This window comes from Yokenella regensburgei ATCC 49455 (genome assembly GCF_000735455.1).
GTDB classification, from domain to species: domain Bacteria; phylum Pseudomonadota; class Gammaproteobacteria; order Enterobacterales; family Enterobacteriaceae; genus Yokenella; species Yokenella regensburgei.
The window spans coordinates 1-55316 of record NZ_JMPS01000084.1; the positions used below are offsets into that span (position 1 = coordinate 1).

Genomic DNA, 55316 nt, shown 5'->3' on the forward strand with positions numbered 1-55316 from the left:
CAGCGGCCCGGTGATTTTCTCGGTAGAGAGCGAAGGTCGTCGTGAGGCGCTCGGTGAGCTGTTGGCGCGCATTAAGCTCGCCCCGAAACGCATTCTGCGGCTCGAAGAGGCCACCGGCAACGGACGCTACCTGCTGCTGGGCTCCGCCGAGCATGGCTACATCGATACCCAACGCCAGCGGGCACTTATCTGCGAAAGCGACCTGCTGGGCGAACGCGTGGCGCGTCGTCGTCAGGACAGCCGCCGTACCATCAACCCGGATACCCTGATCCGTAACCTGGCCGAGCTGCACACAGGACAGCCGGTGGTGCATCTGGAGCACGGCGTCGGGCGCTATGCCGGACTGACCACGTTAGAAGCGGGCGGTATCAAGGGTGAGTATCTGATGCTGACCTACGCCGGCGATGCCAAACTGTACGTGCCGGTGTCGTCGCTGCACCTGATAAGCCGCTACGCCGGTGGCGCGGAAGACAACGCGCCGCTGCACAAACTTGGCAGCGACGCCTGGTCGCGGGCGCGGCAGAAAGCCGCCGAGAAAGTGCGTGACGTTGCCGCCGAGCTGCTCGACATCTATGCCCAACGCGCCGCCAAAACCGGTTTTGGCTTTAAGCACGATCGCGAACAGTACCAGCTTTTCTGCGACAGCTTCCCGTTTGAAACCACCCCGGATCAGGCCCAGGCCATTAACGCCGTGCTGAGCGACATGTGTCAGCCGCTGGCGATGGACAGACTGGTCTGTGGCGATGTGGGCTTCGGTAAAACCGAAGTGGCGATGCGCGCCGCCTTCCTCGCCGTGGAAAACAACAAACAGGTGGCAGTACTGGTGCCCACGACCCTGCTGGCACAGCAGCACTTTGACAACTTCCGTGACCGCTTCGCCAACTGGCCGGTGCGCATCGAAATGCTGTCGCGTTTTCGCAGTGCAAAAGAGCAAACCCAGATTCTGGAGCAGGCGTCCGTTGGCAAAATCGATATTCTGATTGGTACCCACAAACTCCTGCAAAGCGACGTGAAGTGGAAAGATCTCGGCCTGCTGATTGTCGACGAAGAACACCGCTTCGGCGTGCGCCATAAAGAGCGCATTAAAGCGATGCGCTCTGACGTGGATATCCTGACTCTCACCGCCACGCCAATTCCGCGCACCCTCAACATGGCGATGAGCGGTATGCGTGACCTTTCCATCATTGCTACGCCACCGGCGCGTCGTCTGGCGGTAAAAACCTTTGTTCGCGAGTACGACAATCTGGTAGTACGCGAGGCCATTCTGCGTGAAGTGCTGCGCGGTGGTCAGGTCTATTACCTGTTCAACGATGTGGAAAACATCCAGAAAGCGGCGGACCGGCTGGCCGAACTGGTGCCAGAGGCGCGAATTGCCATCGGTCACGGCCAGATGCGCGAACGCGAGCTGGAGCGGGTGATGAACGATTTCCACCACCAGCGTTTCAACGTGCTGGTGTGTACCACCATCATTGAAACCGGGATCGACATCCCGACCGCCAACACCATTATCATCGAGCGTGCCGACCACTTCGGTTTGGCGCAGCTCCACCAGCTGCGCGGACGCGTGGGCCGTTCGCACCACCAGGCCTACGCCTGGCTGCTGACCCCGCATCCGAAAGCGATGACCACCGATGCGCAAAAACGTCTTGAGGCCATTGCCTCACTGGAAGATTTAGGCGCCGGTTTTGCTCTCGCGACCCATGACCTTGAAATTCGCGGAGCCGGGGAACTGCTCGGCGAAGATCAAAGTGGTTCCATGGAGACCATCGGCTTCTCGCTGTATATGGAACTGCTCGAAAACGCCGTTGACGCACTGAAGGCGGGACGCGAGCCGTCGCTCGAAGATCTCACCAGCCAGCAAACTGAAGTGGAGCTGCGCATGCCGTCGCTGCTGCCGGACGACTTCATTCCGGACGTGAACACCCGTCTGTCGTTCTATAAGCGCATCGCCAGCGCCAAAAGTGAGAACGAGCTGGAAGAGATAAAAGTGGAGCTTATCGATCGCTTCGGCCTGCTGCCGGATGCTGCGCGCAATCTGCTCGACATCGCCCGCTTGCGCCAACAGGCGCAGAAGCTTGGGATCCGTAAGCTCGAAGGTAACGAAAAAGGTGGCGTGATTGAGTTCAACGAGAAGAACCACGTCAACCCGGCGTGGCTGATTGGCCTGCTGCAGAAACAACCGCAGCATTTCCGCCTCGATGGTCCGACGCGTCTTAAATTTATTCAGGAACTTGCTGAACGCAAAACCCGCATGGACTGGGTGCGCCAGTTCATGCGGCAGTTAGAAGAAAACGCCATCGCCTGACCCCTGCCCGGCGGCCATCCGCCGCCGGGTAGCGTTTCGCGCAATACTTTACAAACTCTTTGCAATCCCTCGAAACATAAAGACACGTGCTGACGCCATAATGGTGCTTTAACTTTAATCACCGCATGGATATTCAGTGATGATCAATATTTCGCGTTATTCGCGCTGGTTCAGCGGATTTGCGCTCGCCGCAACCGTGGCGCTCGCACTTCCTGCGCAGGCGAACACCTGGCCTCTCCCCCCTTCCGGCAGTCGTCTGGTCGGTGAAAACCGCATTCATGTCGTCGAGAATAACGGCGGCTCACTGGAGTCCATCGCCAAGAAATACAACGTCGGATTCCTTGCCCTGCTGCAGGCGAACCCGGGCGTTGACCCTTACGTCCCCCGTGCCGGGAGCGTGCTGACCATTCCGCTGCAAACGATCCTTCCCGACGAGCCGCGTCAGGGTATCGTTATTAACCTCGCGGAGCTGCGTCTGTACTACTACCCGCCGGGGAAAAATGAGGTCACCGTTTACCCGATTGGTATCGGCCAGCTGGGTGGCGACACTTTGACACCAACGATGGTGACAACGGTCTCTGACAAACGCGCCAACCCAACCTGGACGCCAACCGCCAACATCCGTGCCCGTTATAAAGCCCAGGGCATTGACCTGCCGGTGGTTGTGCCGGCCGGGCCGGACAACCCGATGGGCCACCATGCCATTCGCCTAGCGGCGTTCGGTGGCGTGTATCTGCTGCACGGTACCAACGCCGATTTCGGCATCGGTATGCGCGTAAGCTCCGGCTGTATCCGCCTGCGCGACGGCGATATCGAGACGTTATTCCGCGTTATTCAGCCGGGCACTAAGGTCAACATCATCAACACCCCGATTAAGGCCACGATAGAGCCCGGCGGTGAACGCCTGGTTGAAGTGCACCAGCCGCTGTCAAAACAGATTAATGACGATCCGCAGGTGCTGCCTATCACCCTCAACGTCGGGATGCAGCAATTTAAGGACAGCCCGCAGACCAACGCCGAGGTCATGAGCAAAGTGATGGAAGCACGCTCCGGCATGCCGGTTAACGTCACGCGTCATGCGGTGGCCACTGCGCAGCAAATGTAATCCTGATCTTAAGCCATGAAAAAAGCCCCGCTTCAGTGAAGCGGGGCTTTTTCCGTTTTATAGCAGTGGCAGTGCTATAGCATAAACAACGGGTAAAACTTATTTGTAGATAACCGCAGTCCCGTGCAGGTTGTTAGGACCGGTTACAGAGGTAATACGGAACGATTTTGCGCCCATCGCGTCAGCCTGCTGTGCCAGCTGATCTTCCAGAGAACCCAGGTTAGTCCCGGCAGTGGCGGAAATAGTCCCCACTTTATGTTGGTCAGCCGGAGTAGACTGAACTTCCACCGCAGCGAAGCTTGCGAATGACAGTGAACTCAGAACAGCAGCAGCGATAAGAGTTTTAACGTTTTTCATGATTTTATGACCTGTGCAGATGAATTTATTGGGTCGTTATGATTAACTTAACGATCGATAGACAAATCATAATGTGATCTACATCACACGTCAACATTATTTTATAACGATCGTTATAATAAATAAATTATCTATAATTTTCATGAGGATATGTTTTTATTTTTTTATGCAAAACAGCGCTGGTGACTGTTAAGAAATATTTTTATAATGATCTCTCACCACACCACCCACGAGGTACAACGGCACCATGACAACTGACGTTCAAAGTTGCACAAAAAAAAGCCGTGGCCGTCCGAAAGTGTTCGACAGGGAAGCGGCGCTCGACAAGGCCATGACACTCTTCTGGCAGCACGGCTATGAAGCCACATCGCTTGCCGATCTGGTTGAAGCGACCGGAGCGAAAGCCCCGACGCTGTACGCCGAATTTGTAAATAAAGAAGGGTTATTCCGCGCAGTACTCGACCGCTACATTTCGCGCTTTGCCGCGAAGCATGAAGCGCAGCTGTTTTGCGAAGAAAAATCGGTTGAACTGGCGTTGAAAGATTACTTCACCGCCGTCGCCACCTGCTTTAGCAGCAAAGAGACGCCAGCGGGCTGTTTTATGATTAACACCTCCGCGTCACTGGCAGCTTCCTCAAATGAGATTGCCAGAACGCTGAAATCGCGCCATGCGATGCAGGAGCAGACGCTGCAGCAGTTCCTGACCCAGCGTCAGCAGCGTGGAGAGATCCCGGCTGAAAAGGATATCAATGCCCTGGCGCAGTTCCTGAGCTGTATTCTGCAGGGGATGTCTATCAGCGCGCGTGAAGGTGCAAGCCTTGAGGTGTTGATGCAAATCACCAACACCACCCTGCGCCTGTGGCCGGAAATGCTGAAGCTCTGAGCATAAAAAAAGCCCCTCAGCCTGAGCGATTGAGGGGCTAAATATGAGAAAACTACTTTTTTAGACTTTGTTATTCAGAACCAGCTGACCATTCCCATCGAGCGGAATTTGCGTGCCAGGATCTTTATCCATACGGATTTTCCCCTGCTGGTCGCCAATCTTGTAGGTCACATCGTAACCCAGCATTTTTTCTGACTTGTCATAGACCGTCTTGCATCGCTGCTGCGTCGTGGTATAGGTGTCGTTGTCCTGCATCGCGCCCTGCACCTGGTTACCGGCATATCCGCCACCCAGTGCACCGACTACGGTTGCAACATCACGACCACGACCACCGCCGAACTGGTGACCAATCACCCCACCCGCCACGGCACCCAGCACGGAGCCAGCGATACGATTCTCATCCTGCACCGGGCGACGATGGGTCACCGCTACGTTGCGGCACTCCTGGCGTGGCGTTTTCACGGTTTCTTTAATCGGTTTTGATGAAACTACCTGTGCGTACTGCGGACCACGTTCAAAAACGTTCAGACTGGCAACGGCGGCCACGCCCAACGCGGCTGCTACGCCAATCCCTATACCCGCTAACATTGATTTATTCACGGGAGTTCCTCCTTCTGTTGCTGTTATAAACAATTTTGCAGGCAGAAGTGGGGACAGGCAAATCAGACAGGGGATGAAAAGTGCGGGATCGTCCGGCAAATCGCGCTGATTCGGAAGACTCTTAAGCGATAACGCCATTAATCCGACGGATATGCTGCGAAGAAGCGGACCCGGGAAATCCCGGATCCGCCCTGAGAGGTCAAACTTAGTGCAGTTTCAGACGCGGACGGATCACACGGTTGATACTGCCAACCAGCATCATCAGGCCGGTTTTGAAGTAACCATGCAGCGCAATCTGGTGCATACGGTACAAAGAGATGTACACCATACGCGCGATACGCCCTTCCACCATCATCGAGCCGCGCATCAGGTTACCCATCAGGCTACCAACGGTGGAGTAGTTAGAGAGCGATACCAGAGAGCCGTGGTCTTTATATGCATACGGCTTCAGCGCTTTGCCCTTCATCTGCGCCAGAATATTGTTCAGCGCGCAGGTCGCCATCTGGTGGGCTGCCTGAGCACGCGGAGGCACAAAACCGCCTTCCGGACGCGCGCAGGAGGCGCAGTCGCCGATGGCGTAGATATCCGCATCGCGTGTGGTCTGCAGCGTTGGCTCCACCACCAGCTGGTTGATACGGTTGGTCTCAAGACCGCCTATCTCTTTCATGAAGTCTGGCGCTTTGATCCCTGCCGCCCAGACCATCAGATCCGCTTTGATGTATTCGCCGTCTTTGGTGTGCAGACCGCCTTCGTCGGCGCTGGTCACCATGGTCTGAGTCAGTACGCGAACACCCATTTTGGTGAGTTCGTTATGCGCTGCGCCGGAAATACGCGGCGGCAGTGCAGGTAAAATACGTTCCCCGGCTTCCACCAGCGTGACGTTCAGCGCTTCGTTGGTCAGCCCTTTGTAGCCGTAGCTGTGCAGCTGTTTTACCGCGTTATGCAGTTCAGCAGACAGCTCGACGCCGGTCGCCCCACCGCCAACGATGGCAATATTCACTTTGCCGTTGGCTCCCAAATTACTGGAGTGTTTCAGGAACAGATTCAGCATTTCCTGGTGGAAACGGCGCGCCTGATGCGGGTTATCGAGGAAGATGCAGTTCTCTTTCACGCCCGGGGTGTTGAAATCGTTTGAGGTACTGCCCAGCGCCATCACCAGCGTGTCGTACGGCAGCTTACGCTCCGGTACCAGCAGCTCACCTTTACTGTCGCGGATCTCTGCCAGGGTGATCGTTTTGCTTTCGCGGTTGATGTCCATCACGGAACCCAGCTGGAACTGGAAGTGATGGTTGCGCGCATGCGCCAGATAGCTTAACGCGTCTACACCTTCGTCCAGTGAACCGGTTGCCACTTCATGCAGCAATGGTTTCCACAGATGACTGTGGTTGCGATCTACCAGCGTAATCTTCGCCTTTTTGCCACGGCCGAGCTTTCTTCCCAGTTGGGTAGCAAGCTCCAGTCCACCAGCACCGCCGCCGACAATCACTATTTTTTTCAATGGCGTAGTCACGTGACCCCCTCAAAATATTAACCAATTGTTAATTAAAAGTTATTAAAATAGCCTTTAATTAACAACAAGTTACCTACGCGAAACCATTCAGCAGCACGGAGAATAACACGCCAGGTGCATTGGTCATACCAAAATTGATGTGAATCAAGTTTTACCGCTGCAAAGTTGAGCAAGTATAGCGTTTTGAGGGAGAAAACGAGGGCCCGGCAGATGACGTCTACCGGGCGGAGGGCCTGTCAGCCCAGGGTTTTGAAGGCTTTAATGCGTTGCAGGTGCGGCGAGATATTCTTGAATTTATGGGTCTGCTCTTCGTCCCAGATTATCTCGTAGTAGTGATGCAGCAGTTCTGCCGAACGTTGGCTGTTGAGCGCTTCATCCTGACGGGAGAGGATCACCAGGCAGCGGTCACGATTTTTCTCGCGAAAGTTGTTCACACACTTGGTGGCAATATCCGCATACTCTTCCGGACGATCGATTTTGCCTTCCATATTTTCATTCGGGTACAGGTTTGGGTTAAACATCACCTGGCGAATGTCACAGAGAAAACCGATGCGTTCTGCCCAATAGCCGCCTAAACCAACGCCGCAGATCAACGGGCGATCGTCCACGTTAAGCTGGAGCATTTTGTCGACTTCTTTCAGAAGGTGTTGCATATCATGCTTGGGATGGCGCGTGCTGTAGCTTATCAGGCGCACATCCGGGTCGATAAACTGCAGTTGCAGCACTTTCTCATGATTGCCCGGGCTGTTTGAATCAAAACCGTGTAAATAAATAATCATCACGTCCTCACAACACTTCCGATCCCGATGCGGGAGAATTAACGATCCGCTTTTTGCTCCTGCCAGCGTTCGTGCAGCTGCTCCAGCTGAGCGTTGACCGTCTTCCAGCGCGCTGACTCCATGAGCGTCTGACGCGTCAATGAACCGCTATGATACAATTTCGTAACACGCTCAGTTTTGATCGGCGACAGATTATCCAGCACACTCACGGCACCTTTACGATTATTACAGACCAGAATCATATCGCAACCTGCGTCCAGCGATGCCTGGCCACGCTCGGCGTAGCTGCCCATAATCGCCGCCCCTTCCATCGACAAGTCGTCAGAGAAAATCACACCGTTAAAGCCCAGCTCTCCACGCAGCACCGTTTTCAGCCAGTGGGCTGAACCGCTGGCCGGACGTGGGTCAACGTCGCTGTAAATAACGTGCGCCGGCATGATGGCATCAAGACGATGCTCGTCGACCAGGGTGCGGAAGACCGACAGATCTTTGGCGCGAATTTCTGCCTCAGGCCGCGGGTCGCGAGGGGTCTCTTTGTGCGAATCCGCCGTTACCGCACCGTGCCCAGGGAAATGTTTCCCGGTGGTTTTCATCCCCGCCTGGTGCATACCGTCAATCACCTGACGTGCCATTGCCAGCGCCTTAGTCGGGTCTGCATGGTATGAGCGCTCACCGATTGCGGCGCTGATATGGCCGACGTCAAGCACCGGCGCAAAGCTGATATCAATATCCATGGCAATCATCTCGCTTGCCATCAGCCAGCCCGCCTCGTGAGCGAGCTTGCCACCCTCTTCCATTCCAAGCAGTGCGGCAAACGACTGGGCCGCCGGTAAACGGGTAAACCCTTCGCGGAAACGCTGTACGCGTCCGCCTTCCTGATCAACCGCCACCACCAGCCGGTGGTGTGAGGCAGCACGGATCTGGCGAACCAGCTCACGCAGCTGCTCGGGGTCATGATAGTTGCGGGCAAACAGAATCAGGCCGCCTACCAGCGGATGCGCCAGGATCTCGCGCTCTTCCGCATCCAGTTCATAGCCTTTCACATCCAACATTACTGGACCCACACTGACCTCTCTTATCCATTTTTCTTAAGCTGGCACCAGGTTTCATTGGCCAGCGTGATAAATTGTTGTTCGCCGGTTTGCTGCCAGCGGCATTCGAACCAGCCGGCCATCAGCATCAGCACCCAGGGGCGCCAGCGCCGTACCTGCAGCCACAAACCGTCAACGTCCATTTTTGCCTGCCGGGCGTATTCGTTCACCAGACTTTGGCGTTGGGCTTCGTCTTCCAGCCAGACGGCTGCGAGCTCAAGCGCCACGTCGCCGTCCCCGGCGTACTCCCAGTCAATCAAACGCAGCCCGTTTTGGGTGTGCACCAGATTTCCGGCATGAATATCCATGTGCAGCGGCGCAAGGCGCAACGGCACCGGCTCGCCATGACGGGAAAGCCTCTGTAGCCGGGAGAGCCAGAACGGCGTGCGCCGTGACGGTGAACTGTGCTGCCAGTACCGTTGCAGCAAGGGCGTTAGCGCTATCCGCCAGCCAAACCGCGGCTGCTGATGCAGATAATACAGCAATGCTGCCAGTTTACGCTCTTCCGGCAGCTCGGTTTTCATTTCGCCGTCGATGTAGTCCACCGCCATCCAGCCCGGCGTGTAAAAACGCGGCGGCGGGGCCAGGTCGACAGGAAGCTGATTGAGGGCGTGATACTGCCTGAGAAAGTGCGATTCAGCGTCGTGGGGATCGTGATGCTGGCGCAGCACCAGACGTTGTGCGCCGTTTTCAATGATGCAGCTGCTGCCGCTGAGCCCGGTTACGGTGAGCTCTGCGGCAGGCTGATAGTCGGGGAAATAGCGTGACAGTACTTCGTCACGCGTCAGCTTACTGTTGTTGAACCGCACCTTTGCCCGACCAGATAATCTCGCCAGTCTGGACCAGCATCAGTTGCATTTGCAGCAGCGGTGAATTGACGTTACCGGTAGCGCTGGAGTACAGCACAAACTGTGCACCCACGTTGCGGGCAATACCCATCGCTTTGCTGCGGGAACCCAGGCTGTCCTGCGGAGAAAGACCCAGCTGTTGTTTCGCAACGGCAAGCTGCTGTGAAGAAACCAGGGTGAACTTACCGTTGCCTGCCAGCGCATTGCGCAGCGCCGTGGTGGCCTCGCCCGCGTTCAGAGAGCCGTTAGTACGATTGTTCACGCTGTCGACCAGCAGAATGCTTCCGGCGGTAACCCCTTCAGACTGCAGCATCTTGCCCACCATCGGCTGCACGGCGCCGTTCCAGTCATAATGACGAACGCGCGGCGCGGGCTGGCTGGTTTGATCCGGCGTTTCAATCGGACCTGGCTGTTGCGGAACGGTCGGTACCGTAGGAACCGTCGGCACCGGCTGCGGCTGCGCCGGTTGCTCGGTACCCGGTTTTGCCTCTTCGACCGGAGCCGGTTGTTCTCGTTGCCCCACACACCCTGACAGGAAGACTGCCAGAGCCGCGAGTAACGCATAACGACTCAATTTAAGCATTGCGGTTTACCCCTTAAGATAAAGATAAAGTCGGACCTTATGGGCACCCAGGCTGTTTGCCGTACCGTACAGCGTGACCGAACTGTTTGCCGGTACGGTTACGCTACGCGGGGCTTCCAGCGGATGCATTTCCAGTCCTCTGGCGTCATACCAGTAAAAACGATAATAAAGCGTGACCGGGACGCGACGTTCGTTGAACAGAACGGATGACGCCGTCGCCTGAATTTCTGAGGTAGTCAGTTCCGGTTTTTCTGCGCTGATCCCCGCCGCCAGGACGTTCGATTCCATCACCAGCGTTTGCTGTTCGCCGAACGGAATTTCCGGGTGTGAACCACAGCCCGCCAGCACCAGCGCCGCCAGTAAAAGGGTAAAACGCCCTGCTCGCATCTTAGTGTTCCTTGTGTGCCAGCATCGGACCTAAAGGACGACCGCCCAGCAGGTGCATATGGATATGATAGACCTCCTGACCGCCATGGCGATTACAGTTGACGATCAGACGGTAGCCATCCTGCGCAATGCCTTCCTGCTCTGCGATTTTTGCCGCCACGGTGAGCATGCGGCCCAACGCCAGCTCGTGCTCGGCGGTCACGTCGTTGACGGTCGGGATCAGGATGTTAGGGATTATCAGAATGTGGGTCGGTGCCTGGGGAGAGATATCGCGAAATGCGGTAACCAGTTCGTCCTGATAAACAATATCCGAGGGGATTTCGCGACGGATGATTTTGCTGAAAATCGTTTCTTCTGCCATGACCCATTCCTTTTCTAATTTCTTTTTACCGTACGGTAAGTTGTGCACAGAATTCAACGTAAGAGTATGAGCGACTACCCCCCTGCGTTTCAACCCACTTACCGCATTTCTTATCCGTGCCGACCGCAAATGTAAAAAAGGCAGCCATTCGGCTGCCTTAGTCTCCCCACACTATCTTGCTTAGTGGTTGCGGATGTACTCATCCATTTCGGTTTTCAGGTTATCGGATTTAGTCCCGAAAATTGCCTGAACGCCAGAACCTGCAACCACCACGCCCGCCGCACCCAGTTTCTTCAGGCCAGCCTGATCCACTTTCGCCACATCGGCAACGCTTACGCGCAGACGAGTGATACATGCGTCGAGGTTAGTAATGTTTTCTTTACCACCGAACGCTGCCACCAGGGACGGCGCCATTTCGCTGGTCGCGCCCGCTTTGGTGTCTTCGGTCGTATCTTCACGACCCGGCGTTTTCAGGTCCAGCGCTTTGATAAGCACGCGGAAGATGGTGTAGTAAACCACGGCATAGCACGCACCGACGATCGGGAACAGCCACAGTTTGCTGCTGTTACCGGACAGCACGATGAAGTCGATCAGGCCGTGAGAGAAGGACGTACCGTCACGCATACCCAGCAGAATACAGATTGGGAATGCCAGACCTGCCAGAATCGCGTGGATGATGTACAGGATCGGTGCCACGAACATGAAGGAGAATTCGATTGGCTCGGTGATACCGGTCAGGAACGAGGTCAGCGCTGCGGAGATCATGATCCCGCCCACTTTCGCGCGGTTTTCCGGTTTTGCAGAGTGCCAGATGGCAATCGCGGCAGCCGGCAGACCGTACATTTTGAACAGGAAGCCGCCAGACAGTTTACCTGCAGTCGGGTCACCCGCCATGTAACGTGGGATATCGCCGTGGAATACCTGACCCGCGGCGTTGGTGTATTCACCAATCTGCATCTGGAAAGGAACGTTCCAGATGTGGTGCAGACCAAACGGTACCAGGCAGCGTTCAATGAAGCCGTAGATACCGAACGCGACAACCGGGTTCTGGTATGCAGCCCACTGAGAGAAGGTCTGGATAGCAGTACCAATCGGTGGCCAGATGAAGGACAGGATCACACCCGTGAAGATTGCCGCCAGACCTGAGATGATCGGTACAAAGCGCTTGCCCGCGAAGAAGCCCAGGTATTCTGGCAGCTTAATGCGATAGAAGCGGTTGAACATGTAGGCTGCGATGGCACCAGAGATGATACCGCCGAGAACACCGGTATCAGCCAGGTGCTTTGCAGCGATCTCTTCTGCAGGTAAATGCAGTACCAGCGGCGCGACAACCGCCATGGTTTTCACCATGATGCCATAGGCAACCACGGCTGCCAGCGCAGAAACGCCGTCGTTATTGGTAAAGCCAAGTGCGACACCAATAGCGAAGATAAGCGGCATGTTAGCAAAAACAGAACCGCCCGCTTCTGCCATCACGTGGGAAACCACGGTTGGCAGCCAGCTGAAGTTTGCAGAACCGACGCCCAGCAGGATACCTGCGATAGGCAGTACGGATACTGGCAGCATCAGCGATTTACCGACCTTCTGCAGGTTAGCAAATGCATTCTTAAACATAATTGAGAGTGCTCCTGAGTATTTAGATCTTTTTTTACGTTTTCACGCATTGGCGAGGGGGGAGAACCCCGCCGTGGACAGGACATCTAAGCGCCCTTTATTTATTACACAGAGTAAAATAAATCAGTTTCCGTTTGTTTGACGGCTATCACGTTTCAATCAGCAACTAGCGAGAAACTTGCGTTTCTTTACATAAGTGGTGTCAATTTGTTTCAAAAAAACCATTCACCGCCACTTATGTGGCGGGGAACTGTACTCGGTTTGAGTATTAATTACGAGCTTTAAAATAAGCTGCGAAATCAGGCGTCTTGCAGGCGGGAGGGGTTGATATGGAACAGGCGGGCGAAGTTTTCGGTGGTCTGCTGCGCCAGCTGTTCAACCGATACACCTTTCAGAACGGCCATATACTCAGCAACATCCCGCGTCATTGCAGGCTGGTTCTCTTTACCGCGATGCGGCACCGGCGCCAGGTACGGGGAGTCCGTTTCCACCAGGATCCTGTCGAGCGGTACATAGCGCGCGGCATCACGCAATTGTTCCGCATTACGGAAGGTCACAATGCCGGAAAAAGAGATATAAAACCCAAGATCCAGCAGTTTACCCGCCGTTTCTTTGTCCTCTGTGAAACAGTGTAGTACGCCGCCACAATCCGTCACCTTTTCTTCCCGCAGGATAGCCAGCGTATCTTCACGGGCGTCACGGGTATGCACGATCACCGGCTTGTTAAGCTCGCGACCAATGCGGATGTGATGACGGAAGGACTCCTGCTGCTGCGCTTTAGTTTCCGGGGTGTAAAAATAGTCCAGCCCGGTTTCGCCCAGGGCAACGACGCCCTCTTCTGCCGCCATGCGGCGCAGATCTTCCACGGCGTAGGTTTCATCCTGATTCAGCGGATGAACCCCGCAGGAAAAGACGACGTTATCGCGAACGCCAACCAGCTCGCGCATGCTCCGGTAGCCGGGAAGCGTAGTCGCAACGGCAAGACAGAATTTCACATCGCGGGCGGCGGCTTTTGCCAGCACGTCATCGACGTTTTTATGCAGGGATTGATAATCCAGGCCATCGAGATGGCAGTGTGAGTCGACTAAAAACATTGAGCTCTCTCTCAGAAGTGAGATACGGGAAGCGGTGTTCCCGGTTGCAGGTAGTGCTCCCAGCGCAGCAGGCGCTCGGTCAGCATCAGTTCCCGGTTAAGTCCGGTTACGCTAAGAAGCTGCTCGCGGCACTCGCAGGCGTCGTGAGCGATGGCCTGAAGCCGGGCGGCAGACCACGTGCGGGCCAGCCTTTCGCACAGCGTCCAGGCGTCCACGTTGGTCACGATGGTGATTCGCTGTTGGATTTTCAGCGCATCGAGTAACAGCGTCGCGAACCAGTGCAGGCGCATGGTCGCATCGTCATGATTGAGGGCCGGTAGCAGCGACAGCCAGTCGTGGCTGTTAAGCGCCGCATCAAGCTGCTGACACAGTTGCTGACGAGCGCTCCAGTGCTGTTGCAGTAACTCCAGCGCCGCCGCTGGGGCGCTGCCGCTCAGACGCAGCGCAGTGAGGATCGCATCATGTGACACCGTCACTTCCCGTTCAAGCCAGCTCGCCGCCCAGTTTTCAGCAGGTGGAGCCAGATGATGTAACCGGCAACGGCTTCTTAATGTTGCCAGTAAACGCTCCGGCTCTTCACAGGCGAGGAAGAACCAGGTGTTCTCCGGCGGCTCCTCCAGCGTTTTAAGCAGCGCATTGGCCGCCGCATCGGTAAGCCAGGCGGCATTGCCTATCCAGACAACCTTCGCCCCGCCGAGACGGGCGTGTTCATACAGCTTTTCCGTGACGCTGCGCACAGCATCAATGCCCAGCGAGCTTTTGCCCTTCTCCGGCAGCAGATGATAATAGTCAGGATGCGTTCCCGCCTGCATCAGCTGACAGCTGTGGCACTGGCCGCAGCTTTTATGACCGTCCGGCTGGCGGCACATCAGCCAGCGAGTCAGCGCATAGATAAGCGCATCTTCCCCCATACCGGGCAGCGCCTGAACCAGTAACGCATGGTGTCCACGACCGGCCTGATAGCTGGTAATCAGCTGCTCAAAGTGCGGACGTAACCACGGATACCATTTCATGCGCGCTGCTCCTCCACCCAAAGGGTGACGGTATCGCGAATATCCTGCATTACTTTTTCCAGCGGCTGGGTCGCGTCGATGGTACGAATGCTGTTGTCCTGCGCGGCAAGCTCAAGGTAACGGGCGCGGGTACGGTTGAAGAAGTCCAGCGACTCCTGTTCAATGCGATCCAGATCGCCACGCGCCCGGGCACGTTTGAGACCCACTTCTGGCGTCACGTCGAGATACAGGGTCAGGTTTGGGCGAAAATCCCCCAGCACGGCGTCGCGCAGGGTGGCAAGCATATGCTGGTCGATACCCCGTCCGCCGCCCTGATAGGCCTGAGTCGAGAGGTCATGGCGATCGCCAATAACCCACTGGCCGTTGGCCAGCGCCGGTTTGATGACGGTTTCGACCAGCTGTACGCGCGCGGCGTAAAACATCAGGACTTCGGCCTTATCGCTAATCACTTCATCGCCCACCGAGCGGATGTCGAGCACCAGGCTGCGCAATTTCTCGGCCAGAATGGTGCCGCCCGGCTCACGGGTGAATACCAGATCGCGAATGCCCAGCTGCTCAAGCGTCGCCACGACCGTATCACGTGCCGTAGTTTTACCTGCCCCTTCCAGTCCCTCGATGACGATGTAGTTACTGCCCATTTTTTTCCTTAAGTACTTTCAGGTAATCCTGCACTGACCGGTTATGGCTGGCGAGATTGGTGTTAAACGTGTGGCCGCCTTTACCGTCAGCCACAAAATAAAGATACGGCGTCTTCGCCGGATGCGCTGCCGCGTTCAATGAGGCCTCGCCTGGCGTGGCGATAGGTCCTGGCGGCAGCCCGGTTATCGAATAGGTATTGTACTTCGTCGGCGTTTCCAGATCCTTGCGCGACAGCTTGCCATTATAGCTTGTCCCCATGCCGTAAATCACGGTGGGATCGGTCTGCAGACGCATGCCGATGCGCAGGCGGTTAATAAACACCGACGCAACCCGGTCACGTTCGCTGGCAACGGCGGTCTCTTTTTCAATGATCGACGCCATCGCGACCAGCTGGTTTTGGTCCTGATATGGCAGGTTATCCATCCGCCCTTCCCAGGCCTGGTCTACCGCTTTGACCATCTTCTGGTGCGCGCGTTTGAGGATCGCCACATCGCTGGTGTTGGCGGTATACATCCAGGTATCAGGCCAGAACCAGCCTTCCACCCAGTCCGGATGTTCAAGCTTCAGCGCTTGCGCAACCGTCGCATAGCTGTCGTCTTTCAGGGTGTGCTTAATGTAAGGCGCTTCTCTCAGCTGCTTCAGATAATCACTAAGACGCATACCCTCGACAAAGCGCAGCGGGAACTGAGCTTCTTTACCGCTGGCCAGCAGTTGCAGCATGTCGCGCACGGTCATCTCAGGCGTAAAACGGTAGGTCCCGGCCTTGAAATGCGACAGATCTGGTTCAATACGCAGCAGCCACTGGAACACGCGCGGACGGTTAATAACCTTATCCTGATACAGCTGTTCACCCAGCGCCATGCGCCCGGTGCCCGCTTTAAGGGTAAAAATCGTCTCTTCTTTAATCAGTATCGGACTGTCCGCCAGTTGGCGAACCTTCCACATCCCCACGCCTGCGGCAATCGCCAGGACCAGCAGCACTAACAGGACGAAACGTAACATTTTTTTCATGACTAAACGGATGACTCACAACGTGGGGCCAAAAATTCAAACAGTTCATGCGACAGATAGCGAACGTCACCAAACGTATTCACCGGAACAATGGGCATCAATGCATTGCAGATACAGACCTCATCTGCCTGCCTGACCGCCTCAATACGTGCATGAACTTCGACAACGCGGTAACGACTTTGTGCCAGCTGCGCCAGACAATGCTGACGCATGATACCGTTAACGCCCGCCTGATCGAGACGCGGCGTAAATACCGTATCGCCCGCTCGCCAGAACACATTAGCGGCACAGCATTCCGTAACCCACCCGTCGCTGTCAAGAACCAGCGCTTCGTCGGCGTCCGTCTGTTCAAGATGCGCGCGGATCAGCACCTGCTCAAGACGATTGAGATGCTTAAGACCTGCCAGTAGCGGATTGCGGCCAACCTGCACCGGGCTTAACGCAAGCGTAATCCCCTCCTCCTGCCAGCGGGAATAGTGCGCAGGTGCCGGAGAGGTAGACAGAATACGGGAAGGTAACAGACATGAGGATGGGCTGTAGCCCCGCCCACCGCTGCCGCGGGTAATAATGACTTTGAGCACGCCATCACGCTGGTGTAACGCCAGTTCGCGCATCTCCTGACGCAGAATTGCGTTATCGGTGAAGGGGATCATGAGCGCACGGCAGGTGTTCTCCAGTCGCTGCAAATGCATTTCGAGGAATTCGACGCTGCCGTTGTGGATCTTCGCGGTGGTAAAACAGCCGTCGCCGAACTGAACGGCGCGATCGTTTGCCGCAAGAGAGTCCTGTTCCGTACCATTAATCAAGAACATAGGGGCTCCTTATCTCTGGTCTTTTAGTCTGGCAGCAGGCAGAACGCCTGACAAGAGGAATACGCCTAAAGAAAAAGGCCTGCAGAGCAGGCCTTTTTGCATTTCGGACGTCGACTCAGATCTTTTTGAAGATCAGAGAGCCGTTGGTGCCGCCAAAGCCGAAGGAGTTACACAGGGTGTACTCCATACCGCTCACCTGACGCGCTTCGTGCGGAACGAAGTCCAGGTCACAACCTTCATCCGGGTTATCCAGGTTGATGGTTGGCGGAACGGCCTGGTCACGCAGCGCAAGGATAGAGTAGATAGACTCTACTGCACCCGCAGCACCCAGCAGGTGGCCGGTCATGGATTTGGTGGAGCTGACCATCACACGGCTCGCGTATTCACCAAAGATAGACTTCACGGCCTGCGCTTCGGCTTTATCGCCTGCATTGGTAGAAGTACCGTGGGCGTTGACGTAGCCAATCTGGCTTACGGCAATACCAGCATCGCGAATGGCGTTAGCCATCGCCAGCGCTGCACCCGCACCGTCTTCCGGCGGTGACGTCATATGGTAAGCATCGCTGCTCATACCAAAGCCGACAACTTCAGCATAAATTTTGGCACCGCGTTTTTTCGCGTGCTCGTACTCTTCCAGTACGATCATGCCCGCACCGTCACCCAGCACGAAACCATCACGGTCTTTATCCCACGGGCGGCTTGCGGCCTGCGGGTTGTCGTTACGGGTAGAGAGCGCACGCGCTGCACCGAAACCGCCGACACCCAGTGGGGTACTGGCTTTTTCCGCACCGCCCGCGACCATAGCATCCGCATCGCCGTACGCGATGATACGCGCGGCATGGCCGATGTTATGCACGCCAGAAGTACAGGCAGTCGCGATCGAAATGCTTGGGCCACGGAGGCCGAACATGATGGTCAGGTGACCTGCCACCATGTTAACAATCGTGGACGGAACGAAGAACGGGCTGATCTTACGCGGGCCGCCATTCATCAGAGATGTATGGTTTTCCTCGATCAGGCCAAGGCCGCCAATCCCGGAGCCGATAGCAGCGCCAATACGGGTTGCGTTCTCTTCCGTAATTTCAAGTCCAGAATCCTGCATGGCCTGAATGCCAGCGACAATTCCATATTGAATGAAGGCATCCATCTTGCGCTGTTCTTTGCGCGAAATGAACTCTTCACAGTTAAAATCCTTTACTAAGCCAGCAAATTTCGTTGCATAGGCGCTAGTATCGAAATGGTCGATTAGGCTGATGCCGCTCTGACCGGCAAGGAGAGCTTTCCAGGTGGACTCTACGGTATTGCCGACAGGAGACAACATGCCAAGTCCGGTCACAACTACACGACGCTTAGACACGTTTGTCCTCCAGGGAGGGATTGATAATGAGATTCGTGGGACTAAAAAAGATAAAACTCAGGCGGTCGAATGACCGCCTGGAGATGTTCACTTACGCCTGGTGGCCGTTGATGTAATCAATGGCAGCCTGAACGGTGGTGATTTTCTCAGCTTCTTCGTCCGGAATCTCAGTATCAAACTCTTCTTCCAGAGCCATTACCAGCTCAACGGTGTCAAGAGAATCAGCGCCCAGGTCTTCAACGAAGGAAGCATTGTTGGTAACTTCTTCCTGCTTAACGCCCAGCTGCTCGCCGATAATTTTCTTAACGCGTTCTTCGATAGTGCTCATACTCTTAAATTTCCTATCAAAACTCGCTTTCGCGATGGTTTTCGTAGTGTATAAAATGTTGAAAAATTTGCAACTAAATCCCGGCAGGTCTTACCACGATTTTACGCTATTTTGCGGGTGTTTGCCCTAATAACGCAAATTATTTTGCACGATTTCGTCCTGAGAACCGCACGAGATGCGCGGTTCCTGAGCGTTTTGTGCAAATCGCGATCAAACCATGTACATCCCGCCGTTGACGTGCAGAGTCTCACCAGAGATGTAACCCGCTTCGTCAGAAGCTAAGAATGCAACCGCGCTGGCGATTTCTTTTGCGTCGCCGAGGCGACCCGCAGGAACTTGCGCCAGAATACCCGCACGCTGCTCGTCAGAGAGCGCACGCGTCATGTCCGTTTCAATAAAGCCCGGAGCAACAACGTTCACCGTAATACCGCGGGACGCAACTTCACGCGCCAGCGACTTACTGAAACCGATAAGGCCCGCTTTTGCCGCAGCATAGTTGGCCTGACCAGCATTTCCCATGGTACCAACCACGGAACCAATAGTGATAATACGACCGTGACGCTTTTTCATCATAGCGCGCATTACCGCTTTTGACAGACGGAAAACAGATGACAGGTTGGTTTCGAGAATGTCGTTCCACTCGTCATCTTTCATTCGCATTAACAGGTTATCACGAGTAATCCCGGCATTATTGACCAGAATGTCGACTTCGCCAAACTCTGCACGAATATTTTCCAGCACAGATTCGATAGATGCAGGATCGGTCACATTCAGCATCAGACCTTTACCGTTAGCACCCAGGTATTCGCTGATGGCTTTCGCGCCGCTTTCACTGGTGGCAGTACCGATGACTTTCGCGCCACGAGCGACGAGAGTTTCAGCGATTGCACGGCCGATACCGCGACTTGCACCGGTAACCAGCGCGATTTTTCCTTCAAAACTCATGATATCCTCTTTTAACTCTCAAGCGCCGCGGTCATCGCCGCCGGCTCATTAATAGCCGACGCCGTCAGGGTGTCAACAATACGTTTTGTCAGACCGGTGAGAACTTTACCTGGTCCAACTTCGTACAGGTGTTCAACACCCTGCGCCGCCATGAATTCCACGCTCTTCGTCCACTGGACCGGGCTATACAGCTGGCGGACCAGGGCGTCACGAATGGCGTCAGCAGACGTTTCACACTTCACGTCAACGTTGTTGACTACCGCGATTTGCGGCGCGTTAAAGGTCAGTTTCTGCAACTCAACGGCCAGTTTCTCTGCGGCAGGTTTCATCAGCGCACAGTGAGACGGTACGCTGACCGGCAGCGGCAGCGCACGCTTAGCGCCCGCGGCTTTACAGGCAGCGCCTGCACGTTCAACGGCTTCTTTATGACCCGCGATAACCACCTGGCCCGGCGAGTTGAAGTTGACCGGTGAAACCACCTGCCCTTCAGCCGCTTCTTCACAGGCTTTCGCAATAGAAGCATCATCAAGACCGATGATGGCGGACATGCCGCCGGTGCCTTCCGGAACCGCTTCCTGCATGAACTTACCGCGCAGCTCAACGAGGCGCACGGCATCAGCAAAATCAATAACGCCTGCACATACCAGAGCAGAATATTCGCCCAGGCTATGGCCAGCCATCATCGCCGGTGCTTTACCGCCCTGCTGTACCCATACACGGTACAGCGCGACGGATGCCGTCAGCAGCGCAGGCTGAGTCTGCCAGGTTTTGTTCAGTTCTTCCGCCGGGCCCTGCTGAGACAGCGCCCACAGATCGTAACCTAAAGCAGCAGAAGCTTCAGCAAAAGTCTCTTCGATCACCGGGAAGTTAGCTGCCATTTCAGACAACATCCCAACGCTTTGAGAACCTTGTCCAGGAAAGACAAAAGCAAATTGCGTCATGTTATTAGTCCTTATACTAGAAACGAACCAGCGCAGAGCCCCAGGTAAATCCGCCACCGAAGGCCTCAAGCAGAATCAGCTGGCCACGTTTGATACGGCCATCGCGTACCGCTTCGTCCAGCGCACACGGCACGGACGCCGCCGAGGTGTTGCCATGACGGTCAAGCGTCACCACGACGTTGTCCATCGACATCCCCAGCTTTTTCGCGGTTGCGCTGATAATGCGCAGGTTAGCCTGATGCGGTACCAGCCAGTCCAGTTCAGAACGGTCCATATTGTTCGCCGCCAGCGTCTCATCAACGATGTGCGCAAGCTCGGTGACCGCCACTTTAAAGACTTCGTTACCCGCCATGGTCAGGAAAATGGGGTTCTCCGGCTGCACGCGGTCAGCGTTTGGCAGCGTCAACAGCTCACCATAACGACCGTCGGCATGGAGGTGGGTAGAGATAATACCCGGCTCTTCAGATGCACTGAGAACGACAGCGCCCGCGCCGTCGCCAAAAATAATGATGGTGCCACGGTCTTCCGGGTTGCAGGTGCGTGCCAGCACGTCGGAACCGATAACCAGCGCTTTTTTCACCGCGCCGGATTTCACATACAGATCGGCAACGCTCAGCGCATAGGTAAACCCGGCGCAGGCAGCTGCAACGTCAAATGCCGGGCAGCCTTTAATCTCGAGCATGCTCTGGATCTGGCAGGCGGCGCTCGGGAAGGAGTGCGTGGAAGACGTAGTGGCGACGACGATAAGACCGATCTCTTCTTTATCAATGCCCGCCATTTCCAGCGCGCGCTTCGCCGCTTCGAAACCCATGGTTGCCACGGTTTCTTCAGGACCCGCGATACGACGTTCACGGATACCTGTGCGTGAGACAATCCACTCGTCAGAAGTATCTACCATCTTTTCTAAATCGGCGTTGGTACGCACCTGTGCTGGCAGGAAACTGCCGGTACCTATAATCTTCGTATGCATGTACGCTCAGTCTTTTTTTGGTAATACAGATTCCAGGCAAGCCGAGATCCGCTGAGGAACCTCCCGCTGTACCGCCTGCACTGCCTGTTCTATGGCGACGCTAAATGCGCGCTGGTTTGCAGCACCATGACTCTTAATCACCGTGCCGCGCAATCCTAACAGACAGGCGCCATTATACTGGTCGGGGTTGAGGTGACTGAATCGCCTTGCCAGGCTCTTTTGTAACCAACGCTTCAACAAAATCAGCCACCACGACCTTTTTTTGCCATCTCCCTGCGATTTCAGCAGCGAAAGGAACATGCGAACAACGCCTTCCATGGTCTTCAAGGTGACGTTGCCCGTGAAACCATCGCAAACCAGTACGTCAGTTTTTCCCGTTAACAACTCGTTGGCTTCAAGATATCCAATATAGTTGATAGATGGCACGGTTTTAAGCATTGCTGAAGCATCACGAATATTTTCGTGGCCCTTGCTCTCTTCTTCACCGATATTCAGTAGCGCCACGCGGGGGTTATCAATGCCGACCACTTCTTTCGCCAGCACGGATCCCATCACGGCAAACTGCACCAGCATGGTACTGTCGCAATCAACGTTGGCGCCGAGATCGAGCACCACCGTTTTCCCCTTCTGCTGATGCGGAAGAACCGTCACCAGCGCCGGGCGCTCAATGCCTTCAATCGGTTTAAGTAGTAATTTCGCGAGCCCCATCAGCGCACCGGTATTTCCGGCGCTGACGCACGCCTGAGCGCGCCCTTCTTTCACCAGCTCAAGCGCCACACGCATTGAGCTGCCCCGACTCTGGCGAATCGCCTGCGCCGGACGAGCATCACTGGCAATAACTGACTGTGCAGGGATAATCTGCAGACGTGAACGTTGTTCGAAGTCAGCTTTGGCGAGTAATGGCGTGATTGTGTCGGGATCGCCGACAAGAAGAAGTGAGAGTTGCGAATTAAAACCCAGTGCCTGCAAAGCTGCAGGCACCGTCACGGAAGGGCCAAAATCGCCTCCCATGACATCTAACGCTATGGTCAGACGTGTCAAGGTATCGTCACTGCCCGGTTTGGTATATCCCCGCTTGCACGGGGAAATCCTCACTAAGCCTCATCACGCGTGAGCGTGATTACTTAGTGATAACCTTGCGACCACGGTAGAAACCGTCAGCGGTCATGTGGTGACGCAGGTGAGTTTCACCAGAAGTCTTGTCTACAGACAGGCTGGTAACTGCGGTCAGAGCGTCATGGGAACGACGCATGCCACGTTTGGAACGGGTTGGTTTGTTTTGTTGTACGGCCATGGACCTTACTCCTCGATATTACTTACGCTTTAAGCTGGCTAATACGGCAAATGGGTTTGGCTTTTGCGCTTCTTCAGGCAATTCACCAAAGACCATGTCCGCCTCGGACACTTCACAGTGTTCAGAATCATGCACCGGAACTACAGGTAAGGCGAGAATGACTTCATCCTCGACCAGTGCCTGCAGGTCGATTTCACCGAATTCGTTAACCTCAATCGGTTCATACGCTTCCGGGAGTGCTTCAGCCTGTTCGTCGGAACGGACCGGACTGAAACAATATGTTGTGTGAACATGAAATGGGAACGGTTTCCCGCAGCGTTGACACTCGAGCGTGACCGACACCTTTGCATCACCGGTTAAAACCGCGAGGCGCTGGTTGTCGATGGCGAACGACATCGAACATTCCACATCAGTGTCCACACTGACTACAGACTCGGCGATACGCTCCACCTGATCAGCAGCATAAATGCCCTGGTAATCGAGGCGTTTTTGAGCCGTACGGACCGGATCAAGAGTCAGGGGTAATTTTACCTTTTGCATAGGGCGCGCATATTAACTTTGTAACGTCGTATAGTCAAAGAAAAAGGCACCCGAAGACGCCTTTTGCCATTTATTCGCACACATTGCGGCCTGTAGTTTAAAATGCTGTCATCCGTTGCGCCAGAGCTTAAAGAAAAAATATGCCAAAGATTATTCTTGCTTCAACCTCACCCTATCGTCGACTGCTGCTGGAAAAGCTCGGTATCGACTTCGAATGCGCCGCGCCAGAGGTAGATGAAACGCCGCTGGCGGATGAATCTCCGCGCCACCTGGTACAGCGCCTGGCGCAGGCAAAAGCCCAGGCGCTGGCATCGCGCTTCCCCGAGCATTTGATTATTGGCTCGGATCAGGTGTGCGTTCTCGACGGCGAAATCACCGGTAAACCGCATACCGAAGAGCATGCACGCCTGCAGTTAAAGAAAGCCAGCGGTTCCGTGGTCTCTTTTTATACCGGGCTTGCATTGTATAACTCAGCCACCGGTCATTTGCAGACTGAATGCGAACCCTTCGATGTCCATTTTCGCCATCTGAATGAGAAAGAGATCCGCAATTACATCCGCATAGAAAGCCCGCTCAACTGCGCAGGCAGTTTTAAAAGTGAAGGGCTGGGGATTACGCTCTTTGAGCGTCTTGAAGGCCGGGACCCGAACACCCTGGTTGGCCTGCCGTTGATTGCGCTGTGTCAGATGCTACGGCGTGAAAAGGTGGATCCACTGGGGTGATGTGATTTTCCCTCTCCTTGTGAGAGAGGGACGGATGAGGGCATCAACCGCCCTCACCTTTTACTTCTGGCTACGCAGCACCTGCAGGCAATGTCTCAGTCCGTCATCCATCGGTGCTTCAATACGCAGCGTTTCGCCGGTACCCGGATGCGTGAACTTCAGCGCAGCAGCATGCAGGAACAGACGATTTAACCCGGTCGACGCCAGCTGCTTATCGAACTCACGATCGCCATAGCGATCGTCAAAGGCAATGGGATGCCCGGCATGCAGCGTGTGCACACGGATCTGGTGCGTACGTCCGGTAACCGGGCTACAACGTACCAGCGTCGCAAACGCAAAGCGCTCTTCCACCTTGAAGCGCGTCTCCGACGGTTTCCCTTCCTGGCTCACGCGAACAATACGCTCACCGCTTTGCAAAATGTTTTTCAGAAGCGGTGCCTGCACCACTTTGGTATGCGAAGACCACTGACCGCGCACCAGCGCCAGGTAATCTTTCTGCATTCCCTTCTCGCGCAGCTGCTCGTGCAGCGAACGCAGGGCCGAGCGTTTTTTCGCCACGAGCAGCACGCCGGAGGTGTCGCGATCGAGACGATGCACCAGCTCAAGGAAGCGCGCTTCCGGGCGCAGCGCCCGCAGGCCTTCAATCACCCCGAAGCTCAGACCGCTACCGCCGTGAACCGCAGTACCGGATGGTTTATTCAGCACCAGAATGTGGTCATCCTCATAAAGGATAACGTCGCTCAGCGCCGCGACTTTCTGCAGATGCGGTGACACCGCCTCTTCGTCACGTTCCGCTACGCGTACCGGCGGAATACGGATTTCATCGCCGGCTTCCAGTTTGTATTCTGGTTTAATGCGTTTTTTGTTAACCCGCACTTCCCCTTTACGCAGGATGCGGTAAATCATACTTTTCGGCACGCCTTTCAGCTGGGTGCGCAAAAAGTTATCGATACGTTGCCCGGCTTCATCAGCGGCAATCGTGACATGTCTTACAGATGGCGTCTCAGTTTTCATGGTCGGCGATTCTAAATAGCAAGGCGCATTCGCGCCACTCATTTTTCTGTGCTTATATATATTACTAACTGGTTACAACGAGCGCTTCTGACAGCAGATTGTTTGTTATTAGAACAATCCTGCCAAAGAAGTGAAAAAACTGTGAGTAACCGGGTAGCAAATGGTGAAAGTCATCTTGCTATAACAAGGTTAGCAATGGAATAATGATGCGGTTTTCCGTGTTGAATCTTGTTAAAACAAGCAAAGTAACGGAATGACCCATTTTGTCTGACCGATCGACCACGCGGCAATGGCGTAAGACGTATTGATCTTTCAGACAGTTAGCGGGCTGCGGGTTGCAGTCCTTACCGGTAGACGGAATCTTCTCTGGTGATAATTTCCCAGACAGTTCCCCAGTTAATTGCACTGTTTTTCCGTTTGAAATACAGGCAGCCGACACTCTGCGCCTCTTAAGCGTACGACAACCGTGAGGTTGGCGACGTCAATAGTCACGAGGCCATCGGTACATCCCCGGAAAGGCATTACTCTGCCCGCAGCTTAGTCGTCAATGCAAGAATAATGAGTAAGTTACGATGAAAAGAATGTTAATCAACGCAACTCAGCAGGAAGAGTTGCGTGTCGCCCTTGTTGATGGGCAGCGCCTGTACGACCTGGACATTGAAAGTCCTGGCCACGAACAGAAAAAAGCGAACATCTACAAAGGCAAAATCACCCGTATTGAACCGAGTCTGGAAGCGGCATTTGTTGATTACGGCGCTGAACGTCACGGTTTCCTCCCCCTCAAAGAAATTGCCCGCGAGTACTTCCCTGCTAGTTATAACTCCCATGGCCGTCCCAACATCAAAGATGTTCTGCGTGAAGGTCAGGAAGTTATCGTTCAGATTGATAAAGAAGAGCGCGGTAATAAAGGCGCGGCATTAACCACCTTTATCAGCCTTGCGGGGAGTTATCTGGTACTGATGCCAAACAACCCGCGTGCGGGTGGTATCTCTCGCCGTATCGAAGGTGATGACCGTACTGAACTGAAAGAAGCGCTGGCAAGCCTCGAGCTGCCGGATGGCATGGGTCTGATTGTCCGTACCGCAGGCGTTGGCAAATCCGCCGAAGCGCTGCAGTGGGACTTAAGTTTCCGCCTGAAGCACTGGGAAGCCATTAAGAAAGCCGCAGAAAGCCGTCCGGCACCGTTCCTTATCCATCAGGAAAGTAACGTTATCGTTCGCGCCTTCCGTGACTACCTGCGCCAGGACATCGGTGAAATCCTGATTGATAATCCGAAAGTGCTTGAGCTGGCTCGCCAGCACATCGCGGCGCTCGGTCGTCCGGATTTCAGCAGCAAAATCAAACTGTACACCGGTGAAATCCCGCTGTTCAGCCACTACCAAATCGAATCGCAGATCGAATCCGCTTTCCAGCGTGAAGTCCGTCTGCCGTCCGGTGGTTCTATTGTTATCGACTCCACCGAGGCGCTGACCGCCATCGATATCAACTCCGCCCGCGCGACTCGCGGCGGCGACATCGAAGAAACGGCGTTTAACACCAACCTCGAAGCGGCCGATGAAATCGCCCGCCAGCTGCGTCTGCGTGACCTCGGCGGCCTTATCGTTATCGACTTCATCGACATGACCCCGGTACGCCATCAGCGTGCAGTGGAAAACCGTCTGCGTGAAGCGGTGCGCCAGGACCGTGCGCGTATCCAGATTAGCCATATCTCCCGCTTCGGTCTGCTGGAGATGTCCCGTCAGCGTCTGAGCCCGTCGCTTGGCGAGTCCAGCCATCACGTCTGCCCGCGCTGCTCCGGTACTGGTACCGTACGTGATAACGAATCACTGTCGCTCTCTATTCTGCGTCTGATTGAAGAAGAAGCGCTGAAAGAGAACACCAAAGAAGTTCACGCCATTGTGCCGGTGCCGATTGCCTCTTACCTGCTGAACGAAAAACGTGCAGCGGTTAGCGAAATCGAATCCCGTCAGGGCGGCGTTCGCTGCATCATCGTGCCGAACGATCAGATGGAAACGCCGCACTACTCGGTGCTGCGCGTGCGTAAGGGTGAAGAAACCACCACCCTGAGCTACCTGCTGCCGAAACTGCACGAAGAAGAGATGGCGCTACCGGCTGACGAAGAGCCTGCTGAGCGTAAGCGTCCGGAACAACCGGCGCTGGCCACCTTCACCATGCCGGACGTACCGCCTGCACCAGAAGCCGAGGCGGCACCGAAAGCCCCTGCTGCTGCGGCAAAAGCGGCTCCTGCCGTGGCAACCCCGGCGGCACCTGGTCTGGTGAGCCGCTTCTTCGGCGCGCTGAAAAACCTGTTTGCTGGCAGCGAGCCGCCGAAAGAAGTTGAACAGGCTCCGGCGAAGAAAGAAGAGAAGCAGGAACGTCAACAGGATCGTCGTAAACCGCGTCAGAACAACCGCCGCGACCGCAACGATCGCCGTGACCGCAATGAAAACCGCGATAACCGCGATAACCGCGACCGTGACAACCGTGATAATCGCGACAACCGTAGCGAGAACGCGGAAGGTCGTGAAGAGAACCGTCGTAACCGCCGCGATAAGCAGCAGAACGGCGAACCGCGCGAACAGCGTCAGCCGCTGGCGCAGGAAGACGGTGAAAAAGCGAAAGGTCGTGACGATCAGCAGCAGTCACGCCGCGAGCGTAACCGTCGCCGTAACGACGACAAGCGTCAGGCACAGCAGGAAGTCAAAGCGCTGAACCGCGAAGAACAACCGGCTCAGGAAACCGAGCAGGAAGAAAGCGTTCAGCAGACCATGCCGCGTCGTAAGCCGCGTCAGTTGACCCAGAAAGTGCGCTACGAGTCTGCAGAAGAGATCCGTACAGAGTCTGCACCGGTAGAAGCTCAGGCTGAAACCGAAGCACCGGCTCGCGCTCCGCGTACCGAACTCGCGAAGCTCGATCTGCCAGCCGTCGTGGAAGCACCGACCGAGCAGGATGACAACGCAGAAGCCCGTGATGCTGCCGGTATGCCGCGCCGCTCACGCCGCTCTCCGCGCCACCTGCGCGTCAGCGGTCAGCGCCGTCGTCGTTATCGTGATGAGCGTTACCCGCTGCAGTCTCCGATGCCGCTGACCGTAGCGTGCATGTCTCCGGAAATGGCCTCTGGTAAAGTCTGGATCCGCTACCCGGTTGCGCGCCCGCAGGATCAGGTTGCTGAAGAGCAGCGTGAAGCTGAGATGATGCAGCAGGTTGCACCAGTGGTCGTTGAAGAACAACCTCAGGCACCGGCTGTCGTTGAAACTGCCCCGGTTGTTGCAGCAGAAGTGGTTGCTGAAGCGGTGAAAGACGTTGAAGTCGCAGAACCGCAGACCGCCACCGAAGCCCCTCAGGCACCGGTGGTAGAGACCAGCCATCCTGAAGTCATTGCCACTGCCGTAAGCGAGCAGCCGCATTTCATCGCTGAGCAGGATGAAGTAGTTGCAGAAGAAGTTGCCGAGGAAGTAGAACCGGCTGCTGAAGTGGAAATGGCCGTACAGCCTGTTGTCGCCCCTGTTACAGCGCCGGAAGCGGTTGCCGTTCAGGAGCCCGTGGTTGTCGCAGCGCCGGTAGAAGCCGCGAAACCGGTGGAAACCAAAGCACCGGCTGCAAGCGATGATAATCATCATGCCACTGCACCGATGACTCGCGCTCCGGCACCGGACTACGTACCAGAAGCCGCGCGTCACAGCGACTGGGTTCGCCCGGCCTTCGCTTTCGACGGTAAAGGTGCTGCCGGTGGTCATAGCGCCACTCAGCAGGCAAGCGCTGCCCCAACCCGCCCTCAGCCGGTTGAGTAAGCCAGTCTCTCTGCGGGCGGTATCTCACCGCCCCTGAGTAAAGATAAAAGGGCCCATGTTTAACATGGGCCCTTTTTTATTGTGCGGTGCAAAGACGGTTAGCAGGATCGCAGATAAAAAAAGGCCCGCCCCGGGGTGAATGGGGCGGGCAGAGAAAGCGGCCCAGTTTCCAGACCAGCTTTAAAAACGAGAGCTTATCGGTTCAGCTGGAACAAGGACATTCCCTGCATATCGCTGAAAGTCTTGTAGGATGCCTGCAAAGCAGCCTGCTGCATCACGTAGTTAGAGATAGTGGCGTTCCAGTCAACGTCGACCAAATCGCTCATCTGCGCGGTCTGGCTCAGCGTACGGTCAGCCCCCAGCGCATCCAGTTGCGTCAGCTCATTCATCTGCGTACCAAGTTCGGCACGAACGCTCAGAACGTTGTTCAGAGAGTTACGCAGGCCACGGTTGGTTTTCTCGATTGCCGCCAGCGCAACTTCACCTTTAGCATCATCACCTTCAACCGGTGTTTTCAGTGCGGCAATCGCCGTATCGAGCATTTTGAACACGTTGGTCTCAGACGGGCTACCGTCTGGCTCAGGTACGGCATTGCTGGTCAGGGCATCAAAAATCTTGTTACCGGTATGGCCGATGACCATGGTACGAGAGTAATCCACCTGCTGTTCGATGTTGTTGGTGCCACCAACATAGTTACCGTTAGCATCAAACGGTGGCTTGTCCGTGTTATAACCGCCAAACATGTAACGACCGTTGCCGTCCTGACCGTTAGCCAGGTTTAACAACTGATCGCGGATCCCCTGCAGGTCAGTTGCCATGGAGGCGCGGTCATCATCGCTCAGCGTCCCCTTTGCGGCACTGATGATTTTCTCCTGGGCGGAGGTGATGGCAGAGCCGACCTGATTGAGCACGCTGTCCTCGAGCGAAACGCGCTGGCTGGCAAACTGACGCGCGGTGCTGAACTGCGCGTTTTGCGCCTGCGCCTGCGACAAAACCACCGCCTGGGAGGCCGCGATCGGGTCATCAGACGGACGGTTAACACGTTTACCGGTAGACATCTGCTCACCGTAACCAAGCCAGGTTGACTGGGAATCGGTGATACCACGCATATTCTGCTGGTACATCATTAAAGTACTGACACGCATGACTTTATGTCTCCTTAGCGAATATTAATTAACGCATCAAACAGCGTGTTTGCCGTTTGCAGTACCTGCGCATTCGCCAGGTAATACTGCTGGAAAAGCTGCAGCTTGCCGTACTCTTCATCGAGGCTCACCCCGGAGATAGTCTGCTGTTCACGGGTCAGTTGGGTCACCACATTGCCCTGCGTCGTGCTGCTGACTTTAAGCGTGGCGGTGGTGTTACCGACATCGCTCACCAGCGAGGCGTAGGCATCGTTAAACGACTTTGAGCCACCTACCAGCTTCTTGTTCTGCAGATCGAGCAGCGCCTGACCGTTACGGTTGTCGCTCTCGCCGCTGGTCGGGTCGTTTTTACCCATTGCCAGCTGTGAAGCATCGGTGATCTTCATGCCCATGTTGACGATGGCGTCGCTCACAGGTTTAACGGTGAAGCTGTTGTTTTCAGTCGCGGCGGTACCACCGACGCTCACTTTCAGGCCATCAAAGCTCAGCGTGTTGGTCGCCGGGTCGAAGTTACCGTTTACCGTGGTGTCATCGGCCGTGCGCGTAACGAGCCACTGACCGCCTTTGTATTCCACTTTGTAATCAGTCGCCTGAACTTTGCTGCTGTCGGTCATATCAACCGTCATCGTCGCGCCAGCGCTGTTTTTGCTGTTGCCTACGACGGAAGGCTTACCGAAGGAGAACACCTCTTTGCCCGGATCGCCGTTGGCATCCAGACCCTGAGTATGCTGCTGGTTGAACGAGTCGGCAAAAACCATCGCCAGCTGGTTCAGGTTATTACGTGCTTTATCCAGATCCTCAGTGCGGAAGGTCAACAGACCACCGAGTGAACCACTGGTCAGCAGTTTTTCCGGAATCTCAACGTTTCCGGCAACATCATCAACATAAGCAACCGTGGTACGGGATGGATCCGCGCTGCTCGGTACGGCGGCCAGCTGACGGGCAGACGTTCCCTGCACCAGGTTATAGCCGTTCGCCATGGTGATGTTGTAAGTGCCGCCGTCCTGCACGTTCACTTCAACGCCCACCAGCTGGTTCAGCTGAGTCACCAGCTGATCGCGCTGATCGAGCAGATCGTTCGGTGACGCTCCTGCGCCAACGCCGGTCATGCGGGCAATCTTGTCGTTCAGGCTGGCAATCTGTTTGGCATAGTTGTTGATCTGATCAACGCTTGAGGCAATAGACTGGTTAACCTGCTTGTCCTGGTCACGCAGATACTGATCGGTCACCTTAAACTGGTTTACCAGTCCGTTGGCTTTACCCAGCACCGCCTGACGCGCTGCCGGATCTTCGGCGTTGCTCACCAGCGTCTGCATACTTTTGAAAAAATCCTGCAGCGTGGCGGAGAGCGAGTTGGTGGTATCGGAGAGCACGTTGTCGATTTTCGACATCTGCTGGTAGCGCGTGGTCAGGCCGCTGCCCTGGTTTTGTGCGGCGCGCAGCTGGTTGGTGATGAACGCGTCATATTCGCGCTGAACGCCAGTCACGTTCACCCCGTTTCCGGTCCAGCCACCGGCGCCCAGCGAGCTGTTTGCTGCCGCAAGAATTGTTGTCTGACGGGTGTAGCCGGCGACGTTGTAGCTGGAGATGTTATTACTGACGGTGTTCAGCGCTGCCTGAGCGGCGCTGAGTCCGCTCATTGCGCTGTTAAACAAACTGGACATGGCTGTTCCTTATCTCTTCTTTTATAGCGTTGTTATCGACCACAGCACGACAAACTTGAGTGATTTCAGAACAGATTTTCAATATCGTTGCTGTAGGCTTTGCTCACTTTTTCGCCCATGGATTTCAGCTGTTGGATCATACTGGTGAGCTTACGGGCATAGTTCGGATCGGTGGCGTATCCGGCGCTCTGCAGCGCCTGTGCGCCCTGCTCCGCCGTCGCGGCGTTGGTCACTGCGGCATAGCGCGGGTTGCGGGTCAACAGACCCACATAATCGGATAACGCTTCCAGATACGAGCTGTAAACGCGGAATTTGGCTTTCACTTTCTTCGCTTCGCCATTTTCAAATTCCGTGGTGGTGATTTCCGCCACCTTGCCCTTCCAGTCGGATGAGGCCTTTACCCCGAAGAGGTTGAAGCTTGGCTCGCCGTTTTCACGACGGATCTGCCGCTGGCCCCAGCCGGATTCCAGCGCGGCCTGCGCCAGAATCAGGTGGTGTGGAATACCACTTTGCTGGCTCGCAAGTTTTGCCGGAAGCGAGAGCTGTGCCAGGAAGTCTTTGCTGTCACCGGAAAGCGCAGCATCGCTGCCCGACGGCGCCTGAGGAATGGCTTTACGTACCATCTGGCGCAGGGTGTCATTCTGGTAAGTCGTCACCGTTTGCAGATCGAACTTCAGCGGTACCTGGGCGGCAGGCGCGGCGTCGCCCTGCGCGCCGCCCATCTGTTTCACCATCTCCTCGGCAAGACCCAGCCCTTTACCGGCGGTCATCTGCTGGGCAATTTGCTGATCGTACATACTGGTATAAAGACGCGTCTGATCGGTACTGAGCGCCCCGTCTTTCGGCAGGGCTTCTCGCATACTTTTCAACATCATCTGCACGAACATCCCTTCGACCTGCCGGGCGACAGATCGAAGGTTGGCCTGCGGGTCCTGACCCGCTTTGGCCTTCAGTTCGTTGAGTGATTGTGCGTCCCAGGCCGCACCGCTCAGCAGTTTGCTATCACTCAGCATTAGATAATCTCAACTTTGGCACGCAGACAGCCCGCGCTTTGCATCGACTGGAGGATCGACATCAGCTCGATAGGCGATGCCCCCAGCGCGTTGAGCGCCCGGACGACGTTGTTGAGATTCGCACTGGAACGAACGCTCTGAATCGCACCACCACTCTGACGCATATCAATCTGCGTTTGCGGTGTGACCACCGTCCGCCCACCGCCAAATGGCGTATCCGGCTGGCTCACCTGCTGGGAACGGTTCACCGTCACCGAGAGGTTACCCTGCGCAACGGCACAGCTGTCGAGCGTCACTTCGCGGTTCATCACCACGGAGCCGGTACGGGAGTTGATAATCACCCTCGCATCCTGCGGCGTGACGTTCACTTCCATATTCTGGATATCGGCCAGCAAACGCACCTGGCTGCTGTTACCGGTCGGTGCATGCACCTGAACGGTACGCGCATCAAGCGCGGTAGCATTGCCGTAACCGCTGCGGCGGTTAATGGTGTCGGCAATTTGCTGCGCCAGGGTAAAGTCTTCCTGATTCAGCTGCAGATTGATGGTATTGCTGGAGCCAAACTGGTTCGGCAGCTCACGTTCAACCACCGCACCGTTGGTAATGCGCCCGCCGTTAAGCTGGTTCACCTGCACACTGCTACCGCCCGCCGACGCCCCCGCGCCGCCGACCAGAATGTTCCCCTGCGCCAGCGCATAGACCTGGTTATCGACCCCTTTTAACGGCGTCATCACCAGCGTACCGCCGCGCAGGCTTTTAGCGTTACCCATGGAAGAGACCACCACGTCGATGGTCTGCCCCTGACGGGCGAACGCCGGGAACTGGGCGGTAACCATCACCGCCGCCACGTTTTTCAACTGCATGTTAGTCCCGGCCGGAACGGTGATCCCGAGCTGCGACAACATGTTATTCAGGCTCTGGGTGGTAAACGGCGTCTGCGTGGTCTGGTCACCTGTACCATCCAGCCCCACCACCAGGCCATAACCGATTAGGGAGTTTTCCCGCACGCCCTGAATGCTGGTGAGATCGCGAATACGCTCGGCATGTGCGAATCCTGTCACCAGTACCAGAACCATGCTAACCAGGGTTTTAAACATAATTCACCTCGTTTACATCGGCGATAAGTTAAGGAAGAAGCGCTGCAGCCAACCCATGTTCTGCGCCTCGTTGATATAACCATTACCCACGTACTCGATGCGGGCATCCGCCACCTGGGTGGAAGGTACGGTGTTGCTGCCGCTTATCGTGCGTGGGTTTACAACGCCGGAGAAGCGGATAAATTCGGTGCCCTGATTGATGGCTATCTGTTTTTCACCAACCACGTGCAGGTTACCGTTAGACAGGACCTGATCGACGGTGACGGTCAGCGTGCCGCTGAAGGTGTTGCTGGCATTCGCCCCACCCTTACCGTTAAAGCTGTTGCCGCCTGCGGCATCCACATCGGCACGTCCGTTGCCAAACAGCCCCTGCAGATAACGCGGTACGGTACTGAAACCAAAGTTGGTTTTCCCGTCGCGGCTGGCATTCGCCGACGAGCTCTTACTGGCGCTGACGTTTTCCTGAAGCTGGATAGTCAGAGTGTCGCCAATGTTGCGAGGTCGTCGGTCCTCAAAGAGTGGCTGATAGCCGTAGTTAATCGGCTGCGCAGTCTGGAATATAGAACCGTTGACCACAGGAACCGGGCCAGGCGTGGGCTGTGCGGAGGTCGCGCCTTCCACCAGCGGCTTGGTCGGGATCAATGCGCATCCCGTCATGGATAGCACCATAACGGTAAGAAGCGGATAACAAAACGCAGCGGATTTTTGCATTGCTTTCATCTTCTGAATAAAAAATCCGGTGCGAGAAACTCGCACCGGTTACCTCTTACAGCTGCGTCAGTTTCTGCAGCATCTGGTCAGTGGTCGTAATCGCCTTACTGTTAATTTCGTAGGCGCGCTGAACCTGGATCATATTGACCAGTTCCTCTGCCACGTTAACGTTCGACGTTTCAACGTACCCCTGGTACAACAAACCGGCGCCGTTCAGCCCCGGCGTGCTCTCGTTCGGCGCGCCGGAGGACTGGGTTTCGGTGTACAGGTTTTCACCAATGCTCTCCAGACCGGTATCGTTCATAAAGGTGGTCAGGTTAAGCTGACCGACCTGCACCGGGTTGGTTTGCCCCTGCTGGGTTACGCTGACCACACCATCACGACCGATGGTGATGCTCAGGGCGTTCGCAGGAATGGTAATGGCCGGCTGCACCTGGAAGCCGCCAGCGGTCACCAGTTGGCCATTCTGATCTACCTGGAAGGAGCCATCGCGGGTATACGCCATGGTGCCGTCCGGCAGCATTACCTGGAAGAAGCCCTGGCCTTTGATCGCCACGTCTTTACTGTTGTTGGTCTGAGACAGGTTGCCCTGGCTGTGCAGACGCTCAGTCGCCACCGGACGAACACCGGTACCAATCTGCAGACCAGACGGCAGCGTGGTTTGCTCAGAAGACTGAGCACCCGGCTGACGGATGGTCTGATATAACAAATCCTCAAACACGGCGCGCTGGCGCTTAAAACCATTGGTGCTGACGTTTGCCAGGTTGTTGGCAATCACGTCCATATTGGTTTGCTGCGCGTCCAGGCCGGTTTTGGCGATCCATAATGAACTGATCATAATCTTTAGCTCATAGACAAGAGTTGGTTAGCCTTCTGCGCGTTGCTATCGACGTTGCTGATAACCTTCATCTGCATTTCGAAACGACGCGCGCTGGCGATCATATCGGCCATTGCCGCCACAGGTTTAACGTTACTTCCTTCCAGTACGCCGGACTGCAGGCGAATACTCTGGTCAGCTTGTAACATTGGCCCACGGGTCGCCTGTGCGGCGGCGCTGAGACGGAACATACCGTCATCACCGCGCACCACTTCATTGTTCTGGGCTTTCACCAGTTTCAGTCGTCCCACCGGCGCAATGGTGTTCGGCGGATCGCCCGGGTTAAGCGCAGAAATGGTACCGTCGGCCGCGATAGTGACTTCGGAACCTTCCGGCACCACAATCGGGCCGCCTTCACCAATGACCGGATTTCCCTGAATGGTGAGCTGTCCGGTTGGGGTGACCTGGATGTTACCGTTACGGGTGTATCCTTCGCTGCCGTCTGCGGCCTGAACGGCTAACCAGCCGTCCTGCTGCAGCGCAACATCGAGCGGCCGTGCCGTATAGTCCAGCTGACCCGGCGTCATATCGGCACCCGGCGTGGAAGCAGTAACCAGCGTACGGGTCTGCACGGTTTCCCCGTTAACAGGCACCGCACGTAACGCCGTCAGCTGAGCGCGAAAACCAGGCGTCGAGCCGTTGGCGAGGTTGCTGGCAGTCACTGCCTGCTGATCCAGCGTCTGGCTGGCCGCGCCCATCGCGGTATATATTGCGTGATCCATTAAGCCATCCCTTCAGGCGCTTAGCGCAGGTTAACCAGGGTGTTGAGGATCTGATCCTGGGTTTTGATGGTCTGCGCGTTAGACTGATAGTTACGCTGCGCGACAATCATGTTCACCAGTTCTTTACTCAGATCGACGTTAGAGGCTTCCAGCGCACCGTTGGTGAGCTTACCGAAGTTACCTTCGCCCGCGGTGCCAAGCAGCGCCACGCCGGAAGACTGAGTCGCTGACCAGACGTTGTTGCCTTCGGACTGCAGACCTTCGTTGTTCGCGAAGTTGGCGAGAACAATCTGACCCAGAACCTGGCTCTGTTGGTTGGAATAGTTACCGACTACCGTGCCGTCGTCGTTGATCTGATAGCTCACCAGGTCGCCCGGTTTGAAACCGTTCTGGTTGGTCGCCACGATGTTGTTAGAGCCGGTGTTCTGCTGCATGGAGTTCAGGAAGCTCAGGCTAAAGGTGCTGGCCTGAGAGCCGTTCAGAGAACCCATGGCGATGTCGATCTGCGGCTGGGCGTTAGCGGTCGGTGCCAGCGCGCCGGTTGCCGGATCGTAGTTACGTACTTCGGTCAGCGCACCGCTGTCGCTGTAGGTCATCTGCGCCTGTTTAATGGCGGTGGAACCCGCGATGCTGGAGTCCTGGGTGTAGACATCCCATTTGTTATCCGCGGTTTTGACGTAGTAAACGTTCATGTCGTGGGAGTTACCCAGACTGTCGTAAACGGTCACAGACCCTTTTTTGTTGTAGCTGTCAGCGTTAGCCGGATCGAACGGAGACACCTTCGGCAGTTTGTCGGTGGAGTTCAGGTTGATCTGCTGAGACGCGGTGGTGGTGGCTTTCGCCGCCATCAGCGTATTCGGGATATTCAGCGGAACCGGGTTTGCACCCTGCTGAACGGTCGGCGGAGTACCGGTTGCCGGGTAGCCGGTCAGCTGCATACCCTGCATGTTGGTCAGGTTACGGTTTTCATCGAGCTTGAACTGGCCGTTACGGCTGTAGTAAATGGTGCCGTTGCTGTCGACCATACGGAAGAAACCGTTCTGGCTGATAGCGACGTCCAGCGCACGGCCAGTACCGGTGGTGGTACCGTCGGTGAAATCCTGAGTGATCCCGGCAACTTTTACACCAAGACCCACTTTGGAGCCGGCGAACATGTCAGCAAATGACGCTGAGCCGGATTTAAAGCCATAAGTGGCGGAGTTGGCAATGTTGTTGCCGATGACATCGAGATTAGTCGAAGCAGCATTCAGGCCGCTGACCGCTTGAGAAAAGGACATAACTTTCTCCTGATAAGGTTGAAGGCTTAGAGAATCTGGCGAACTTCACTGAGCGTGGTGGTGCCGAAGACACCGAGATCCAGCACGTTACCGTTGGCATTACGAGTCACCCCCTGAACCGGGGCAAACTTCAGCGGCTGGGCGACCAGCTGCGTACCGCCGTTGCTGGCTGTAATGGAAACGTTGTAAGCACCGTCCGGAACATTGCTGCCATCCGTCTGCGTACCATCCCAGGTAAAGGTATGAACACCGGCAGACAGACCGCCCAGTTCAAGGGTACGTACCACTTTGCCGGTATTGTCGGTAATGGTGACGGTGACTTTATCGGCAGGCTGCTGCAGCTCAACGCCAAACGGCGTGGTGCTGACCTTGCCGCCCTCGGTCGCCTCCTGCGTACTGACTTTGTCGCCATCGGAGGTTTTCTCAGAACCGGCCAGAATCACGTTACCCGGGATCATGACGCCACGACCAATCAGCGACGCTGCCTGCAGCGACTGATTGCTGTCTATCTGTCCGGAGATTGAACCCAGGGTGGTGTTGAGTTTTTCAATGCCGCTTACGGTACTGATCTGCGCCAACTGCGTGGTCAGTTCGTTGTTCTGCATCGGGTTGGTCGGATCCTGGTTTTTCAGCTGCGCCACCAGTAAGGTGAGAAAGCTGTTCTGCAGATCCGCAGAGTTACTGCCGGTGAGTGAGCCGGATCCGCCGGTTTTGGTCGTCGCTCCGGTATTCGTGGGATCGTTAACGTTAACCGCTATCGACATGGTTTCCTCCTTTATTGACCCAACGTCAGGGTTTTGAGCATCATGCTCTTCACGGTGTTCAGCACTTCAACGTTCGCCTGGTAGCTGCGGGACGCTGACATGGTGTTGACCATTTCCCCGACGACATCAACGTTCGGCATCCGCACATAGCCCTTTGCGTCCGCCAGCGGGTTACCCGGCTGGTACACGAGCTTGTCCGGTGCCTGGCTTTCCACCACATCGCTGACCTTCACACCCCCCGTCGCCGCACCCAGAGGGGCATCGACCTGGAACACCACCTGCTTGGCACGATACGGCTGGCCATCTGGCCCGGTCACACTGTCGGCGTTCGCCAGGTTGCTGGCCGCCACGTTCAGTCGCTTGGACTGTGCGGTAAGCGCAGAACCTGCAACATCAAAAATGTTAAGCAACGCCATCAGTTACCCCCCTGCAGTACGCTCATCATGCTTTTGATTTGTCCGCCAAGGACGGTCAACCCGGTTTGATACTGCAGGCTGTTATCCGCAAACTGCGTACGTTCCCGGTCCATATCGACGGTGTTGCCATCCATCGACGGTTGATCGGGAATGCGGTACAGCAGGTCGGTCTGCGGTGCAGTCATCGCCTGGGCGGGGATATGACGAGCAGAGGTCAACGACAGTGAAACACCATTGGTTTCTGCCCTACCACGCTCCATCACTTTTTTTAGTTCGCTGGCAAAGTCGATATCGCGCGCCTGGTACCCCGGGGTATCGGCGTTGGCAATATTGGCAGCCAGAATCTCCTGACGACCGGCACGCAGATTCAGCGCTTCCTGCTGAAAACGTAGCGCGGCGTCGAGTTTATCGAGCATGGCTCCTCCGCTAATGACAAAGATTCAGCGCACACTTTAATTCTCTATGCGCCAAGGTTATCGCCGGAATAAACGCAAAATGCGTCGCTATTTATTCCGTTGAACTCTTTGCACTACGGGTAGAATCCTGTCATTCCTGAACAGACTGGGGTGGCGATGCGTATCCTGAAAAGTACTCTGACACTTGGCTTGCTGTTGCTAAGCCCGCTGGCGTTGGCGCAGGATCTCAATGCGCAACTGACGACGTTTTTCGCCCAACGGCTCGCCGGTTTCAGCGACGACGTGACGGTGAACGTTCGCAGCCCGGAAAACACTTTTCCGCAATGTGATGAACCCGCGCTGAGCGTGCCTTCCAGCGCTCGTCTGTGGGGGCACCTGAACGTGCTGGCACAATGCGGCTCGGAGAAACGTTATCTGCAGGTCGATGTTCAGGCGGTAGGCAATTACGTTGTGGCGGCACAGGCCGTCACGCGTGGCAGCCTGCTACAGTCGGAGAGTGTGACGTTAAAACGTGGCAGACTGGATACCCTTCCGCCACGTACCATGCTGGATATTGCGCAGGCACAGGATGCTATCAGCCTGCGCGATCTGGCCCCTGGTCAGCCGGTTCAGCTGTCGATGCTGCGGCAGGCATGGCGGGTAAAAGCCGGTCAGAAGGTCCAGGTTATCGCCAGCGGTGAGGGCTTTAGCGTCAATGGAGAAGGTCAGGCATTAAACAACGCTGCGGTGGCGCAAAACGCCCGCGTGCGCATGTCATCGGGCCAGGTGGTCAGTGGCAGGGTCAATGCTGATGGGAATATTCTGATTAACCTATAATCTTTTTAAAGAATTTGCGCGGGCTGCCGATAAATTATCAACATATGATGATGGCAGGTTGGTATGCCACAAACCTCGATGAGGACAGAACAATGAGCATTGATCGTACATCGCCCCTGAAACCTGTTAGCGCGGTACAGCCTCGCGAAGCCAATGATGTCGGTACGCAGAAAAGTCGTCTGGAGAAATCGTCTGCCAGCAACAGCACCAGCGTGACGTTAAGCGACGCCCAGGCGCGCCTGACTCAGGCCGGTAATGGCGACATCAACGTTGAACGTGTTGAAGCATTGAAAACGGCGATTCGCAACGGCGAGCTTAAGATGGATACCGGCAAAATTGCCGATGCGCTGATTCAGGAAGCGCAGAGTTCGATTCAGAGTAAGTAACCGTATGAGTCGTCTGTCAGAACTTCTGGACCAAATGACAGTCATCCTGAACTCACTTAAAGAAGTGATGGATGCCGAACAGCAGCAGCTTTCCGTTGGCAGCATCAACGGCAGCACGTTGCAACGCATTACCGAAGAAAAAAGTTCGCTGCTGGCGGCGCTGGATTATCTGGAACAACAGCGCCGTATTGAGCAGGCGGCGCAGCGTTGCGCCAATGATGATATCGCTGGCCGCTGGCAAATTATTACGGAAAAGACGCAGCATCTGCGCGATCTCAACCAGCACAATGGCTGGCTGCTTGAAGGGCAAATCGCCATGAATCAGCAGGCGCTGGACGTACTGAAGCCGCATCAGGACCCGGGCCTGTATGGCAAAGACGGGCAAACCTTCAACGCCTCTCGCGGCGGTAAAAAGTTCTCGGTTTAATTCCTGCAAATACTATTTTATGTGGTGCCGGTTAGCGCTTTGCTAACCGGCAGCGCACTATTATGCCGTTCGGCGGGCAAACTCTTTCGCTTTAAAGCCCAATAGCATGAGTGTGGCAAAGTAGGTCACGATACCCACAACTACCACCGCAAACAGACGCATCAGACGTACAGGCATGGTTCCCTGCGACCACTCAGGCATCACGTACATCATGCCGAGAAGCGCTGCGGCCATCACCACCACCGCAACAATAAGGCGCAGTAAAAACACGCCCCAGCCCGCCTGCGGTGTGAAAATTTTCTGTTTCCGCAGCTGCCAGTAAAGCAGCGAGGCGTTAAGACAGGCGCCCAGACCAATCGAAAGCGCCAGCCCGGCGTGCTTCAGCGGCCCGATAAACGCCAGGTTCATTACCTGGGTCAGCACCAGGGTAACAATGGCAATTTTCACCGGCGTTTTGATGTCCTGGCGTGAATAGAAGCCAGGCGCCAGCACTTTCACCACGATAAGTCCCATCAGCCCCACCGAGTAGGCCACCAGCGCTCGCTGGGTCATCGCCGCATCAAAGGCGGTAAATTTGCCGTACTGGAATAAGGCCACCGTCAGCGGTTTAGCGAGGATGCCAATCGCGACGGCGCTTGGCAGTGCCAGCAGGAAGCACAGACGCAGCCCCCAGTCCATGAGGCGGCAATATTCATCATGGTTGCCGCTGGCGAAGCTTTTCGACAGCGACGGCAGCAGAATAGTGCCCAACGCCACGCCCAGTACCCCGGACGGGAACTCCATCAGGCGGTCGGCGTAGTACATCCAGGAAACCGAGCCGGACACCAGGAATGAGGCAAAGATGGTGTTGATGATAAGCGAGACCTGGCTGACGGAAACACCGAGGATAGCTGGCCCCATCTGTTTCACGACGCGCACTGCCCCGGCATCTTTCAGATTAATGCGCGGCAGAACCAGCATGCCGATTTTTTTCAGGTGCGGCAGCTGGTAGAAAAGCTGCAGTACGCCGCCGACGGTCACTGCCCACGCCAGCGCCAGCACCGGCGGATGGAAATACGGCGCGGCAAACAGCGCAAAACCAATCATACTGACGTTCAGGAAGGTTGGCGCAAAAGCGGGGACCGAGAAACGGTTCCAGGTATTCAGGATCGCCCCAACCAGGGAGGCCAGCGAGATAAGCAGAATATACGGGAAAGTAATGCGCAGCAGTTGGGTCGTTAAGGCGAATTTATCCGCCGTATCGGCAAAGCCCGGCGCGGTAATGGTGATAACCCATGGCGCTGCCAGCATCCCCAAAATAGTCACCACCGCCAGCGCCAGCGTCAGCAAGCCTGAAACGTAAGAGACGAACACCCGGGTCGCGTCTTCACCCTGCTTGCTTTTATATTCGGCAAGGATCGGCACAAACGCCTGAGAGAAGGCCCCTTCGGCAAAAATGCGCCGCAGGAGGTTAGGCAACTTGAAGGCCACGAAAAAGGCGTCGGTCGCCATACCGGCACCGAACACGCGCGCAACAATCGCATCGCGCGCAAATCCCAGCACGCGGGAAAACATGGTCATTGAACTGACGGCCGCCAGCGACTTTAGTAAATTCATTGAAGTGTAATTCCACAACCCTGCAGCAAAACGCCTGCAAGGCAGGCGTAGAAAAGTGCCGATAGTCTACCGGGTTCCCGATGAATTACTACCAACAGATGTTACACGAGATTTATGCTGCTACTCATTCATCGCGTTCTGCCAGAGCTTCTCCACGATCCGCTGGGCAACCAGCGCCTGCTCGCCAGACGTCTGGGGAACTGTCTGATTTTGCACACATTCGATAAAGTGACGCGCGCAACCGGCAAAACCACGCTGCTCCAGCGTGCTTTCCCAGCCTGGCACCGGGCGCATGACGACGCCCGCTCCACGTTCTTCACGCCATTCGCGCATATCGGTCACTTCAAATACACCGCCATCGGTTACCGCCTGCACGGTTTCACGCTGGCTACCCGCCCGACGGTGCATGCTGGTGGTGATTTGCAGCGACGACTGGCTGAAGTGATGTTCGGCGTAAAGCATCTCACCCTGATCGGTCGTCTGCAGCACGCCGCCCTGCAGCCTGGCACTGCCTCCCGCCAGCCACAGCGCGGTATCCACCACGTGCAGATAGTCGTCAAGCAGGGTGAAATGCAGATCATGAGGCCCTACGCTGTTGGTTCTGTGCTTATCCATGCGCAATGATGACGCCGCAGAAAGCGTCGCTTTCAGCTCGTTATAACGTGGGGCAAAGCGACGATTGAAGCCAACCATCAGCGCCAGTTTGCGCCGCGCCGCCTGCTCCACCAGCCGCTCGGCATCAGCAAGCTTTTCAGCAAGCGGTTTATCCACGCAGACATGCACCCCTGCTTTAAGCAGCTCGCTCACCACGTCGTAGTGCGTTGCGGTCGACGTGTGAACAAATACCGCATCGCACTGGGCAGCAAGCGCTGCCAGCGAGTCGGCGTAGGGAATGCGGTAGCTTTCGCAAACGGGCAGGGCTTTAGCTTTCGTCGGCGACCACGCCGCCTGCAGGGTCCAGTCAGTGGCGGCGCTGAGTACCGGTAACCACGCTTTTTGCGCAATACCGCCGAGCCCAACGACGCCTACGCGTAATTTTTGCGTCACGTTAATCTCCCAGGTGCGCCAGCAGTGAGTCAAGACGCAGCTTCAGCTCCGCCACTTCATCTTCAAGGGTTGCGACACGAGCGAGCAGACTTTCATCCTCTACCGGCGAGACTGCTTCAGCGACGGTTGCCAGGGTTTCCACATCACCGCTGAACAGGTGCATATATCGACTCTCACGCTTGCCTGGCTCTCTTGGCAGGCGCGCAACAAAAGGACCATCCTCACGGGCGGCAAGGCCTTCCAGCGTTGACTCAACCTCCGCCATATCACTGAACTCATACATCCGCTGGGCACGGCTTCGCAGCTCACCTGGCGTTTGCGCCCCGCGCAGCAGCAGGGTTGTGACGATAGCCACTTCGGCCGGGGTTAATTTCAGATCGCCAAATTCGGAATTGCAAAAGCGCTGCTCGTATTTTGTTACCCGGTTGCCAAAACCGCTGACCGTGCGCAGGTAATGGCGCTTCACCAGCATATCAAGATGCTCCTGCACCTCGGACTCGCTGAGCGACAGCACCGGCTCGCGGTTGGTTTTCTGATTACAGGCGGTCACTACCGCATTGACCGACAGCGGGTACTGCTCAGGCGTCGTCACCTGCTTTTCCAGCAGGCAACCAATGACGCGCGCTTCATATGCTGATAACTGATAGTTCATCTTATCCCCTTCATCCCTTAACGACCTGCGGTCCATTCCCGGGTGGTTAATGCGGTCAGAACATGGTCGCGCCACTCCCCGTCAATCAACAGGTAATCTTTGGCGTAACCCTCTTTTTCGAATCCCAGACGCGCCAGCAGTGCCCCGCTGCGCTGATTGTGCGGCATGTAGTTTGCCATGATGCGATGAATGTGTTGTGTCCGTTGCATATAGCGAATAACGGCAACCAGCGCTTCGTACATCAGCCCCTGCCCCTGCCATTTCTGCCCGATGGAGTAACCCAGGTAGCAGGCATGAAATGAGCCGCGCACAACGTTGGAAAAATTAGCCACGCCGATTATCTCTTTCTCATCAGGATCGAGCAGAGCAAAGTAGAAGGCCGAACCCTGTTTGTGGAATTCGTTAATCATGCTGAGCCGGGCCTGCCAGCCGGAGGGGTAACAGTGGCTGTCATCTCTCACCGGCTCCCAGGGCTTCAAATATTGGCGATTTTCCGCGTAATAATCGGCAAGCCGCCAGGCATCACGTTCATAAACCAGGCGCACCACCAGGCGGTCTGTCGTTAAGCGCACTTTCGGCACATTACTGCGATAGCCAAACATTTCCCCACTCCTTCACACGACCTGTAACCGCAACCACTCTTCTCTTCACTATACCTGCCCATTTGCGCTCTGTGAAAACAGCAACATACCATTTTTCTGCGCCACTTCCGCTTTTCAATTAAAAACCTCAATCAATCTTGCCTTTTGATAAAAAAATATTGTCGCTGGCAGCATAGGAAAAGCCCGCAACTCCCCGCAGAATAAGGAAGCATCTCTTTTTTATTTTCCCAGGGGGGGAAATGTCCCGCGTATCGCAGGCGAGGAGCCTGGGTAAATATTTCCTGCTGGTCGACAACATGCTGGTCGTGCTCGGCTTTTTCGTTGTATTCCCACTCATTTCCATTCGCTTTGTCGATCAGATGGGCTGGGCTGCCCTGATGGTGGGTATTGCGCTGGGTCTGCGTCAGCTGGTTCAGCAGGGTCTTGGCATTTTTGGTGGCGCAATTGCCGACCGCTTTGGTGCTAAACCCATGATCGTCACCGGGATGTTGATGCGCGCGGCAGGATTTGCCACGATGGCGGTCGCTCATGAGCCGTGGCTGCTGTGGGTGTCGTGCTTTCTTTCCGGTCTTGGCGGCACCTTGTTCGATCCCCCCCGCGCCGCGCTGGTGGTCAAGCTCGTGCGCCCGCATCAGCGTGGACGCTTCTTCTCGATTCTGATGATGCAGGACAGCGCCGGCGCCGTTATCGGTGCACTGCTGGGCAGTTGGCTGCTGCAGTATGACTTCCGCCTGGTGTGCAGCGCCGGGGCGGTGCTGTTTATCCTTTGCGCGGCGTTTAATGCCTGGTATCTGCCGGCCTGGAAACTCTCTACGGTGAAAACCCCGGTTCGTGAAGGTCTCGCCCGCGTACTGCGCGATAAGCGCTTCGTCACCTACGTGTTGACCCTCACCGGCTATTACATGCTGGCGGTACAGGTAATGCTAATGCTGCCGATTATGGTCAACGATATTGCGGGCTCTCCGGCGGCGGTGAAATGGATGTACGCCATTGAGGCCGCCATTTCCCTGACGCTGCTGTACCCTATCGCCCGCTGGAGCGAGAAACGTTTTCGCCTGGAGCAGCGTCTGATGGCCGGGCTGGTGGTGATGTCGCTGTCGATGCTGCCAATTGGTCTCACCAGCAACCTGTCGCAGCTGTTTACGCTTATCTGCACCTTCTATATTGGCTCCATCATCGCCGAGCCTGCACGTGAAACGCTGAGTGCACAACTGGCCGATTCACGCGCCCGCGGCAGCTATATGGGTTTCAGCCGTCTGGGGCTGGCCTTCGGTGGAGCCTTTGGTTACGCCGGTGGCGGCTGGTTGTTTGATACCGGCAAAGCCTTCAACCAGCCGGAGTTGCCGTGGCTGATGCTCGCCATCGTCGGGCTTATCACCTTCGTGGCGTTGTGGTGGCAGTTCAGCCAGAAGCGCGCGTCCTCGCGGATGCTCGAGCCGCGTCTTTAAGCCTCTCAGGGCGGTGGATCCCCCGGGTTCACCGTCCCTCCCCCTCGTTTTCAGCATTTTCCGCTAGTCATCGTTTTACTGACAGCCCATGCTGCTTTGTGTCAGGATAAGTGCCTGGCATCATGTAGAGGAACACCATGAAGAAGATTTTTGTCATTGCCGCCCTGATTGTGAGCGGTGTGCTGGTGGGATGTAATCAGCTCACCCAGTATTCGGTCAGCGAGCAGGAAATTAACCAGGCGCTGCAAAAGCGCAATAATTTCTCCAAAGACATCGGACTGCCAGGCGTGGCGGATGCCCATATTCAGCTCACTAACCTGGCGAGCGCCATTGGCCGCGAAGAGCCGAATAAAGTCACCCTCAGCGGTGTGGCGACGCTCGACATGAACTCGCTGTTTGGTAGCCAGAAAGCCACTATCGATCTGAAGCTGAAAGCGCTGCCGGTATTCAATAAAGAGAAGGGCGCTATCTATCTGCAGGAGATGGAAGTGGTAGATGCGAAGGTGGAGCCGGAGAAGATGCAATCGGTGGTGCAGACCCTGATGCCTTATCTGAACCAGTCGCTACGCAGCTACTTTAACGAGCAGCCTGCCTATGTGCTGCGCGAAGACGCCAGCCGTGGCGAATCGCTGGCGAAGAAATATGCCAAAGGCATTGAGGTCAAACCGGGAGAAATTATTATCCCGTTTACTGATTAATCGTTGCAGGGCGCTGAGGCGCCCTTTTTTTTCGCCGTAAGATAAAGAGTGCAAAGGAAAACGTTTCCGCTTATCCTTAGTGCCCGGCAAAAAGCAGCCCATTGACTGAAACGACGAGCCGGAGCCCTCCATGACTGTACAACCCCAGGTTTTAAAAATTCGCCGCCCTGATGACTGGCATATTCACCTGCGTGACGGTGAGATGTTGCAAACGGTTGTCCCTTATACCAGTGAAATCTACGGCCGTGCGATCGTCATGCCGAATCTGGCTCCGCCTGTCACCACGGTAGAAGCCGCCATTGCTTATCGCCAGCGCATCCTTGATGCCGTCCCTGCCGGGCATGACTTCACCCCGCTGATGACCTGCTATCTGACCGATACGCTGGATCCGAACGAACTCGAGCGCGGGTTTAATGAAGGCGTATTTACCGCCGCAAAACTGTACCCGGCGAATGCGACCACCAACTCAAGCCACGGTGTCACCAGTACCGATGCCATTATGCCGGTACTGGAGCGCATGGAGAAACTGGGCATGCCGCTGCTGGTGCATGGGGAAGTGACCCACGCTGAGATTGATATTTTCGACCGTGAAGCCCGCTTTATTGAAACCGTGATGGAGCCCCTGCGCCAGCGTCTTCCTGGACTGAAAGTGGTATTCGAGCACATCACCACCAAAGATGCCGCCGAATACGTCCGCGACGGTAACGAGCTGCTGGCCGCCACCATCACTCCTCAGCATCTGATGTTTAACCGTAATCACATGCTGGTTGGCGGCATTCGTCCTCATCTGTACTGCCTGCCCATTCTCAAGCGTAACGTTCATCAGCAGGCGCTGCGTGAGCTCGTCGCCAGCGGTTTCAGCCGCGCTTTCCTCGGCACTGACTCCGCCCCACATGCCCGCCATCGCAAAGAAGCAAGCTGCGGCTGTGCTGGCTGCTTCAACGCGCCAACGGCGCTGGCAAGCTACGCACAGGTATTTGAAGAGATGAATGCGCTTGAGCACTTCGAAGCCTTCTGTTCGCTTAACGGCCCGCAGTTCTACGGCCTGCCGGTAAACGAAGGGTTTGTTGAGCTTGAGCGCAAGACAACTCAGGTTTGCGAAAGTATCGCCCTGCCGGACGATACCCTGATCCCGTTCCTCGCGGGTGAAACCGTGGCCTGGACCGTAAAGGCATAAAAAAACGTGCTCCCTGTTGCAAGCGCTTGCGCTTAACTGTATAAATATACAGTATAACAAACAGGGGGCTACTATGCGTATTGAAGTCACGATTGCCAAAACCACTTCCCTGCCTGCTGGCGCGATAGACGCACTGGCAGGCGAGCTTTCCCGCCGTATCAGCCATCACTATCCCGATGCCGAAGGTAAAGTCAGCGTGCGTTATGCCGCGAACAATAACCTCTCAGTGATTGGCGGAATCAAAGAAGATAAAGACCGGATCAGCGAAATCCTGCAAGAGACGTGGGAAAGCGCGGATGACTGGTTCATCACCGATTAAGCAGTACCCTTTTCCCTCATTGTGTTGCCTTGCCGGGTCGCCCCGGCTTTTTTATTCCTGCGACAGTCCGCTCTCCCCTTTCCCTTAACGCAAGAAGCATATGCTGGGTAATTATTGCGCAACCGACGCGGTAAATTAGACATTTGTGTTGCAGATTATTTAATTTCTCGAGTATTTTTCCATCTGTTGATATACTTATTTTGCTTCAGACATAACATGCATTGAACCTCGAGAGTCGTTATCTTTTAACACGCAGATAAGGGGTTATGATGGAAAAGAATAATGAAGTCATCCAGACCCATCCGCTTGTAGGGTGGGACATCAGCACCGTTGATAGCTACGATGCGTTGATGCTGCGCTTACACTACCAAAACCCCACTCACGCGAGCAGTAAAGAAGCGGAAATCGGCCAGACCCTGTGGCTGACCACGGATGTTGCACGTCAGTTTATTTCGATACTGGAAGCAGGGATTGCGAAAATAGAAGCTGGCGACTATCAGCCTGATGAGTATCAAAGACATTAATACCCACCGTAATACAGGCTTACAAGGCACCTCCGGGTGCCTTAATTATTTGCCATGTTGTATTGAAACTGATTATTAATTACCCTGCTTATAAAGAATATTCTGGAAAGAGCGATGCAATACGATTTAATTGTGGTAGGAAGTGGCTCCGTCGGCGCCGCTGCTGGATATTATGCCCGCCGCGCCGGGCTGAACGTGCTGATGCTGGATGCGCATCTGCCCCCTCACCAACAGGGTAGCCACCACGGCGACACTCGCCTGATTCGTCATGCCTATGGCGAAGGTGAGAAGTATGTGCCATTGGTACTTCGCGCCCAGGCACTGTGGGATGAGCTGGCAACGCTCAGCGGTGAAGAGATCTTCGCCAGAACCGGCGTGGTCAATCTCGGCCCTGCAGATTCCGGATTCCTGGCGAATGTGGCTAAAAGTGCCGAACAGTTTGGTCTGGCGGTGGAACGCCTGGATGCTCAGGCGGTGATGGCACGCTGGCCAGAAATTCGTATACCGGATAATTACATCGGGCTTTTTGAATCGGCTTCCGGGGTGCTCAAAAGCGAACTGGCGGTCAAAACATGGATCCGTCTGGCCAATGAAAGCGGCTGCGCTCAGCAGTTTAACGCACCGGTCACCGCCATTCACCATGATGCCGATGGTGCGCTGGTGGAAACCACCGAGGGTAGCTTCCGCGGTAAAAAACTGCTGATCTGCGCCGGAACCTGGGTGACCAAACTGTTACCACAACTGCCGATCCAGCCGGTACGCAAAGTCTTTGCCTGGTTCCAGGCCGACGGCCGCTACAGTAGCAAAAACAACTTCCCGGCCTTTACCGGCGAGTTGCCGAACGGCGACCAGTACTACGGCTTCCCGGCGGAAGACAACGAGCTGAAAATTGGCAAGCACAACGGCGGCCAGCTTATCTCCAGCGAAGAAGAGCGTAAACCGTTCGCGGCCGTCGCCACCGACGGTTCTGAGGCGTTTAACTTCCTGCGCCAGGTGCTGCCGGGGATCGGTGGCTGCCTGCATGGCGCCTCCTGCACCTATGACAATTCACCGGACGAAGACTTCATTATTGACACGCTGCCGGGCCTGCCGGATACGCTGGTTATCAGCGGACTTAGCGGTCACGGCTTCAAGTTTGCCTCCGTACTCGGCGAAATTGCTGCTCAGTTCGCCCAGGGACAAACACCGGCATTTGATCTGAAGCCCTTCTCGCTTTCCCGTTTTCAGCAGTAAAATAAAAAAGCGGCCCTGGAGGCCGCTTTTCCTTTAACGCAGAGAAATTTATGCACCGAATCTGGCATTTCCTGGTGAACAACATTCGTGAGCACCTGATGCTTTACATTGCCCTCTGGCTGCTGCTCGCGGCCCTCGATCTGGCTTATCTCTACTTTTTCTGACGTTTATTCCGGGTCCGGGATACCCAGTTTGGTATTCAGACGCCCACGTGATTTATTGAAGATCTTATTACCGTTCTCACGGCCCGCGCGCAGGCGGCGCTGTTCCTCTTCCGGCAGACGATGCTCTGTCTGGCACGCTTCGCTGCAGCAACCTTCGAACTTCTCAGCGCAGGCCGGGCACTGGATAAACAGCAGATGGCAGCCGTCGTTCAGACAGTTGGTGTGGCTGTCACACGGTGCGCCGCACTGATGGCAGTTGGCGATCACGTCTTCGCTAATACGCTCACCCATACGTTCATCGAAGACAAAGTTTTTGCCCACGAAACGTACTGGTAGCCCCTGCTCACGGGCGCGGCGGGCGTACTCAATAATCCCGCCTTCAATGTGCGAGACTTTGTTAAAACCGTTGTGCTTCATCCACGCGCTGGCTTTTTCACAGCGGATCCCACCGGTGCAGTACATGACAATGTTCTTGTCTTTATGCTCCTGCATCATTTCCACCGCTTTTGGCAGCTGCTCACGGAAGGTATCCGCCGGGATCTCAAGCGCGTTCTCAAAGTGCCCCACTTCGTATTCGTAGTGGTTACGCATATCGATGAAAATAGCGTCTGGATCGTCGAGCATGGCGTTCACTTCTGCCGCTTTCAGGTACTCACCCACGTCCGCCGCGTTGAAGTTCGGATCGTCGATACCGTCGGCCACAATGCGCTCACGCACTTTCATGCGCAGTACCCAGAACGATTTTCCATCGTCATCTAACGCAATGTTAAGACGCAGGCCATCGAGCGCCGGGTCAAACCCATAGAGCATCGCACGTAGCGCTGCAACTTTGCTCTCCGGGACGCTGATTTGCGCGTTAATCCCTTCATGCGCCAGATACACGCGGCCAAACACCTTCAGCTCGCTGAAAGCAATATACAGGGCATCACGGGTGGCTTTAGGATCGGTAATGGTGAAATATTTATAGAACGAAACGGTGGTGCGCGGCTCGGTTTCAGCCAGCATTTGCGCCTTCAACGCCTCGTTCGAAATGCGGTTATGCAACACTGGCATGGTGTTCGTTTCCTGCAATCGTCAAGGGAGAAAATTCATCGGACGGCATGATATAGCAATCATTCATAATTTACATCCATACATTTTGCGCTACATTTCTCACACCTTGCAGGGCATCGAACAACATTTGCTGATTTAACAGGCACTCTGCCCGCTGTAATTTTGGCTGAAGCGAAAAAAATGCGACAATAAGCCAGCGACTTGTGAATGACAGGAACGACATGACCGAATTACCACAATTTACCGTTAAGCTTTTGCATCCCCGCTACTGGCTCACCTGGCTGGGTATTGGTGTGCTGTGGTTGGTAGTGCAACTACCGTATTCCGTGATATTTCGCCTCGGAAAAGCGATGGGACATCTCGCGATGCGTTTGATGAAACGCCGGGCGCGTATCGCGTATCGTAATCTTGAGCTGTGCTTTCCGGAAATGAGCGAAGAGCAGCGTCACCAGCTGGTGGTCAAAAACTTCGAATCCGTTGGTATGGGCGTACTGGAAACCGGGATGGCCTGGTTCTGGTCAAATCGCCGTATCTCTCGCTGGACGACGGTCATCAACTTTGAGCCGCTACGCGAACTGGAAGCGCAGAAAAAAGGCATCCTGCTTATCGGCGTGCATTTTCTGACCCTGGAGATGGGCGCACGCATGTTCGGGCTGAACTGGCCAGGAATTGGTGTATACCGCCCGAACGATAACCCGGTACTGGACTGGCTGCAGACCTGGGGTCGCCTGCGCTCAAACAAAGACATGCTGGATCGTAAAGACCTGAAAGGGATGGTCAGAGCACTGAAAAATGGTGAAGTGGTCTGGTATGCCCCCGATCACGACTACGGCCCGCGCAGCAGCGTGTTTGTCCCATTCTTTGCCGTTGAAGAAGCCGCGACGACCACCGGAACCTGGATGCTGGCAAAAATGTCGAAAGCCTGCCTCGTGCCGTTCGTACCGCGTCGCCGTGCCGATGGCAAAGGCTATGAGCTCATCATGCTGGATCCCGAGTGCAACCCACCGCTCGACGACGGTGAAACCACCGCCGCGTGGATGAACAGGATTGTTGAACAATGCATTATGATGGCGCCGGAGCAATATATGTGGCTGCACCGCCGCTTTAAGACCCGGCCGGAAGGAACCCCTTCCCGTTACTAGCAGAAGGCAGCCCGCGGGCTGCCTTTTAGCTTTTAAAGCTCCTCCCGATTGCGCTCTCCTGTGACCGGGCGCATAATTAGCCTGCTTATTATTTTTCATACCGTTGGCTACGAAGAATCACTATGTCCACCTCTACGACTCCCATTAACTGGAAACGCAACCTGACGGTTGTGTGGCTGGGCTGCTTCCTTACTGGCGCTGCCTTTAGCCTCGTCATGCCGTTTCTGCCACTGTATGTGGAGCAACTGGGGGTTACCGGCCATAGCGAGCTGAATTTGTGGTCAGGGCTGGTGTTCAGCATTACTTTTCTTTTCTCAGCCATCGCTTCACCGTTCTGGGGCGGTCTTGCCGACCGTAAGGGCCGTAAGATTATGCTGTTACGATCGGCGCTCGGAATGTCGATTGTGATGGTACTGATGGGCCTTGCGCAGAACGTCTGGCAGTTTTTAGTGCTACGCGCCCTGCTCGGCCTGTTGGGTGGTTTTATTCCTAACGCCAACGCGCTCATCGCCACCCAGATCCCACGACATAAAAGCGGCTGGGCGCTGGGGACGCTTTCTACCGGGGCCGTCAGCGGCGCGCTTCTTGGCCCGCTCGCAGGGGGATTCCTTGCAGATACCTGGGGTCTGCGTCCGGTCTTCTTCATGACCGCCAGCGTGCTATTCGTTTGCTTCGTCCTGACGCTGTTCCTGGTCCGGGAGCAGTTTACTCCGGTCGCAAAGAAGGAGATGCTGCACTTTCGCGATGTTATCGGCTCGCTGAAAAATCCACGGCTGGTGCTGAGCCTGTTTGTCACGACGCTTATCATTCAGGTCGCTACCGGCTCCATCGCCCCTATCCTGACGCTGTATGTGCGCGAACTGGCGGGCAACGTCAGTAACATCGCCTTCATCAGCGGGATGATCGCCTCAGTGCCGGGCGTTGCGGCCCTCATCAGCGCCCCGCGTCTGGGCAAACTCGGAGACCGGATCGGCCCTGAGAAAATCCTGATTGCCGCGCTGGTGGTCTCGGTACTGCTTCTGTTACCCATGTCTCTGGTTCACACGCCGTGGCAGCTCGCGGTTTTGCGCTTCCTGCTGGGAGCCGCCGACGGTGCACTGTTGCCGGCGGTTCAGACGCTGCTGGTGTATAACTCCTCAAGCCAGATCGCCGGGCGTATTTTTAGCTATAACCAGTCGTTCCGTGACATCGGTAACGTCACCGGCCCGCTTATCGGGGCGGCGGTTTCCGCAAACTACGGCTTCCGCGCCGTATTCTGCGTGACAGCAGGCGTGGTGCTGTTCAACGTTATCTACTCTTCCCTCTGCCTGCGCCGACCTCGCGAGCGATCCGAAGCGGTTTAACGACAGCCTCCCACAACTGGATGATTTTTCGCCAGACTGGCTTGCAGTCCGCGATATTCAGCTATTCTTTCCCTGAACACCACATCAACAAGCAGGGAAAAGGAGACGACTATGTACGCCACACTCGACGAAGCTATTGATGCGGCCCGTGAAGAATTTCTCGCCGCTAACCCGGCACTCGACGAAGAAACCGCCAGTGTCGAACAGTTTAATATCCAGAAATACGTCCTGCAGGACGGCGATATTATGTGGCAGGCCGAGTTTTTTGCCGAAGAAGGTGAAGAAGGCGAGTGCCTGCCGGTGCTGAGCGGTGAAGCCGCGCAGAGTGTTTTCGATGGCGATTATGACGAAATCGATATTCGCCAGGAGTGGATGGAAGAAAATACCCTGCACGAATGGGATGAGGGGGAATTCCAGCTGGAACCGCCCCTTGATACCGAGGAAGGCCAGACGTCGGCAGACGAATGGGACGAGCGCTGATTACTCGTAAGGGCCGTGGCTGGCGTCAATCGGCAGCAACAGCGTATCGAAGACCAGGGAAAAAGGCAGATCCAATACCGTGACGTAGCGCCACGCCGAGTCACGGAGATCCCACTGTACCCCCGGGTAATATTGATTGCCGTGCCCCTGCCCGGGGATCGTGCGGCTGATGATGCTGCCGCAGCCGCTGAGCAGCATCGCCATGGCAACTGCCAGTAAAAATCTCACGTGATACCTCTGCTCGATGACAAAAAAATACCGGCTCGATGGCCGGTATTTTCCCTTACCTGCGATTTATTTCGCCTTCAGCGCCAGCGGGTTAAGCGCTATCTGCTGATAGTAGCTCACCCAGGAGGAGTATTTCTCCGGAGCTGACCAGACGCGATAGTGCAGACGCGACAGCGTGACCGGATCGCTCAACAGTACCAGACGACGGTCGCGGTTGAGTTTGTCCGGCGTTTCGTTCAACGCCTGTTCCACATGACGATCGCGGGCGATTTCGAGAATATGACTCTCGCGGTGACGCGCGGTCGCCATCGCCGTTGCCAGCGCGTTGAACGATGGGTTGAACACGGCGTGCATAAAGCCCTGCTCCAGCTCGCGGCTGCGGTTCATCTCCAGGAAGGTTTCCGTATCCTTCAGCACCTGCGGTGGGGAATACTCTTCCGGGATCAGGAACAGCTTGCAGCGCTTAGTGCGCAGACCCACCGTCGAACGGCTTGAAATCACCGACACGAACGGCGACAGGATCAGCGAAACCACGATCGGTGCCAGCCAGAACAGGAAGCGCAGATCCAGCCACGCCATGCCTGCGGCCCACACCAGGCCCAGCAACAGCTGCGAACCATGACGCATAAAGGCTTCGCTCCACGGGGTGGAGTCGTCGTCACGCTGCGGTGAGTTCCAGACCACTTCCCAGCCGAGGAACGCGCTGACCACAAACACGGTGTGGAACAGCATACGCACCGGCGCCAGCAGCACGGAGAACAGCACTTCCAGCAGCAGAGAAACCGTCACGCGGAAGAAGCCACCGTACTCTTTCGAGCCCTTGCACCACACCAGAATGATACTGAGCAGCTTCGGCAGGAACAGCAGCACCATGGTGGAGGCAAACAGCGCAATAGCCAGCTCGGGCCGCCACTGCGGCCAGACCGGGAACAGCTGCCGTGGCTGCAGGAAGTATTGCGGCTCAGTGAGCGCATGCACGATCTGC

At 55.7% G+C, this 55316-nt stretch carries 59 protein-coding genes and 1 pseudogene; 18 read left to right on the forward strand and 42 right to left on the reverse strand.

Annotation, left to right across the window (positions count from 1 at the left end):
• Positions 1-2305: transcription-repair coupling factor (gene mfd, locus GYRE_RS21170; protein WP_038258196.1), on the forward strand; the 2305-nt coding region annotated here is incomplete at its 5' end.
• A gap of 139 nt (positions 2306-2444) precedes the next feature.
• The gene (gene ldtC / locus GYRE_RS21175) at positions 2445-3410 is read left to right on the forward strand and encodes a L,D-transpeptidase LdtC (protein ID WP_038258199.1); all 966 of its coding nucleotides are present in this window, start codon (positions 2445-2447) and stop codon (positions 3408-3410) included.
• A 99-nt stretch (positions 3411-3509) separates the two neighbouring features.
• On the opposite strand, the gene bhsA is transcribed toward ldtC, so the two are convergent.
• Positions 3510-3767: a multiple stress resistance protein BhsA gene (bhsA, locus tag GYRE_RS21180; RefSeq protein WP_006819505.1), complete on the reverse strand. Its 258-nt coding sequence runs from the start codon at positions 3765-3767 to the stop codon at positions 3510-3512.
• Positions 3768-4014: 247 nt separating this feature from the next.
• Between bhsA and GYRE_RS21185 the strand changes: the two genes are divergently transcribed.
• On the forward strand, positions 4015-4650 hold the full coding sequence (locus GYRE_RS21185; protein ID WP_006819503.1) for a TetR/AcrR family transcriptional regulator: 636 nt from the start codon (positions 4015-4017) through the stop codon (positions 4648-4650).
• A 60-nt stretch (positions 4651-4710) separates the two neighbouring features.
• Here GYRE_RS21185 and GYRE_RS21190 read toward each other — a convergent pair whose 3' ends face one another.
• The 22 genes from GYRE_RS21190 to yceD form a co-directional block, all read right to left on the reverse strand.
• Positions 4711-5250, reverse strand: coding sequence for a glycine zipper 2TM domain-containing protein (locus tag GYRE_RS21190; protein ID WP_038258201.1), 540 nt, complete (start codon positions 5248-5250; stop codon positions 4711-4713).
• 205 nt (positions 5251-5455) lie between these two features.
• Positions 5456-6760 (reverse strand): NAD(P)/FAD-dependent oxidoreductase, encoded by a 1305-nt coding sequence (locus GYRE_RS21195; RefSeq protein ID WP_038258203.1) that lies wholly within the window; start codon positions 6758-6760, stop codon positions 5456-5458.
• A gap of 236 nt (positions 6761-6996) precedes the next feature.
• Positions 6997-7539 carry an alpha/beta hydrolase YcfP gene (ycfP, locus tag GYRE_RS21200; protein ID WP_006819499.1) on the reverse strand — a complete coding sequence of 181 codons (543 nt, stop codon included), beginning with the start codon at positions 7537-7539 and terminating at the stop codon, positions 6997-6999.
• Between the two features lie 38 nt (positions 7540-7577).
• On the reverse strand, positions 7578-8603 hold the full coding sequence (gene nagZ / locus GYRE_RS21205; RefSeq protein ID WP_038258207.1) for a beta-N-acetylhexosaminidase: 1026 nt from the start codon (positions 8601-8603) through the stop codon (positions 7578-7580).
• Positions 8604-8614: 11 nt separating this feature from the next.
• Positions 8615-9439: a thiamine kinase gene (thiK, locus tag GYRE_RS21210; RefSeq protein WP_038258210.1), complete on the reverse strand. Its 825-nt coding sequence runs from the start codon at positions 9437-9439 to the stop codon at positions 8615-8617.
• Positions 9420-10052: a penicillin-binding protein activator LpoB gene (lpoB, locus tag GYRE_RS21215; protein ID WP_161615882.1), complete on the reverse strand. Its 633-nt coding sequence runs from the start codon at positions 10050-10052 to the stop codon at positions 9420-9422. Before lpoB ends, thiK begins: the two co-directional genes overlap by 20 nt.
• A 15-nt stretch (positions 10053-10067) precedes the next feature.
• Positions 10068-10448, reverse strand: a complete 381-nt coding sequence (locus GYRE_RS21220; protein ID WP_038258213.1) for a YcfL family putative periplasmic lipoprotein — start codon at positions 10446-10448, stop codon at positions 10068-10070.
• A gap of 1 nt (position 10449) precedes the next feature.
• Positions 10450-10809, reverse strand: a complete 360-nt coding sequence (hinT, locus tag GYRE_RS21225; protein WP_038258216.1) for a purine nucleoside phosphoramidase — start codon at positions 10807-10809, stop codon at positions 10450-10452.
• Positions 10810-10989: 180 nt separating this feature from the next.
• A complete protein-coding gene (gene ptsG / locus GYRE_RS21230) occupies positions 10990-12423 on the reverse strand; it encodes a PTS glucose transporter subunit IIBC (RefSeq protein ID WP_038258219.1) in 1434 nt (477 codons plus the stop codon).
• A 299-nt stretch (positions 12424-12722) separates the two neighbouring features.
• A complete protein-coding gene (locus GYRE_RS21235) occupies positions 12723-13517 on the reverse strand; it encodes a metal-dependent hydrolase (RefSeq protein ID WP_038258222.1) in 795 nt (264 codons plus the stop codon).
• 11 nt (positions 13518-13528) lie between these two features.
• Positions 13529-14530 (reverse strand): DNA polymerase III subunit delta', encoded by a 1002-nt coding sequence (gene holB / locus GYRE_RS21240; RefSeq protein ID WP_038258225.1) that lies wholly within the window; start codon positions 14528-14530, stop codon positions 13529-13531.
• Positions 14527-15168, reverse strand: a complete 642-nt coding sequence (gene tmk / locus GYRE_RS21245; protein ID WP_006819489.1) for a dTMP kinase — start codon at positions 15166-15168, stop codon at positions 14527-14529. Before tmk ends, holB begins: the two co-directional genes overlap by 4 nt.
• Positions 15158-16180 carry a cell division protein YceG gene (yceG, locus tag GYRE_RS21250; RefSeq protein ID WP_038258228.1) on the reverse strand — a complete coding sequence of 341 codons (1023 nt, stop codon included), beginning with the start codon at positions 16178-16180 and terminating at the stop codon, positions 15158-15160. Before yceG ends, tmk begins: the two co-directional genes overlap by 11 nt.
• A 2-nt stretch (positions 16181-16182) precedes the next feature.
• Positions 16183-16992, reverse strand: a complete 810-nt coding sequence (gene pabC, locus GYRE_RS21255) for an aminodeoxychorismate lyase (protein ID WP_038258231.1) — start codon at positions 16990-16992, stop codon at positions 16183-16185.
• A 115-nt stretch (positions 16993-17107) separates the two neighbouring features.
• Positions 17108-18349, reverse strand: coding sequence for a beta-ketoacyl-ACP synthase II (gene fabF, locus GYRE_RS21260; protein WP_038258233.1), 1242 nt, complete (start codon positions 18347-18349; stop codon positions 17108-17110).
• Between the two features lie 91 nt (positions 18350-18440).
• A complete protein-coding gene (gene acpP / locus GYRE_RS21265; RefSeq protein WP_000103754.1) occupies positions 18441-18677 on the reverse strand; it encodes an acyl carrier protein in 237 nt (78 codons plus the stop codon).
• 210 nt (positions 18678-18887) lie between these two features.
• Positions 18888-19622: a 3-oxoacyl-ACP reductase FabG gene (fabG, locus tag GYRE_RS21270; protein ID WP_006819485.1), complete on the reverse strand. Its 735-nt coding sequence runs from the start codon at positions 19620-19622 to the stop codon at positions 18888-18890.
• 11 nt (positions 19623-19633) lie between these two features.
• Entirely contained in the window at positions 19634-20563 is a 930-nt protein-coding gene (fabD, locus tag GYRE_RS21275; protein ID WP_006819484.1) for an ACP S-malonyltransferase, read from the reverse strand.
• A 16-nt stretch (positions 20564-20579) separates the two neighbouring features.
• Positions 20580-21533, reverse strand: coding sequence for a beta-ketoacyl-ACP synthase III (locus GYRE_RS21280; RefSeq protein ID WP_006819483.1), 954 nt, complete (start codon positions 21531-21533; stop codon positions 20580-20582).
• A 6-nt stretch (positions 21534-21539) separates the two neighbouring features.
• Positions 21540-22574, reverse strand: a complete 1035-nt coding sequence (gene plsX / locus GYRE_RS21285) for a phosphate acyltransferase PlsX (protein WP_202632185.1) — start codon at positions 22572-22574, stop codon at positions 21540-21542.
• A 79-nt stretch (positions 22575-22653) separates the two neighbouring features.
• Positions 22654-22827 carry a 50S ribosomal protein L32 gene (rpmF, locus tag GYRE_RS21290; protein ID WP_006819481.1) on the reverse strand — a complete coding sequence of 58 codons (174 nt, stop codon included), beginning with the start codon at positions 22825-22827 and terminating at the stop codon, positions 22654-22656.
• A gap of 18 nt (positions 22828-22845) precedes the next feature.
• Complete coding sequence (gene yceD, locus GYRE_RS21295; RefSeq protein WP_006819480.1) at positions 22846-23367, reverse strand: 23S rRNA accumulation protein YceD; 522 nt, start codon at positions 23365-23367, stop codon at positions 22846-22848.
• Positions 23368-23507: 140 nt separating this feature from the next.
• Between yceD and GYRE_RS21300 the strand changes: the two genes are divergently transcribed.
• A complete protein-coding gene (locus GYRE_RS21300; RefSeq protein ID WP_038258248.1) occupies positions 23508-24089 on the forward strand; it encodes a Maf family protein in 582 nt (193 codons plus the stop codon).
• Between the two features lie 60 nt (positions 24090-24149).
• Here the strand turns inward: GYRE_RS21300 and rluC are convergent, their stop codons facing one another.
• Positions 24150-25103 carry a 23S rRNA pseudouridine(955/2504/2580) synthase RluC gene (gene rluC / locus GYRE_RS21305; RefSeq protein WP_167829708.1) on the reverse strand — a complete coding sequence of 318 codons (954 nt, stop codon included), beginning with the start codon at positions 25101-25103 and terminating at the stop codon, positions 24150-24152.
• A 572-nt stretch (positions 25104-25675) separates the two neighbouring features.
• Here rluC and rne point away from each other — a divergent pair.
• Positions 25676-28894: a ribonuclease E gene (gene rne, locus GYRE_RS21310; protein WP_038258254.1), complete on the forward strand. Its 3219-nt coding sequence runs from the start codon at positions 25676-25678 to the stop codon at positions 28892-28894.
• A gap of 194 nt (positions 28895-29088) precedes the next feature.
• Here the strand turns inward: rne and flgL are convergent, their stop codons facing one another.
• From flgL to flgB, 11 genes are all read right to left on the reverse strand, one after another.
• Complete coding sequence (gene flgL / locus GYRE_RS21315) at positions 29089-30039, reverse strand: flagellar hook-associated protein FlgL (protein ID WP_038258257.1); 951 nt, start codon at positions 30037-30039, stop codon at positions 29089-29091.
• A gap of 14 nt (positions 30040-30053) precedes the next feature.
• Complete coding sequence (flgK, locus tag GYRE_RS21320; RefSeq protein WP_006819473.1) at positions 30054-31703, reverse strand: flagellar hook-associated protein FlgK; 1650 nt, start codon at positions 31701-31703, stop codon at positions 30054-30056.
• 65 nt (positions 31704-31768) lie between these two features.
• A complete protein-coding gene (flgJ, locus tag GYRE_RS21325) occupies positions 31769-32716 on the reverse strand; it encodes a flagellar assembly peptidoglycan hydrolase FlgJ (protein WP_038258260.1) in 948 nt (315 codons plus the stop codon).
• A complete protein-coding gene (locus tag GYRE_RS21330) occupies positions 32716-33813 on the reverse strand; it encodes a flagellar basal body P-ring protein FlgI (protein WP_006819469.1) in 1098 nt (365 codons plus the stop codon). The genes flgJ and GYRE_RS21330 overlap by 1 nt, the downstream gene beginning before the upstream one ends.
• A gap of 12 nt (positions 33814-33825) precedes the next feature.
• Positions 33826-34524: a flagellar basal body L-ring protein FlgH gene (locus GYRE_RS21335; RefSeq protein ID WP_038258262.1), complete on the reverse strand. Its 699-nt coding sequence runs from the start codon at positions 34522-34524 to the stop codon at positions 33826-33828.
• Positions 34525-34579: 55 nt separating this feature from the next.
• On the reverse strand, positions 34580-35362 hold the full coding sequence (gene flgG, locus GYRE_RS21340) for a flagellar basal-body rod protein FlgG (RefSeq protein WP_006819466.1): 783 nt from the start codon (positions 35360-35362) through the stop codon (positions 34580-34582).
• Between the two features lie 5 nt (positions 35363-35367).
• Entirely contained in the window at positions 35368-36123 is a 756-nt protein-coding gene (locus GYRE_RS21345) for a flagellar basal body rod protein FlgF (RefSeq protein ID WP_006819464.1), read from the reverse strand.
• Positions 36124-36143: 20 nt separating this feature from the next.
• Positions 36144-37400, reverse strand: coding sequence for a flagellar hook protein FlgE (flgE, locus tag GYRE_RS21350; protein WP_006819462.1), 1257 nt, complete (start codon positions 37398-37400; stop codon positions 36144-36146).
• 26 nt (positions 37401-37426) lie between these two features.
• A complete protein-coding gene (flgD, locus tag GYRE_RS21355) occupies positions 37427-38164 on the reverse strand; it encodes a flagellar hook assembly protein FlgD (RefSeq protein WP_006819460.1) in 738 nt (245 codons plus the stop codon).
• A gap of 11 nt (positions 38165-38175) precedes the next feature.
• Complete coding sequence (gene flgC / locus GYRE_RS21360; protein WP_006819458.1) at positions 38176-38580, reverse strand: flagellar basal body rod protein FlgC; 405 nt, start codon at positions 38578-38580, stop codon at positions 38176-38178.
• A complete protein-coding gene (flgB, locus tag GYRE_RS21365) occupies positions 38580-38996 on the reverse strand; it encodes a flagellar basal body rod protein FlgB (RefSeq protein ID WP_006819456.1) in 417 nt (138 codons plus the stop codon). Before flgB ends, flgC begins: the two co-directional genes overlap by 1 nt.
• Before the next feature lie 156 nt (positions 38997-39152).
• On the opposite strand from flgB, the gene flgA reads away from it, so the two are divergent.
• The 3 genes from flgA (at position 39153) to flgN (ending at position 40625) form a co-directional block, all read left to right on the forward strand.
• Positions 39153-39812 (forward strand): flagellar basal body P-ring formation chaperone FlgA, encoded by a 660-nt coding sequence (gene flgA / locus GYRE_RS21370; RefSeq protein ID WP_038258267.1) that lies wholly within the window; start codon positions 39153-39155, stop codon positions 39810-39812.
• 92 nt (positions 39813-39904) lie between these two features.
• Complete coding sequence (gene flgM, locus GYRE_RS21375) at positions 39905-40198, forward strand: flagellar biosynthesis anti-sigma factor FlgM (RefSeq protein ID WP_038258270.1); 294 nt, start codon at positions 39905-39907, stop codon at positions 40196-40198.
• Positions 40199-40202: 4 nt separating this feature from the next.
• A complete protein-coding gene (gene flgN / locus GYRE_RS21380) occupies positions 40203-40625 on the forward strand; it encodes a flagella biosynthesis chaperone FlgN (protein ID WP_006819453.1) in 423 nt (140 codons plus the stop codon).
• A gap of 60 nt (positions 40626-40685) precedes the next feature.
• On the opposite strand, the gene murJ is transcribed toward flgN, so the two are convergent.
• The 4 genes from murJ to rimJ all read right to left on the reverse strand — a co-directional run bounded on the left by murJ (position 40686) and on the right by rimJ (position 44522).
• The gene (murJ, locus tag GYRE_RS21385) at positions 40686-42221 is read right to left on the reverse strand and encodes a murein biosynthesis integral membrane protein MurJ (protein WP_006819452.1); all 1536 of its coding nucleotides are present in this window, start codon (positions 42219-42221) and stop codon (positions 40686-40688) included.
• Positions 42222-42341: 120 nt separating this feature from the next.
• Positions 42342-43268, reverse strand: coding sequence for a Gfo/Idh/MocA family protein (locus GYRE_RS21390; RefSeq protein WP_006819451.1), 927 nt, complete (start codon positions 43266-43268; stop codon positions 42342-42344).
• A 1-nt stretch (position 43269) separates the two neighbouring features.
• The gene (locus GYRE_RS21395; RefSeq protein ID WP_038258273.1) at positions 43270-43920 is read right to left on the reverse strand and encodes a YceH family protein; all 651 of its coding nucleotides are present in this window, start codon (positions 43918-43920) and stop codon (positions 43270-43272) included.
• Positions 43921-43937: 17 nt separating this feature from the next.
• Positions 43938-44522, reverse strand: a complete 585-nt coding sequence (gene rimJ, locus GYRE_RS21400) for a ribosomal protein S5-alanine N-acetyltransferase (RefSeq protein WP_006819446.1) — start codon at positions 44520-44522, stop codon at positions 43938-43940.
• A 239-nt stretch (positions 44523-44761) separates the two neighbouring features.
• Between rimJ and mdtH the strand changes: the two genes are divergently transcribed.
• The 7 genes from mdtH to GYRE_RS24075 all read left to right on the forward strand — a co-directional run bounded on the left by mdtH (position 44762) and on the right by GYRE_RS24075 (position 50085).
• Complete coding sequence (gene mdtH, locus GYRE_RS21405; protein ID WP_006819444.1) at positions 44762-45970, forward strand: multidrug efflux MFS transporter MdtH; 1209 nt, start codon at positions 44762-44764, stop codon at positions 45968-45970.
• A gap of 137 nt (positions 45971-46107) precedes the next feature.
• Complete coding sequence (locus tag GYRE_RS21410; RefSeq protein WP_006819443.1) at positions 46108-46668, forward strand: lipoprotein; 561 nt, start codon at positions 46108-46110, stop codon at positions 46666-46668.
• Positions 46669-46798: 130 nt separating this feature from the next.
• A complete protein-coding gene (gene pyrC / locus GYRE_RS21415; protein WP_006819442.1) occupies positions 46799-47845 on the forward strand; it encodes a dihydroorotase in 1047 nt (348 codons plus the stop codon).
• Between the two features lie 73 nt (positions 47846-47918).
• Positions 47919-48164 (forward strand): DNA damage-inducible protein I, encoded by a 246-nt coding sequence (dinI, locus tag GYRE_RS21420; RefSeq protein ID WP_038258276.1) that lies wholly within the window; start codon positions 47919-47921, stop codon positions 48162-48164.
• Between the two features lie 269 nt (positions 48165-48433).
• A complete protein-coding gene (bssS, locus tag GYRE_RS21425) occupies positions 48434-48688 on the forward strand; it encodes a biofilm formation regulator BssS (RefSeq protein ID WP_038258277.1) in 255 nt (84 codons plus the stop codon).
• Between the two features lie 114 nt (positions 48689-48802).
• Positions 48803-49921 carry an N-methyl-L-tryptophan oxidase gene (gene solA, locus GYRE_RS21430; RefSeq protein ID WP_006819439.1) on the forward strand — a complete coding sequence of 373 codons (1119 nt, stop codon included), beginning with the start codon at positions 48803-48805 and terminating at the stop codon, positions 49919-49921.
• A gap of 50 nt (positions 49922-49971) precedes the next feature.
• Positions 49972-50085 carry a DUF2770 family protein gene (locus GYRE_RS24075; protein WP_006819438.1) on the forward strand — a complete coding sequence of 38 codons (114 nt, stop codon included), beginning with the start codon at positions 49972-49974 and terminating at the stop codon, positions 50083-50085.
• A gap of 3 nt (positions 50086-50088) precedes the next feature.
• Here the strand turns inward: GYRE_RS24075 and trhO are convergent, their stop codons facing one another.
• Positions 50089-51138, reverse strand: a complete 1050-nt coding sequence (gene trhO, locus GYRE_RS21435) for an oxygen-dependent tRNA uridine(34) hydroxylase TrhO (RefSeq protein WP_038258280.1) — start codon at positions 51136-51138, stop codon at positions 50089-50091.
• Positions 51139-51359: 221 nt separating this feature from the next.
• On the opposite strand from trhO, the gene GYRE_RS21440 reads away from it, so the two are divergent.
• The 3 genes from GYRE_RS21440 (at position 51360) to GYRE_RS21450 (ending at position 54103) form a co-directional block, all read left to right on the forward strand.
• Entirely contained in the window at positions 51360-52280 is a 921-nt protein-coding gene (locus tag GYRE_RS21440; RefSeq protein ID WP_038258284.1) for a Kdo(2)-lipid IV(A) acyltransferase, read from the forward strand.
• 122 nt (positions 52281-52402) lie between these two features.
• Positions 52403-53623, forward strand: a complete 1221-nt coding sequence (gene mdtG / locus GYRE_RS21445) for a multidrug efflux MFS transporter MdtG (RefSeq protein ID WP_006819434.1) — start codon at positions 52403-52405, stop codon at positions 53621-53623.
• A 111-nt stretch (positions 53624-53734) separates the two neighbouring features.
• The gene (locus GYRE_RS21450) at positions 53735-54103 is read left to right on the forward strand and encodes a MysB family protein (RefSeq protein WP_006819433.1); all 369 of its coding nucleotides are present in this window, start codon (positions 53735-53737) and stop codon (positions 54101-54103) included.
• Here the strand turns inward: GYRE_RS21450 and GYRE_RS21455 are convergent, their stop codons facing one another.
• Positions 54104-54331 carry a YceK/YidQ family lipoprotein gene (locus GYRE_RS21455; RefSeq protein ID WP_038258287.1) on the reverse strand — a complete coding sequence of 76 codons (228 nt, stop codon included), beginning with the start codon at positions 54329-54331 and terminating at the stop codon, positions 54104-54106.
• A 66-nt stretch (positions 54332-54397) separates the two neighbouring features.
• Positions 54398-55316 (reverse strand): annotated as a pseudogene (locus GYRE_RS21460) (glucans biosynthesis glucosyltransferase MdoH); the annotation flags it as partial.

Excerpts from the sequence above, each read along its gene's own strand:
- flgC (WP_006819458.1), bottom strand. The coding sequence starts at position 38,580 with ATGGCGTTGCTTAACATTTTTGATGTTGCAGGTTCTGCGCTTACCGCA.
- bssS (WP_038258277.1), top strand. The coding sequence starts at position 48,434 with ATGGAAAAGAATAATGAAGTCATCCAGACCCATCCGCTTGTAGGGTGG.
- flgJ (WP_038258260.1), bottom strand. The coding sequence starts at position 32,716 with ATGCTGAGTGATAGCAAACTGCTGAGCGGTGCGGCCTGGGACGCACAA.
- GYRE_RS21185 (WP_006819503.1), top strand. The coding sequence starts at position 4,015 with ATGACAACTGACGTTCAAAGTTGCACAAAAAAAAGCCGTGGCCGTCCG.
- solA (WP_006819439.1), top strand. The coding sequence starts at position 48,803 with ATGCAATACGATTTAATTGTGGTAGGAAGTGGCTCCGTCGGCGCCGCT.
- GYRE_RS21235 (WP_038258222.1), bottom strand. The coding sequence starts at position 13,517 with ATGTTTTTAGTCGACTCACACTGCCATCTCGATGGCCTGGATTATCAA.
- acpP (WP_000103754.1), bottom strand. The coding sequence starts at position 18,677 with ATGAGCACTATCGAAGAACGCGTTAAGAAAATTATCGGCGAGCAGCTG.
- rne (WP_038258254.1), top strand. The coding sequence starts at position 25,676 with ATGAAAAGAATGTTAATCAACGCAACTCAGCAGGAAGAGTTGCGTGTC.
- yceD (WP_006819480.1), bottom strand. The coding sequence starts at position 23,367 with ATGCAAAAGGTAAAATTACCCCTGACTCTTGATCCGGTCCGTACGGCT.
- tmk (WP_006819489.1), bottom strand. The coding sequence starts at position 15,168 with ATGGGCAGTAACTACATCGTCATCGAGGGACTGGAAGGGGCAGGTAAA.
- holB (WP_038258225.1), bottom strand. The coding sequence starts at position 14,530 with ATGAAATGGTATCCGTGGTTACGTCCGCACTTTGAGCAGCTGATTACC.
- flgK (WP_006819473.1), bottom strand. The coding sequence starts at position 31,703 with ATGTCCAGTTTGTTTAACAGCGCAATGAGCGGACTCAGCGCCGCTCAG.
- flgN (WP_006819453.1), top strand. The coding sequence starts at position 40,203 with ATGAGTCGTCTGTCAGAACTTCTGGACCAAATGACAGTCATCCTGAAC.
- flgL (WP_038258257.1), bottom strand. The coding sequence starts at position 30,039 with ATGCGTGTCAGTACTTTAATGATGTACCAGCAGAATATGCGTGGTATC.
- trhO (WP_038258280.1), bottom strand. The coding sequence starts at position 51,138 with ATGCCAGTGTTGCATAACCGCATTTCGAACGAGGCGTTGAAGGCGCAA.
- GYRE_RS21330 (WP_006819469.1), bottom strand. The coding sequence starts at position 33,813 with ATGTTTAAAACCCTGGTTAGCATGGTTCTGGTACTGGTGACAGGATTC.
- flgG (WP_006819466.1), bottom strand. The coding sequence starts at position 35,362 with ATGATCAGTTCATTATGGATCGCCAAAACCGGCCTGGACGCGCAGCAA.
- flgE (WP_006819462.1), bottom strand. The coding sequence starts at position 37,400 with ATGTCCTTTTCTCAAGCGGTCAGCGGCCTGAATGCTGCTTCGACTAAT.
- mdtH (WP_006819444.1), top strand. The coding sequence starts at position 44,762 with ATGTCCCGCGTATCGCAGGCGAGGAGCCTGGGTAAATATTTCCTGCTG.
- hinT (WP_038258216.1), bottom strand. The coding sequence starts at position 10,809 with ATGGCAGAAGAAACGATTTTCAGCAAAATCATCCGTCGCGAAATCCCC.
- flgD (WP_006819460.1), bottom strand. The coding sequence starts at position 38,164 with ATGTCGATAGCGGTTAACGTTAACGATCCCACGAATACCGGAGCGACG.
- dinI (WP_038258276.1), top strand. The coding sequence starts at position 47,919 with ATGCGTATTGAAGTCACGATTGCCAAAACCACTTCCCTGCCTGCTGGC.
- fabD (WP_006819484.1), bottom strand. The coding sequence starts at position 20,563 with ATGACGCAATTTGCTTTTGTCTTTCCTGGACAAGGTTCTCAAAGCGTT.
- mdtG (WP_006819434.1), top strand. The coding sequence starts at position 52,403 with ATGTCCACCTCTACGACTCCCATTAACTGGAAACGCAACCTGACGGTT.
- ycfP (WP_006819499.1), bottom strand. The coding sequence starts at position 7,539 with ATGATTATTTATTTACACGGTTTTGATTCAAACAGCCCGGGCAATCAT.
- GYRE_RS21280 (WP_006819483.1), bottom strand. The coding sequence starts at position 21,533 with ATGCATACGAAGATTATAGGTACCGGCAGTTTCCTGCCAGCACAGGTG.
- ptsG (WP_038258219.1), bottom strand. The coding sequence starts at position 12,423 with ATGTTTAAGAATGCATTTGCTAACCTGCAGAAGGTCGGTAAATCGCTG.
- ldtC (WP_038258199.1), top strand. The coding sequence starts at position 2,445 with ATGATCAATATTTCGCGTTATTCGCGCTGGTTCAGCGGATTTGCGCTC.
- flgB (WP_006819456.1), bottom strand. The coding sequence starts at position 38,996 with ATGCTCGATAAACTCGACGCCGCGCTACGTTTTCAGCAGGAAGCGCTG.
- pyrC (WP_006819442.1), top strand. The coding sequence starts at position 46,799 with ATGACTGTACAACCCCAGGTTTTAAAAATTCGCCGCCCTGATGACTGG.
- GYRE_RS21410 (WP_006819443.1), top strand. The coding sequence starts at position 46,108 with ATGAAGAAGATTTTTGTCATTGCCGCCCTGATTGTGAGCGGTGTGCTG.
- GYRE_RS24075 (WP_006819438.1), top strand. The coding sequence starts at position 49,972 with ATGCACCGAATCTGGCATTTCCTGGTGAACAACATTCGTGAGCACCTG.
- GYRE_RS21395 (WP_038258273.1), bottom strand. The coding sequence starts at position 43,920 with ATGAACTATCAGTTATCAGCATATGAAGCGCGCGTCATTGGTTGCCTG.
- GYRE_RS21345 (WP_006819464.1), bottom strand. The coding sequence starts at position 36,123 with ATGGATCACGCAATATATACCGCGATGGGCGCGGCCAGCCAGACGCTG.
- GYRE_RS21440 (WP_038258284.1), top strand. The coding sequence starts at position 51,360 with ATGACCGAATTACCACAATTTACCGTTAAGCTTTTGCATCCCCGCTAC.
- bhsA (WP_006819505.1), bottom strand. The coding sequence starts at position 3,767 with ATGAAAAACGTTAAAACTCTTATCGCTGCTGCTGTTCTGAGTTCACTG.
- flgA (WP_038258267.1), top strand. The coding sequence starts at position 39,153 with ATGCGTATCCTGAAAAGTACTCTGACACTTGGCTTGCTGTTGCTAAGC.
- GYRE_RS21300 (WP_038258248.1), top strand. The coding sequence starts at position 23,508 with ATGCCAAAGATTATTCTTGCTTCAACCTCACCCTATCGTCGACTGCTG.
- fabG (WP_006819485.1), bottom strand. The coding sequence starts at position 19,622 with ATGAGTTTTGAAGGAAAAATCGCGCTGGTTACCGGTGCAAGTCGCGGT.
- GYRE_RS21335 (WP_038258262.1), bottom strand. The coding sequence starts at position 34,524 with ATGCAAAAATCCGCTGCGTTTTGTTATCCGCTTCTTACCGTTATGGTG.
- murJ (WP_006819452.1), bottom strand. The coding sequence starts at position 42,221 with ATGAATTTACTAAAGTCGCTGGCGGCCGTCAGTTCAATGACCATGTTT.
- yceG (WP_038258228.1), bottom strand. The coding sequence starts at position 16,180 with ATGAAAAAAATGTTACGTTTCGTCCTGTTAGTGCTGCTGGTCCTGGCG.
- flgM (WP_038258270.1), top strand. The coding sequence starts at position 39,905 with ATGAGCATTGATCGTACATCGCCCCTGAAACCTGTTAGCGCGGTACAG.
- rluC (WP_167829708.1), bottom strand. The coding sequence starts at position 25,103 with ATGAAAACTGAGACGCCATCTGTAAGACATGTCACGATTGCCGCTGAT.
- rimJ (WP_006819446.1), bottom strand. The coding sequence starts at position 44,522 with ATGTTTGGCTATCGCAGTAATGTGCCGAAAGTGCGCTTAACGACAGAC.
- rpmF (WP_006819481.1), bottom strand. The coding sequence starts at position 22,827 with ATGGCCGTACAACAAAACAAACCAACCCGTTCCAAACGTGGCATGCGT.
- GYRE_RS21450 (WP_006819433.1), top strand. The coding sequence starts at position 53,735 with ATGTACGCCACACTCGACGAAGCTATTGATGCGGCCCGTGAAGAATTT.
- GYRE_RS21220 (WP_038258213.1), bottom strand. The coding sequence starts at position 10,448 with ATGCGAGCAGGGCGTTTTACCCTTTTACTGGCGGCGCTGGTGCTGGCG.
- pabC (WP_038258231.1), bottom strand. The coding sequence starts at position 16,992 with ATGTTCTTGATTAATGGTACGGAACAGGACTCTCTTGCGGCAAACGAT.